A 57250-nucleotide genomic window follows, 5' to 3' on the forward strand; every position below is an offset into this window, starting at 1 on the left:
CCCCTGGCCAATACTCTCGACCAATCGATAACGGCCCGTCACCAGTGAACCCGGAACCCCGCCGTTCCTCGCGCCACCACCCGCACGATCCGCATGATCAGGATTCCCTGGACTTCCCATGTTTCCCACGTTTCCCGGCAATCCGCTGCACCCCCCACCACGCCGCATCGGACATCCGCCATTGAAACACAACGGTCACACTTCCAGCCGTATCAGCATAGTGCGGAGAAATCTTGTGGTAGCTCTTCAAGTACTGCGAATTCAGGCGCAGGCAAGGGGGACGAACATGAGTTCTCGTCGCACGACGGCCATCGCGGGATCGCTGGTCGCGACATCTTTCTCGGCAGTGCTGATCCTTTCCGCCACTGCCGGTGCGGACGACCAGGGCCCTGCCAGCAGCAAGGGGGGAAAGGTCATCGACGAGGCGCCGGCAGGGGTGAAACTGACGACTCTGCTGCCCGAGAAGATCTCGGTGGACAACGGTTCGCGGGAGACCGACATCACCGCCACGGTGAAGAACGAAGGGACCAAGGACAGCGGAGAGATCCAGCTTTTGGTCGTCGGTTTCGACGGCCTCACGGTCAAGAATGTCGAGGGCTGTTCAGCTATCGCAAAAGGAAACCTCCCGGAGGGCTCGAACAGCGGTTTCGCCTGTGCCGTCGACAATCTCCCGGCCGGTGAGTCGAAGTCGTACGCCGTCGAGGCCACGTACGACCTGGGCAAGACCGGCAGGATATGCCTCCCCGTGCAGAGCGGAGACGGCAAGAAGACGTACTGGCAGCAGGGGCCGGTGCCGTTCGGTACGGCGAATCCGTCGCCCGACGCCCCGGCCACCCCGCTGCTTCTCGGCACCGACAACAAGCCGGTCGCACCGGGCGCCGACGAACTGCCCAAGACCGGCCTCGGCCGTGACGTCCTGCCGCTGGGCGCGGCCGGCGCCACCCTGATCGCGGTCGGCGCGGCCGGGCTGTGGTGGTCCCAGCTGCGGCGGCCCAGGAGGCCCGCCGACTGAGCGGGGACTCCTCGGAAAGAGATCGGCCGGATAACTCGACGGCAGCTGTCAGGTTATCCGGCCACTCTTCGTGCCATGACCTCCCCGCGACACCTCACCGAACTGCCCCTTCTCCACCCCGGCCGCCCCGGCTACGACGACGAACTCGCCGGATTCCAGACCGGCTTCGCCCAGCGGCCCGACCACCTCCGTCGGCGCCGTGTCGTACACGCTGGGCGGTGGACTCGGCATCCTGGCCCGGGAGTTCGGGTGCGCCGCCGACCATGTCCGCTCGCTGGACGTCGTCACCGCGGACGGGCGGCAGCGCCCCACGTCACGCCGGAGTCCGAGGGCGACCTGTACTGGGCCCTCCTCGGTGCCGGGCACGCCTTCGGTGTCGTCACGGAGATGGAGATCGGCCTCGTCCCCGTCCGCACGCTCTACGGCGGATCCCTCGCCTTCGACGGGCGGGACGTCGACCCGGCGGTCGTACTGCGGGCGTACGAGGAGTGGACACGGACCGTGCCCGACGGGCTGACGTCGTCCTTCGCCGCCGTCCCGTATCCGGACATCCCGGCGCTGCCGCCGCACCTGCGTGGTGTACGTCGTCTCGGTGCGGGTCGCCCACACCGGTCCCGACGGTGACCGGATCGTCGCCCCGTTGCGGCGGATCGGGGCCGTGCTGTCCGACTCCCTGCGCGAGATGCCGTACTCCGAGAGCCACACCGTCCACTGCGACCCCGACTTCCCGCACGCCTACTACGGGGACAGCGCGGTGTTGGGCGCATGGGACCTCGACGCGCTGGCCGGCGCGCTCGGGCGGACCGGGCCGGAGGCCGCCGGGGCCATGTGTGTCGTACAGGTCAGTCATCTGGGCGGGGCGCTCGCCCGGCCCGCCGCGAACTCGGTGCCGTATCGCGAAGGCAGGTTCCTGGTGCGGATGTTGACCGTGGCGGATCGGGAACGGGCCCGGGAGATCCTGGACCCCGCCTTCGAGCTCCTCGCATCCGTCACGCTCGGGCGGACCGTCAACTTCGCCTTCGGAGCGGGGGATCGGGGCGCCGGGCCGTACGACACCGGAACGCGGAAGAGGCTCGCCGGGATCAAGCCGCGGTACGACCCGGCGAACCTCTTTCGCGCAAACTACGGCGTCAGCGGTTGAGCAGCTTCCAGGTGGTGGGCAGGGCACCCATCGCCAGGGCCGCCTTCAGGGCGTCGCCGATCAGGAACGGGGTGAGGCCGGCCGCGATGGCCGCGGTCGCCGACATGCCGGTGGCGAGGGCCAGGTAGGGGACGCCGACGGCGTAGATGATCGCCTCGCCGAGCAGCATCGCGCCCGCGGTGCGCAGCGCGGTCCGGTCCGCGCCGCGGCGGGCCAGGGCGCCGACGACGGTGGAGGCGAGGATCATGCCGAGGATGTAGCCGAAGGAGGGGGCGGCGGCGCCGGAGGTGCCGTCCGCGAACCACGGCACGCCCGCGATGCCGGCCAGGGCGTACAGGGCGAGGGAGAGGAAGCCGCGGCCGGCGCCGAGGGCCGTGCCGACCAGCAGGACCGCGAGGGTCTGGCCGGTCACCGGCACCGGGGAGCCCGGCACGGGCACGGAGATCTGGGCCGCGAGGCCGGTGAGCGCGGCGCCGCCGACGACGAGCGCGATGTCGCGGAGTCGGGAGGCCGGGATCAGGTCGGCGAGGACCTGTCCGGGGCGGGCGGGGGCGGCAGCGGCGGTGCTCATGGGGACTCCGCGAGGGTGAGGGCGGTACGGGACCTTGTGACGCTATCCCAGGGGGTTTTGGTCCCTCACCGTCAGTGGTCGACAAAGGGCGGTTCGTGGGGTTGGTGGGCTCCGGACAAAGAGTGGCGGTTACACCGGGTACGGGGTGATGCCGGTCACTGAGGCAGGGACGCTCACCTCACATGACCGGGGCGGGGGCCGACTGTAGGGATTCCCCAATCGGGGGTGGGACCGAGGAAGTCCCCCATCCCCGGTGGTGGGAGAACCAGCCGGTCGTCCTCGACAACCGCATCACCCAGCACTACGCCATCGACAACTACGACGGCCTGCCGCGCCGCCTGCGCCGGGTGACCGCCGCGGGCGCCGCGCCGGCCGCCGCCGCGTAGTCGTCGCGTCACCTACAGTGCGCCGAGTGTCCGCATAGTGGGCATCCTCTCCTTCTGAGCGGTGAGACTGCCCAGACTGTGGGCGTTTTTTGCCCTCTCACGCATTGGACGAGCCGCGCCCATGCCCCACTCCACCGCTCAGGCGCCCCCGCAGGCGGACGACGTCTCCCTGTCCCACGGCCTCAAGCAGCGTCACCTGTCGATGATCGCCCTCGGCGGCGTCATCGGCGCGGGTCTCTTCGTCGGCTCCGGCGCCGGAATCGCCGCCGCCGGCCCCTCGATCGTCATCGCCTATGTGATCTCCGGTCTCCTCGTGATGCTGGTGATGCGGATGCTCGGCGAGATGTCGGCCGCGTATCCCTCCTCCGGCTCCTTCTCCGCGCACGCCGAGCGGGCGATCGGCCCGTGGGCGGGCTTCACGGCCGGCTGGTCGTTCTGGGTGCTGCTCTGCACGGCCGTCGGCCTGGAGGGCATCGGCGCCGCGAAGATCGTCACGACCTGGCTGCCGCACACGCCCGAGTGGGCCTGGGTGGCCCTGTTCATGGTCGTCTTCTGCGGCGCGAACCTGGCGGCCGTGAAGAACTTCGGCGAGTTCGAGTTCTGGTTCGCGGCGCTGAAGGTCGGCGCGATCGGGCTGTTCCTGGTGCTGGGCGGGCTGGCCATCGCGGGCGTCCTGCCGGGCACGGACGCCCCGGGCACCGCGAACCTCACGGGCGCGGGCGGCTTCCTGCCGAACGGCACCGAGGGCCTGATCATCGGCCTGCTGGCCTCCGTCTTCGCCTACGGCGGCATGGAGACGGTCACCATCGCGGCCGCCGAGTCGGAGAACCCGGTCAGCGGCGTGGCGAGCGCGGTCCGCACGGCCATGTGGCGGATCGCCCTCTTCTACATCGGCTCGATGGCGGTCGTCGTCACCCTCGTCCCGTGGGACTCCAAGGAGGTCGTCGAGAAGGGCCCGTACGTCGCCACCCTCGACCACCTCGGCATCCCCGGCGCCGGCCAGCTGATGAACGTGGTGGTCCTGGTCGCCCTGCTGAGCGCCATGAACGCCAACATCTACGGCTCCTCGCGCATCGCCTACTCCCTCGTCCAGCGCGGCCAGGGCCCGAAGACGCTGGGCCGGGTGTCGGGCGGCGTCCCGCGCGTCGCGGTCCTCGCCTCGTCCGTCTTCGGCTTCGTGTGCGTCGTCCTGTCCTACTGGCGGCCGGACGACGTCTTCCCCTGGCTGCTGAACATGATCGGCGCGGTCATCCTCGTCGTGTGGATCTTCATCGCCGTCTCCCAGCTGCGGCTGCGCAGTCGTCTGGAGCGCGAGGCGCCACAGAAGCTGGCGGTGCGGATGTGGGCGTTCCCCGTGCTGACCTGGGTGGCGCTGGCCGGTATGGCCGCGATCTTCGTCCTCATGGCGCGCGAACCCGACACGCGGGTGCAGCTGTACTCGACGGGCGGGATGACGCTGTTCCTGGCGGTCGCCGGCTACGCGTGGCAGCGGGCGCGCGCCCGGAGCTGACGCCGCTTTCACGGCAGAAGGGCCCCCATGTGATCCACACGGGGGCCTTTTGCTGTTAGCTTGTTGTTGCAAGCTACTTGCAATAAAAGCTTCTGAGGGGACCCTTCATGCCCGTCTACACACTCCCGGAACTGCCGTACGACTACTCCGCGCTGGCGCCGGTGATCAGCCCCGAGATCATCGAACTGCACCACGACAAGCACCACGCGGCCTACGTCAAGGGCGCCAACGACACGCTGGAGCAGCTGGCGGAGGCGCGGGAGAAGGAGCAGTGGGGGTCGGTCAACGGCCTGGAGAAGAACCTGGCCTTCCACCTGTCCGGGCACATCCTGCACAGCATCTACTGGCAGAACATGACCGGTGACGGGGGCGGCGAGCCGCTCGCGGCCGACGGTGTGGGCGATCTGGCGGACGCCATCGCCGAGTCGTTCGGGTCGTTCGCGGGCTTCAAGGCGCAGCTGACCAAGGCCGCCGCGACCACGCAGGGCTCCGGCTGGGGTGTGCTGGCCTACGAGCCGCTGAGCGGGCGGCTGATCGTCGAGCAGGTCTACGACCACCAGGGCAACGTCGGGCAGGGTGCCACGCCGATCCTCGTGTTCGACGCCTGGGAGCACGCCTTCTACCTCCAGTACAAGAACCAGAAGGTCGACTTCATCGACGCCATGTGGGCCGTCGTCAACTGGCAGGACGTGGCCCGGCGTTACGAGGCCGCCAAGTCCCGTACGGACGTCCTGCTGCTCGCGCCGTAACGGCGCCCCCCGGCGTCCTGCCTCGTGATCGTCTTCTCACCCTTCACGAACGGCAGGCGGAATGAAGGAAGCCCCCGCGAGGACGTGACTCGCGGGGGCTTCTGCGTACGGGGACGGCGGGGCGGGCGTCAGGGCTTGCGGCCCAGGGCGCCGTGCTGGCCGATCGGTTGGGGCTCCTCGTCGCCCGGCTCGGGGTGCCACAGCGGAACGGAGACGAGACCGGGTTCCACCAGGTCCAGTCCGTCGAAGTAGGCGGCGATCTGGGCGACGGGCCGCAGGAAGTACGGGACCGCGCCGGTCTCGTTGTAGGCGTCCTGGGCCTGCTCGTAGGCCGGGTCGGTGCCCCGGGAGCCCTCGTTGAGGGAGAGGTAGCTGCCGGAGGGCAGACCGGCCAGGAGGCGGCGCACGATGTCGCGGGCCTGGTCGTAGTCGGCGACATGACCGAGGATGCCGCTGAGGATCAGGGCCGTGGGCCGGGAGAGGTCGAGGGTCCGGGAGGCCGCCTCCAGGATCTTCTCCGGCTCGAACAGGCTCAGGTCCTCGTACGCCGTCACACCCTCCGGCGTCGAGGTGAGCAGGGCGCGGGCATGGGCCAGGACCAGCGGGTCGTTGTCGACGTAGACGATCTTCGACTCGGGGGCGAGGCGCTGGGCGACCTCGTGGGTGTTGTCGACCGTGGGCAGGCCCGTGCCGACGTCGAGGAACTGGCGGACGCCCGCCTCCGTGACCAGGTACCGGATGCTGCGGCCGAGGAAGTCACGGCTGCTGCGGGCGATGGTGACGATGCCGGGGAAGACGGCGGTGTAGGCGTCGCCGGCCGCCTCGTCCACGGGGTAGTTGTCCTTGCCGCCCAGCCAGTAGTTCCAGATGCGGGCCGAGTGCGGTACCGAGGTGTCGATCTCCGTCATGTGCCCATGGTGCTACGCCGGGTCGGGCTCGCAGGGCACTTTGAGGGAGAGAAGTGACGTGGATCCGTCGAATTTCACGAGGAGTTCGCGCGCCGGCCGTCCCCGCACGACACCGGCGGCGGAGTTCCGGCGCGGCGGCGGAGCGGACGATTTCGGGGACGCGTTCGCGAAGGACGCGCTGTACTACGGGATGGGGTCGACGCGGTCGTGACCGACTTCCCCGATCTGGCGGTGATGGCGAGGAAGGGCTGACCCGTAGGAGGGCATCCATGGCGACCAGGCACTGCGAGAACTGCGGAGGCACGCTGCAGGAGTTCCGCGAGCTCTCCGAGGACGAGCAGGCGTACGTCAAAGCGCACAAGCCCAGGCACACCCGCCTGGGCTCGTACTACCGCTGCGCCCGCGAGGGCTGCCGGCGCTACCAGCGGCTGGGGAATCACCACGACGGCGCGTCGTTCCCCGAACCGGAGGGGTGACCCTTACAGGTTGCTGAAGTCCGGCCCCTTCGTCCGCGTCCGCTTGATCTCGTAGAAGCCCGGCACGGAGGCCACGGCGAGGGTGCCGTCCCAGAGCTTCGCGGCGTCCTCGCCCAGGGGGGTCGGGGTGACGACCGGGCCGAAGAAGGCGATCTGCTCGCCGTCGTCGCCGGGCACGGCGATGACCGGGGTGCCGACCTCCTGGCCGACCTTGTCGATGCCCTCCTTGTGGGAGGCGCGCAGCTCGGCGTCGAACTCGAAGTCCTTCTGGTCGAAGTACTCGATCAGATCGGCGGGCAGGCCGGTGTCCGCCAGAGCACCTTCGACGGCCTCGCGGGTCGGGCCCTGGCCCTCGTTGTGGATGCGGGTGCCGAGTGCGGTGTACAGCGGGCCGAGGATGTCGGAGCCGTGCTTCTGCCAGGCCGCGGTGACCACCCGGATCGGCTGCCAGGCCTTGGTCTCCAGCAACTCGCGGTACTCGGCGGGAAGCTCGTCGAGCTTCGGCTCGTTCAGCACGGCCAGGCTCATGATGTGCCAGCGCACCTCGATGTCCCGGACCTTCTCCACCTCCAGGACCCATCGAGAGGTCATCCAGGCCCAGGGGCACAGCGGGTCGAACCAGAAGTCGACGGGCGTCTTCGCAGAGCTGCTCTCGGACATGGGTCTCCTAGTGAAGGTGTTCGATTCCCCAGGACAACGTCGTCCCCGCCCCGCTCATTCCCTACTGCCGCCCGTCAGGGGCACATGGCAGGATCAGTGCTGTCCACATACCGAACATCCCCGAGGGAGTGCCGTCCGTGCCCGGTGAGAATCTGTCCCGCGACGAGGCCCGGGAGCGGGCCGCCCTGCTGTCCGTCGACGGGTACGAGGTGTCCCTCGACGTGCGTTCCGCCCTCGGTGACGGCCCCGAGGGGGCGCCGCGCACCTTCCGCTCGGTCACCACGATCCGCTTCCGCTGCGCCGAGCCCGGCGCCACGAGCTTCGCGGATCTGATCGCGCCCAGTGTGACGGCCGTCTCCCTCAACGGCCGGGATCTGGACCCGAGCGAGGTCTTCGACGGTTCGCGGATCGTCCTGGAGGACCTGGCCGCCGACAACGAGCTCGTCGTGGACGCACAGTGCGCCTACTCACGCACGGGCGAGGGCCTGCACCGCTTCGTCGACCCGGAGGACGGCGAGGTCTACCTGTACACGCAGTACGAGCCGGCCGACTCCCGCCGGGTCTTCGCGAACTTCGAGCAGCCGGACCTCAAGGCGCCGTTCCGCTTCGAGGTGCGGGCGCCCGAGGAGTGGACGGTGTGGAGCAACGGGGCGGGTCAACTCGCCGACGGGGTGTGGCGGTTCGCGGAGACGAAGCCGATCTCGACGTACATCACGTGCGTCGTGGCGGGCCCGTACCACTACGTCACCGACTCCTACTCCCGTACGTTCGCGGACGGCACGACCCTGGAGATCCCGCTCGGCGCGATGTGCCGCAAGGGCCTCGCGCCGTACTTCGACGCCGACGACGTCTTCCTGGTGACGAAGCAGGGCCTGGACTTCTTCCACGACCACTTCGACTACCCGTACCCCTTCGGGAAGTACGACCAGGCGTTCGTGCCGGAGTACAACCTCGGCGCGATGGAGAACCCGGGGATGGTGACCTTCCGGGAGGAGTTCATCTTCCGCGGCAAGGTGACGCGGTCGTCGTACGAGGGCCGGGCCAACGTCATCCTGCACGAGATGGCGCACATGTGGTTCGGTGACCTGGTCACCATGGTGTGGTGGGACGACCTGTGGCTGAAGGAGTCCTTCGCGGACTTCATGGGCACCTTCGCGAACGTCGGCGCGACCCGCTTCAAGGACGCCTGGATCACCTTCGCCAACCGGCGCAAGGCGTGGGCGTACCGGGCCGACCAGCTGCCCTCCACGCACCCGATCACGGCGGACATCCGTGACCTCCAGGACGCGAAGCTCAACTTCGACGGCATCACCTACGCCAAGGGCGCTTCGGTCCTGAAGCAGCTCGTGGCGTACGTCGGCCAGGACGCGTTCCTGGAGGGTGCGCGGCGCTACTTCAAGCGGCACGCGTACGGCAACACGCGCCTCGGCGATCTGCTGTCGGTGCTGGAGGAGACCAGTGGCCGGGACATGGGCGCGTGGTCGCGGTCCTGGCTGCAGACGGCGGGCGTGAACTCGCTGACCCCGCAGGTGCTGCTGGACGCCGAGGGCCGGATCGACGAGCTGGCGGTGGTGCAGGAGGCCGCCGAGTCGCACCCCGAGCTGCGTCCGCACCGGGTCGCGGTGGGCCTGTACCGCAGGACGGAGGCCGGCGCGTTGGAGCGGTTCGCGCAGGCCGAGGTGGACGTGGAGGGTCCGCGGACGGTCGTGGGGGAGCTGGCGGGCGCGGCGGCTCCGGAGCTCGTGCTGGTGAACGACGACGACCTGACGTACTGCAAGACGCGCTTCGACGAGACGTCGCTGGCGACGCTGCGTGCCGGTCTCGGTGACATGACCGATCCGCTGGCCCGGGCGCTGTGCTGGTCGGCGCTGTGGAACATGACACGGGACGCGCTGCTGCCGGCGCGGGACTTCGTGGAGCTGGTGCTGCGGTTCGCGGGGCGTGAGTCCGACATCGGTGTGCTGCAGATGCTGCACGCGTGGGCGAACTCGTCGCTGGTGCACTACGCGGCGCCGGCGTGGCGGCCGACCGGTGAGCGGCTGGTGGCCGAGGGCGCGCTGCGGGAGCTGAGGTCGGCCGAGGCGGGCAGCGAGCAGCAGCTGGCGTGGGCGCGGTTCTTCGCGTCGGTGGCGTCGGGGTCGGAGGACCTGGGGCTGCTGCGGGGGCTGCTGGAGGGCACGGAGAAGATCGAGGGTCTCGACGTCGACCAGGAGCTGCGCTGGACGTTCCTGGAGCCGCTGGCCGCGCACGGGGTCGCGGACGAGTCGGCGCTGGCGGCCGAACTGGCCCGGGACGACACGGCGTCCGGCAAGCGTCACCAGGTCCGCTGCCTCGCCGCCCGGCCCTCGGAGGCGGTGAAGGCGCAGGCGTGGGCGCAGGTCGTCGAGTCGGACGCGCTGTCCAACGCGCTGGTGGAGGCGACCATCTCCGGTTTCACGCAGCCGTCGCAGCGGGAGCTGCTCGCGCCGTACGCCGAGAGGTACTTCGCGGTGATCGAGCGGGTGTGGTCGGAGCGGTCGATCCAGATCGGGATGGACGTGGTCCGGGGTCTGTTCCCGGGACTTCAGCAGTCGCAGGCCACGCTGGACGCGACGGACGCGTGGCTCGCGGCCCACGAGGAGGCGGCGCCGGCGCTGCGGCGGCTGGTGCTGGAGGCGCGGGACGATCTGGCGCGGGGGCTGCGAGGGCAGGCGTGCGACGCGACGGCGTCAACCGCATAAGACCTTTGGCCAACGATCTGGGCACTCCGTGACCGTTACGGAATTCAGGCAATAGCAGCCGTAACCCCTGGTCCAACCCGAACGGACCAGGGGTTTTCCGTGCCTACTCGGCATCCGAACACCCGTCCTTTAGTGCCAGGTTATCCGTATTTGTCGACGGGCGTGTAACAGCGGTTAAAGGGCCGCCGAGACGCGGGAATCTCCGGGGCATGAACCACAACACCCCGCTCCCCCCGCTCTCCCCCCGCCCCCTCCGTCACCTCTCCGAGGTACACCGCCGCGTCATGACTGCCGCGCAGCTGAAGTCGCACGGCGTGGCGACCGCAGAGATGAACGAGCAGTGCCGCCCCGGCGGCCCCTGGCAGCAGATCCTCCCCGGCGTCCTGCTGCTCCACCCCGGCCCGCCGACCAGCGAGGAGCGCCTGCACGCGGTGCTGATGTACGCGGCGCGGGAACGGTCGCCCGGGGTGCCGTCCCAGCCGAACCCGGGCGAGGAACACGCCGCCCCCGCCTACCCCGACGCGGTGATCACGGGTCTCGCGGCCCTGACCCTGCACGGCTTCTCCGCCACGCCGCCGCTGACCGCACTGGACACGATCGACGTCCTGGTCCCCCGCATGCGACGCCTGCGCTCGACGGGCTGCGCCCGCGTCCTGCGCACTCCCGCCCTGCCCACCCCCCAGCAGGTGACGGGCCTCCCGGTGGCCCCGGTCCCCCGCGCCCTGGCCGACGCCGTGGCCGAGCTGACGGACGCCGGCGCCGTACGCCGCCTGCTGACCGAGGCCGTACGCGCCGGCCACTGCGAACCGGCCGCCGTGGTACGGGAGTTGAACCAGGCCAAGCTTCTGTCCCGTCCGCACGTGGTGGACGCGGTGGACTCCCTGCTCGCCGAGGGCCGCGCCATCGCGGAGGACCGCCTGTACGAGATGGTCCACATCCACGGCCTGCCCGACCCCGTCTGGAACGTCGACCTGCGCCTGCCCGGCGGACCCCACCTCGGCGGCCTGGACGCCTACTGGCCGGAGCAGGCGGTGGCCGTGGAGCTGGACACCCGGGCGCCCCGCCAAGGCCATCGGCAGGACGACGACGCCCTGTGGTCCGAGTACGCCCGCAAGCGCGAGCACTTGGAGCGTCTGGGCATCACGGTCGTGTACATCACCCCCAAGAAACTCCGGGACGCGTTGGAGCAGCAGGCCGCGGTGGTCCGTACGGCACTCATGGCCGCCGCGGACCGCGATCCGGCCGCGTATGTCGTGGTGCTGCCGCGGTAGTGACGGACCGAGGCGCGGCATCAGGAGGGGAGAGGAGGGGCCGCCGGGCCTGACCGGCGGCCCCTCCTCATGTCCGCGGCCCGTGCGAAGCGAGTCCGCAGCCGCCGCCACGCGGATCGCCCCTGCCGGTTGTCGTCCGGCACGACCGGCGCGTCCGGCAGAGCCGACAGGGCACCGGCCCTGGTCTGCCAGTCCTCGAACACGCCGCGGAACATCTGGTGTTGGTCCTGCATCGGCACCGAGCGCCTCACCGCAGCCACGACGGCCTCCGCCTACCACGCCACCGAGGGCCAGGCCGATCACGGCCTGGCCCTCGGGTACGGGAACCTTGCGGATGGGGCGGTGGAGGAAGCCGTACGGCGTCTTCGCGAGGCGATCGATGAGTGTGGGTAGCTCCATCGACCATCTGTGGCGCCGTGGGCACTGGCCGCGTCCACGCGGCATGGCTCAGTCGTCGAACTCCGGGATCAGTTCCCCCACCCGACGGATACTGCCCATCACGCTCTCGTGGGGCAGCGCCCCGACCTGCTGGAAGCACATCAGCCGGTCGATGCCCAGGTCGGCGTAGGCGCGCAGCTTCTTGCGGACGGTCTCGGGGCTGCCGACGATGAGCGAGTCCTGTTCGGCGAGGGCGTTGTAGACCTCGTCGTCGGGGACCTGCTCGCCCTGCAGGATGCGCCCGATCACCATCTGGGCCGGGCTCGGCCCGCCTGCCGCTGCCGCCTCCCGGCGCAGGAACTCCCCTGCGAGACCGCCGCCGTTCGGGTCGGCGATCAGCGCCCGCTCCCTCTCCATGGTCTCCATGAAGGCCTCGGCGGCCTCGAAGAAGGTGAGCGCGGTGGCCGTGTACCAGGCCGCGGCGGCCGCCGCACCGCCCCGCATCGCCTCCTCGTCGGTCTCGGCGCAGTGCACGAAGGTGAAGAAGGCGACCTGGTCGTTGACGACGGTACCGACCGGCTCCCGGCAGTCGGCGGCAGCGGCCCGGTAGAGCTCGACGAGCCGCGCCACCCGGTCCAGCGGCTCCCACAGGGTCGTCCCCAGCACCCCGACCCCGCGCCGCCCCGCCTCCTCGAACGACGCCGGGCTCGACGCCGCCTGCCACAGCGGCGGATGCGGTCGCTGGTACGGCGCCGGCACGACGGGCACGCCGCCGCTCACCGACGTGTCCCCGGTCCACATCTTCGGTACGGCCTCGAAGGCGTCCCGCGTCCGCTCCCGCACCGTCGCGGGGTCGGCCCCGAACAGCCGCCACTCGGGCGGGGTCGACCGGGTGAGCCCGATCTCGGCCCGTCCGCCGCTCAACTGGTCCAGCATCGCGGCACGTTCGGCGATCCGGATGGGGTGGTTGATCTCGCGCGGCGCGAGGACGGCGGCGTGGCCGAGGCGTATGCGCGAGGTCCGCTGGGAGAGCGCGGCGAGGAGCAGTTCGGGCGCGGAGGAGAGGCTGAACTCCTCCGCGCCATGGTGCTCGACCTGCCACCAGCAGCCGTAGCCCAGTTCGTCGGCGAGCACCGCCTGCTCGATCGCCTGCTGGATGCGGCGGTGTTGGTGGTCGTCGTCGCCGGGCCAGGGGCGGGGGTTCTGGATCTCGCTGAAGATGTCGAGTTTCATCGCTGGGGGGGCGGCCTTTCACATTCGGAGTGCTGTATTCCGAATGTACGGGTTCAGCCCGAGAAACGGGCACGAACCGTTTTGCCGACTTCCGCACGCAGGAACCAGTCCAGCTCGGCGGCGAGTTGAGCGACGACGAGGAGTCCGCGGCCGTGTTCCTGGCCATCGGTGCCCGTGCAGACCTTCGGGAACGCCCGCACGGGGTCCGGCACCTCGATGGTGAGGCCGCCGTCCTCCAACACGGCGAGCCGCAGCCAGAGTTCGTGACCGGGGAGCTTGCCGTGCCGCGCGGCGTTGGCGACGAGTTCCGAGGTGACGAGTACCGCGTCGTCGATGTCGCCGGTCCAGTTCCACATCGTCAGCCGACGGCGGGTGTGGAGGCGGGCGAGGCGGACACCGCGGAGGGTCATGGGGTAGCCGAGGGACCAGTCTTTGGTGAGGAGGGCAGGCATGTGGGGGTCCTTCCTGGTGGGGCTGCCCAACCACGGTGGCGACCGTCAGGCACGTCTCTCAGCCGACGCACTCCTGCTAGGACCTCTCCGCCCTCAACAGCGCCGACCCCAGCGGCGTCAACGCATGCCGCACGGCGTTGCTCTGCCGGACACTGGAGACCAGGCCCGCGCCGCGCAGGACGGCGGCGTGTTCGCTCGCCGAGGAGAGCGATACTCCGGCCCGGCGCGCCAGTTCGGTCGTGGTGGGGTCGCCGCCGAGCGCCTGGAGCACCGCGGCCCGGGTGTGGCCGAGCAGCGGAGCCAGGCCCTTGTGCATGCGCGGAGCGTCGTCGGTCGTCCGTGGCCCGGCCGGGTAGACGAGCGTCGGCGGCAGCGCGGTGTCCGCCAGGGCGACCGGGCTGCGGGCGAAGCAGGACGGCACCAGGAGCAGCCCTCGCCCGTCCAGGTGCAGGTCGCGGTCGACCGGATACACGACCTCGAGCACCGGCGCCCGCCACCGCATCGAAGGGCCGTAGGTCCGCAGCATCGCCTCCGCGCCGCCGTGCCACAGCGCGTGCAGGCGCAGGGCTCGGTCGGAGTGCGCGCGACTGCTGATGTGGGGCCAGTGCGGGCCGAGCGTCCCGTCGTAGTACGTCCGTACGGAGCCGGCCAGTCGGCGCAGCGCCGCCGGTTCGCCGTCCGCCAGGGCACCGGCCCAGGAGGGCAGCGGGCTGCGGCCGCCCAGGACGGTGAGCTCGGCACGCAGCCGGGTACGCGGTGTGGACATCAGCGCCTCCAAACCGAGCTCCACTCCGGCCGCTCCCTCCGGAGGTGTGAGGAAGTCCGGGAAGTACCCACGCCTCGGTACGAGTGCCAGGAGTGTCGCGAGCGGCTCCCGACTGACGCAACGGCAGGAACGGAGCCAGGCGGCCAGGGCCGGGTCGGGCGTCCTGTCCCGCAGGCGGTGCAGGCTCAGGACGGTCTCCCAGAGCGGATCGGCTCCGTCCGAGACACGGGTGCGGACGAGGTCGGCGGCGGTGAAATGGACACGTAGCACGGTGCTTTCCCCCGATGGTCTCAAGCAGCCACCGATCCCCCGAACGGTGGCGTGGACGACCATCTCGATGGGGACATGTCCCTGGCAAGCAGATTGCGTCCCGGTGGGACGGTGGGACGCCTGGATCAGCCCTGACTGCAATGTTCAGCGACCGTGGGACGAAGGAGGCGTGCCGATGGGGGCGAGTCACCAACTGGCTGATCTTCTTCAGGAGTTGAAGGAGCGCAGCGGACGCAGCTACACCGCGCTCGCGAGCCGTACAGGTCTCAGCCGGTCGTCGGTGCACCGCTACTGCCAAGGCCTGACCGTCCCCGCGAGCTTCGGCGCCGTTGAGCGGATCGCCCGGGTGTGCGGGGCTGATCAGGAGGATCTGGACCGCCTGTACTCCGCCTGGGCGCGGGCGGAAGCGGAGGCATCGGCGAAGGGGGAAGCCGAGGAGCAGACGGAGGCGGAGGAGCAGACGGAGGCGGAGGAGCGGACCGAGGCGGAGGAGCGGACCGAGGCGGAGAGCGCGGGAACGGATGCCGCCGGATCGGTTCCGGGCCCGGCACCCGAACACCCGCGGTCAGTCATCCGGTTCATCCGGCGGCGACGTCTGCGCACCCTTCTGGTGGCTCTCCTTCTCGCCGCCTGCGCAACCGCCAGTGCTGTCACCCTCGACGGGCTGCCCGGCCAGGACCCGGGCGGCGGGACGAACGGCCGGACGGGCGGCAAGGTGAGCGGCGGCTCGGAGCACCAGCAGGTGGAGGGCCCGTACTGGGCCCTGGCGCCCAAGCCGCTCGACCGCGAGTTCTTCGGTATCACGATGAACACCGACACCGGCCTCATGCCCGGCTTCGACGTCAGTGGTGTCCGCTTCTGGGAGAGCGAGACCCGCTGGTCCCAGGTCGAGCCCGAGCGGGGAGAGTTCGACTGGGAGGTCCTGGAGCGTTCGGTGCGGGGCGCCGAACGCCGGGGACTGCCCATCCTGTTCGTCTTCGGCGGCACTCCCGGCTGGGCCGCTCCCGGCGGCCCGAAGACGCCGTACCTGGACGACTCGCGCGCCGCGCCCCCCGACGACCTGGCCGACTGGGACCACTTCGTCGAAGAGGTCGCCACCCGCTACCGCTCCCGGATCGGGGCGTACGAACTCTGGGACAGCGTGGGGGCCACCTCCCACTACGACGGGAGCATGTCCACGCTGGCCGAGATGGTGCGCAGGGCCGCGCGCATCATCAGGCGGGCCGACCCGGAGGCGAAGGTGGCCTGTCCCTCCTTCGGGAAGCTGTGGGAGCCCGAAGGCAGGGCGCTGCTCGCCGAGTTCGTCCGTACCGGCGCCTACGAGTTCTGCGATGCGGCGGCGCTCAAACTGCATCCGCGGCGGGCCGACGGCCCACCCGAGGAAATGATCGAGCTCGCGGCGAAGGCCGAGAACGTCTTCCGCAGGAACAGCAAGAACCAGCGCGTGTGGAACACCGGTCCGGGCGCCGAGATCGACGACGGGGCCAAGCTGTCCGACCGGCGCGCCAACGACTACGCCGTGCGCTTCTATCTGGTCGGCCTCTACATCCACAAGTCGAACGTCGACCGGATGTACTTCTACTCCTGGGGCAGCAGGAACATTCCGCTGGTCGTCCAGCTCGTGGGCGGCCGGCCCACGGAGGCGGGCCGCCGCATCGGGCGCCTGCACGGCTGGCTCGCGGGCACACGGATCAGCTCCTGCGGCAAGGGGCGGGGCGTGGGCCTGCCGGACGGCGTCTACGAGTGCGTCTTCCAGCGCGGCCAGGTTCGTGAGCCCGACGCGGCGGGCCCCTGGCTGGCGATCCGGTGGACCCAACGCGGCCGTACCGGTGGCCGGTTGGGCGAGGGGGCCTCTTTGTTGCGTCGGATGGACGGCGGCACCGAGCGGGTGCAGCCGGGTGAGCGGGTGGAGTACGGGGAGACGCCGGTGCTCGTGGAGTACCGGGCGTGAACGACGGGTGCCCGGCCCTCCTCAGCGGAGTACCGGGCACCCGGAGCGGTGGGCCTGTGGGCTCGCCAGTCGTGCACCCCGCCGACTCCTCCAAGGTCGCGGGGGCGGACGGGGACGTGCCAGGTGCTCCGGGCCTACCCGAAACTCCTCACCGCGGCCATCGCGTCGTCCCGTGGCCCGCTCGGGTCACCGGCGCGCCCCGGCTCCTTCCCGCAGAACTCGGCTTCGATCACCGCCCCCGTGTCCCCCGACCAGTCCCCGTTGAGGTTGAAGGCCAGGGACTTGCGGCCGTCCTTGGTCGTGATCGCCTCGGATATCGAGCCGTGGATGCCGCCGCCATGACCCCAGACGGTGACGCCGCAGGTCAGCTCGGTCTTCATCAGGCCGAGGCCGTAGCTGTTGACCTCGTCGACGGGGACCGTGGTGGTCATCTCGGCCAGTTGTTCGCGCGGGAGGAGCCTGCCGCGCAGGAGGGCCGTGTAGAAGCGGTTGAGGTCGGTGGAGTTGGAGATCATCTCGCCGGACGCGTGGGCGATGGACGCATTGAGCTTCGTGACGTCGTACGTGGGTCCGGTGGTTGTCAGGGCCAGCTTGGAGTAGGCACGGCTGCTGGGCCCCGGGACCGTCACGCGGGTGCCCGGGACGGAGGTCGCGGTCAGGTGCAGGGGATCGATGATGCGGCGGCGGACCACCTCACCGTACGGGCGGCCCGTGACCTTCTCGATCACCATTCCGGCCAGCACGAAATTGGTGTTGGAGCAATTCCAGGACGTGCCCGGCTCGAAGTCCGGCTTGTGGGTCATGGCGAGCGCGACGAGTTCCTCGGGCTTCCTGGTGTCGTAGCGGTGTTCGAAGAAGCCGTCCTTCAGGAAGTACGTGCGGCCGAAGCCCTCGTCCGCCGTGTAGTTGAAGATGCCGCTGGTGTGGTTGAGAAGCCGGCGGAGGGTGATCCGGCTGCCGTCGTGGCCGTTGCCCCGGACCAGCCCCGGCAGCCACTTCTCCACCGAGTCGTCCAGCGACAGCCGGCCCTCCGCCGCCAACTGGAGCAGCACCGTGGCGACGAAGGTCTTGGTGATGCTGCCGACCCGGTAGCGGTCGTCCGCCGAACGCGGCTTCCCGGTCTTGAGGTTGCCGACGCCCGCCGTCGCGGACCAGGTGCCGTGCCCGTCCTTCCCCGTCGCGGTCACGCCGGGCACGCCGGCATCGACCGCGGCCTCCATGGCCCTGCGGGTCGCGTCGTGGCCGCCCGCCTGGGCGGGCGCCGCCGCCAGCGCGGGGGCCGCGATGCCCACCGACAGGGCCACTGCCGTCGCCGCCACCAGGGCCGTGCGTGTCGTCCGTACGGTCATGTCCTGATCCCCCTTGGTCCCGCTCACGCCCCCGTCGAGCGTGGTCGCGGAGGGAGACCCTGGGGTGGGGGACGGAGGTTGAGGCGGGGTGTGCCGGTTGAGCCGGATCAAGACAACCCGCGCGAGCAAGACGCCCCGCGCGGAAGCGGCAGCGGCTTCGGGAGCTCGGCGCGGCCCATGTGATCGCGACGGACTCCGAGGACCTGGTCGCCGAGGTCCGTCGGATCACCCGGGGCAAGGGTGCCGAGATCGTGTTCGACGCCATCGGCGGTCCCGGCTTCGCCGCACTCGGCGACGCCCTCGCCCCCGGCGGCACGGCGGTGCTGTACGGCTGGCTCGACCCGCGTCCGGCGCAGTTGGTCTGAACTGGCCCCAGACGGTGCACATGTACAACAACGGCGCTCTCGTGGAGCGTTCCCACCTCCGGCGGCGCGCCGCCGCATACATCGGCTCGGGACTGGCCGACGGGACACTGGCGCCCGTGATCGCCGAAACCTTCGAGGGGCTGGACCGCGTCGCCGACGCGCACCGTCTGATGGAGTCCAACGCGCACACAGGGAAGATCCTCGTGGCCCTGTGGGGCGGGGGTGGCGGCCGAACATGATCCGAACGAGACCGTTCCAGGCGACTGTCCCTCCCGGTTCGGGGCTCAGCGTCGTCGGCCCAGTAGGATTGCCTGCTCCTTCTTGAGCTGTGCGAAGCGCGTTGTCGCATACTTCCTCAGCTCTTGTCCTGGGAACGGGATGACGGATTTGTACTCGTGGAAGTCGTCGTGCGCCCAGCGTGCCGCGGTGATCTCGTAGCCGGAGACGTGAGCACATAGTTCGAGCAGCACAGGGGGCATCTCCTCCTCCATCAGCAGGTCCGCTTTGGTCACGACCACGTCACGCATCATCTGGATGTTGGGCAGGAAGACGGTCGTGGCCCATGTCCGCCACTCGGCGAGCTCGTCCTCGTTGGGAGGTATGTCGTGGTCGAAGGGATGGATTCCGTCGGGGCGTACGTACCTTTCACAGAAGGCGTCATAGGCACGGCTGTTGGCCTCCATGAGGGCGAACAGCGGGCCATAGAAGTCGCTCAGCTGCTGATTCACTCGGGCGAGGTGCGCCTGCCGTTGGGCGAGGCGCAGCCCGTTCAGATAGGTGGCCAGGTAGCCGACGAACGCCAGAGCGACGGTCAAGATCACTGTGCCCATGAAGCGGATGGTACGGCTGGTTGGCGAACGGCCTGCTGCCCACAGTCACCACGAAGGCCAGGGGCCCGCAGTTGCCGTCGGCGAGAGGTGACGGCGGCCTAACTCCCGGCGGCTCCGATCCGCCCCGCCGCCGGCCGCTCCCGCCACAGCGACAGCCCCTTGTCGACCATGGAGACGCGGGTCAGGGCCGTCACCTCGTCCAGGGGATGCCAGGCGGCCATGTCGGTCGAGCCGTTGGCCTCGTAGCGCAGGTCGCCGCCCGTGATCCGGGCCTCGTAGACGAGCCGTACGCCGTGGTGGTCGACGGGGCGGCCGAAGCGGCCGGTCGGGAACGTGCGGTGGGAGGAGTCGACGCCGAGGAGGCCGGTCGGTTCGACCAGGTAGCCGGTCTCCTCCTCCACCTCCCGCACGACCGTGTCGTAAGGATCCTCGCCGTGCTCCATGCCGCCGCCCGGCAGCACCCACTCGAAGCCGCCGCCGGGCGCCGGGGAGCGCGCGAGGAGGAGTTGTCCGTCACGTACGCAAATGGCGTAGGCCGCCACCCTCAACTTCTTTCGCACGTAGGGACGTTAGACGGCCGAAGGTGATCGGTGCAGGCGATTTTCCGGCTTGCGGGCGACTTGACCCTTTCGCTCCGCACGCCCCAATTGCATAGGGGGTTTCCCCCATCCCTCCATTTCGATTCGGTCAACTCTTCCCAAACATCCTTCCCTTGCGTAAGGCTGTGCGGTCGTCCGGGATCACATACCGGACGGCCCATGCTCCTTTACCAACAAGGGATGCCGATGACCCTCAACCCCCAGCGCGAACCGAAGCCGGGTCCGAGACGCGCGGCCCGCACAGCCGTGGCAGTCGGTCTCGTCGCGGCGCTCTCCGCGGCCGGGCCGATACCCATGGCCATAGCCGCGGACCCCGCCCCCGCGGCGACGGACCCGAGCGTCAAGTCCGCGCACGACAAGCTCGGTTCGGACGACGCCGATCTGCTCGCCGAGGCGAAGGCCGACGGCGAGAAGAACGTCACGATGATGATCGCGACGGCGCCCGGCCAGACCGAGAAGGTCGCCGAGCAGCTGGACGCGGTCGGCTCTGTGGGCCGCTCCTACGACAAGCTCGGCTACGTCCGGGCCACCGTCCCCACCGGCAAGGCCGACTCGGCCATCGCCGCCGCCACCAAGCTCTCCTCGGTGCACGGCATCGACCTGCGCGAGGAGATACCCCTGGACGACCCGGTCGTCGACACCAAGGGCTCGAAGAGCGCGGCGAAGGCGACGGGCACCGCGGGCGCGTATCCGGCCCCCGGCAAGAAGACCCCGGCCGAGAACCCGTACAACCCGTCCTTCGAGACGGGCGCCGTCGACTTCGTCGAGGACCACCCGAAGGCGGACGGCCGCGGCATCACCATCGGCATCCTCGACTCCGGCATCGACCTCGCGCACCCGGCGCTGCAGAAGACCACCACCGGCGAGCGCAAGATCGTCGACTGGGTCACCGCGACCGACCCGATAGTCGACAACGACCGCACCTGGCGCCCGATGGTGACCTCGGTCTCCGGGCCCACCTTCACCTACGGCGGCAAGACCTGGGCCGCGCCCGCCGGTTCCTACCAGGTGAGCACGTTCCTGGAGTCGTACACCACGGGAGGCGACGCGGCGGGCGACGCCAACCGCGACGGCGACAAGACCGACTCCTGGGGCGTCCTGTACGACGCCGCGAACGGCACCGTCCGGGTCGACCTGAACAACAACTTCGACTTCGGTGACGACACCCCGATGAAGCCGTACAAGGACGGCTACCAGATCGGGTACTTCGGCACCGACGACCCGGCCACCGACGTCGCCGAGCGGCAGCCGTTCGTCGTGGAGATCCGCAAGGACGTCCCGATGGACCCGTTCGGCGGGGACTGGGCCGGCCAGAAGCGCGACTTCGTCAACATCGGCGTCATCGAGTCCGAGCACGGCACGCACGTCGCCGGCATCACCGCCGCGAACGGCCTGTTCGGCGGGAAGATGAACGGCGCGGCGCCCGGCGCGAAGCTCGTCGCCTCCCGCGCCTGCACCTGGACCGGCGGCTGCACCAACGTCGCGCTGACCGAGGGCATGATCGACCTCGTCGTCAACCGTGGCGTCGACATCGTCAACATGTCGATCGGCGGTCTCCCGGCGCTGAACGACGGCAACAACGCGCGCGCCGAGCTGTACACGCGGCTCATCGACACCTACGGCGTGCAGCTGGTGATCTCGGCCGGCAACTCCGGCCCCGGTGCCAACACCATCGGCGACCCGAGCCTGGCCGACAAGGTGATCTCGGTCGGCGCGACCGTCTCCAAGGAGACCTGGGCCGCCAACTACGGCTCCGTCGTGAAGACGAAGTACGCGATGATGCCGTTCTCCTCGCGCGGTCCGCGTGAGGACGGTGGCTTCACCCCGACGCTCTCCGCGCCGGGTGCCGCGATCAACACCATCCAGACCTGGCTGCCGGGGGCCCCGGTCGCCGAGGCGGGCTACTCGCTCCCGGCCGGCTACGGCATGCTCCAGGGCACCTCGATGGCGTCCCCGCAGGCGGCGGGCGCCTCCGCGCTGCTGCTGAGCGCCGCAAAGCAGAAGGGCATCGACCTCACCCCGGCGAAGCTCCGCACGGCGCTGACCTCGACCGCCGACCACATCAAGGGCGTCCAGGCGTACGAGGAGGGTGTCGGCCTCATCAACATCCCGGACGCCTGGGAGTCGATCCGTGACGGCGCCACCGCGCACGAGTACACGGTGAAGGCGCCGGTCGACACCGCGATCGACCAGTTCCTGAAGACCCCCGGATACGGCACGGGTCTGTACGACCGTGAGGGCGGTCTGAAGGCGGGCCAGAAGAAGACGTACGAGGTCACCATCACCCGTACCTCCGGCCCGGACAGGACGATCCGCCACGAGCTGCACCTGGAGAACAACAAGGCGCGCACCTTCCGGATCGTCGGCTCCGACGAGGTCGGGCTCCCGCTGAACAAGCCGGTGACCGTGAAGATCGCGGCCAAGGCGAAGCACGCGGGCATCAAGAGCGCGATCCTGGAGGTCGACGACCCGCGGACCGAGGGCATCGACAAGCAGGTCCTGTCGACGGTCGTGGTCTCCTCGCCGGTCGACCACACCTTCTCCGCCTCGGGCAAGGTCCAGCGCAACAGCACCCGTTCGTACTTCGTGACCGTCCCCGAGGGCGCGAAGACGCTGGAGGTCGCGATGAGCGGGCTGGCGCAGGGAAGCCAGACCCGGTTCATCGCCATCCACCCCTACGGCGTCCCGGTCGACTCGACCTCGACGATCAACTGCTACCCGAACTACTCCAACCCCTCCAGCGCCCCCTGCCGCCCCGACCTGCGCTCGTACGCCGACCCGCAGCCCGGCGTCTGGGAGATCGAGGTCGAGTCGCGCCGTACGTCGCCGCTGCTCGACAACCCGTACAAGCTGAACGTCACCGTCCTCGGCGCGGCCTTCGACCCGGAGACCGTGACCATCCCCGAGGCCAAGGTCGGCACCCCGGCCGCAGCCTCCTGGAAGGTGACCAACAAGTACGCCGCCATCGACGGCAAGCTCGCGGGCGGCCCGCTCGGCTCCTCGAAGACGGCGCGTCCGACCATCGCCGAGGGCGACACGCAGACCACCACGGTCGAGGTGCCCGAGGGCGCCACGTCGCTCGACGTCACCATCGGCAGCGTCTCCGACGCGGCCGCCGACCTCGACCTGGTCGTCTACGACGCGGCCGGCACCGAGGTCGGCAGCTCCGCCGACGGTGACTCGGAGGAGTCGGTCTCGGTCGCGAACCCGGCGGCCGGAAAGTACAGCATCGAGGTCGTCGGCTACTCGGTACCGGCCGGCTCGACGGCGTACGACTACCTGGACGTGTTCTACTCCGCCACGCTCGGCAGCGTCACGGTCGACGAGTCGGCGCCGGTGAAGCTGGGCACGGGTGACTCGGCCACGGTCGCGGGCAGCGTCACCGCCGCGTCGGCCGCGCCGGAGGGCCGTGAGTTCTTCGGCCAGGTCCGGCTGCTGAACGCGCGCGGCACGGTCGCGGGCCTCGGCAACGTGAAGATCGAGAAGGTCACGCCGTAGCTCGTCGAGTACGGCAGTGGGGGCGGGCGTCCGTGCGGGCGCCCGCCCCTTTGTCGTTCACCCTCGTCGTTCAGCTCGGTCAGCAGGTGAGCTTGCCCGCCTCGGCCAGCGAGGCGGTGATCCAGGCCCGTTCGGGAGCGATGTTCTGCTCGCCGACGGCCCAGAAATCGGGCTGGCGGGCGCCCTGCCGGATGCCGAGGAGGACCGGGTCGCCCACGCGCAGGCCCGGGACGAGGCTCTCGTCGACCACGAAGGTCAGCTCCTGCTCGCCCTTGTCCGGCTTGTAGTAGCGGCTCATGTGCAGGGTGACGCGCAGGGACGTCGCGCCGGGCAACCGCTCCACCGAGGTGGCCTTCCCCTCGGCGACCAGACGGGAGCAGGCGAGGTAGTGAGGGCTGCCGAAGGCGGTGCCGCCGCCGGACTCGGAGGCCTGCTTGTCGGCGGCCGCGCCGGCCCCCGCGTCGGAGGCGTCGCCTCCGGCCTGGGTCAGCAGCCAGCCCATGCCCGCCAGCACCGACGCCGCGGCGGCCACGGCGAGCCCGCCGTAGGCCATGGCGAACATGCGGCGCCGGGCGCGGGAGGGCCGGCGTACACGAACGGGGGCGGGGACGGGGTCCGGCTCGGGGGCCGGTGGTGGCATCGGCTCGGCGAGCGCGTGCCCGATGATCTCCAGCTGCTCCCGCAGCAGCGCCACGTCGGCGACGGCCGAGCGGTGCTCCGCCATGAAGGCGGCGTCCGCGCGCGCCACGTCCGTGAGCGGTTCGTCGGTGATCGCGGCCATCAGCGCGTCAGCGCGGGTACGGCCTTCGTTCTCGGCGGTCACGTCACACCACCTCGTCCTCGTGCAGGCGGGCGCGCAGGGCCCGTACCGCCGTGTGCAGCCGGCTCTTGACCGTGCCCTCCGGGATGCCGAGCTCCTCGGCGATGCCGCGCACCGGCAGGTCGGCGAAGAAGCGCAGGACGAGGACCTGACGCTGGGCGTCGGGCAGTTCGTCCAGGCCCTGGGCGACGGCGAGGGAGAGCAGGCTGGTGTCCTCGCCGGAGGGGTGGACCGGCTCGTGCAGGGAGGCGAGGCGCTCCCCGAGCCGCTCCTGGCGCTTCTTGGCCCGGTGCCAGTCCATGGCGAGGTTGGAGGCGACGACCGCCGCCCACGCCGACACGTCCCGCGGCGCCTCACGGCCGCTCGCGGCCCGCTCCAGCAGCCGCAGGCGGACCTGCTGTACCCCGTCCGGCAGGTCCGCCTGCGGCACTCCGCCGAGCGCGAGCACCGCCCGCACCCGACGCTCCTGGGCCGCGTCCAGCGGATCGTCCAGGACATCCTGGACGGCACCGCCCCCCTGGTCGCGGCGGGCCCTTCTGCGCAGCACAGCCACCCCTCCCCTCGCCGTGTGGTGACTGTGACGCCGGGAGGGCCCAAAACGTTCGGCGTAGGCCGGCGGAATTTCCGGGAAGCCCCCGCCGCTGCAAAGGGGCATGCATGCGGACGGACACAGAGGCGTACGTCACACCGCCGCGTAGCCCGGTCGCGTGCGGGCAGGCGAGCTTGCGGTGCGGGGCCGCCGCAGGGCGAATATCTCCAGCTCAGCCCGGGTGTGAGCCGCAGAACCGCGGCTCGGACCGGGGTGGGTCGCGTTCCACCGTTCGGTCATCCCGGTCAAACGATTGGACAGGCGGACCAAGGCTGACCGCATGATGGAAACGCCTCGGCCATGCAGCAGACACAGACAAGCCACGCAGATCACGTAGAAGGAGTCGCCGTGAGGGTCGGAATCGTCGGAGCCACCGGTCAGGTCGGCACGGTCATGCGCAGGATCCTCAAGGAGCGGGACTTCCCCGTCACCGAGCTGCGTCTGTTCGCCTCGGCCCGCTCGGCGGGTACGGTCCTGGACGGCGTGACCGTGGAGGACGCGACGACGGCCGACTACACCGGCCTGGACATCGTCCTGTTCTCGGCGGGCGGCTCGACCTCCAAGGCCCTGGCCCCGAAGGTCGCCTCCCAGGGCGCCGTGGTGATCGACAACTCCTCCGCCTGGCGCCGCGACCCCGAGGTCCCGCTGGTCGTCTCCGAGGTGAACCCGCACGCCATCGCCGACCGCCCCAAGGGCATCATCGCCAACCCGAACTGCACGACGATGGCCGCGATGCCGGTGCTGCGGCCGCTGCACGCGGAGGCCGGCCTGGAGGCACTGGTCGTCGCCACGTACCAGGCCGTCTCCGGCTCCGGTCTGGCCGGCGTCGACGAGCTGTTCGAGCAGGTCAAGAAGGTCGGCGACGACGCGCCCAAGCTGACCCACGACGGCTCCGCTGCGGAGTTCCCCGAGCCGAACAAGTACGTCGCGCCGATCGCGTACAACGTCCTGCCGATGGCCGGCTCCATCGTCGACGACGGTCTGAACGAGACCGACGAGGAGCAGAAGCTCCGCCACGAGTCCCGCAAGATCCTGGAGATCCCCGAGCTGAAGGTCTCCGGCACCTGCGTGCGCGTCCCGGTCTTCTCCGGCCACTCCCTCCAGGTCAACGCCCGCTTCGCCCGCCCGATCAGCGTGGAGCGCGCCAAGGAGCTCCTGGCCGGCGCCCCCGGCGTGGCCCTCACCGATGTCCCGACCCCGCTCCAGGCGGCCGGCCAGGACCCGTCCTACGTCGGCCGCATCCGCCAGGACGAGACCGTCGAGCACGGCCTCGCCCTGTTCCTCTCCAACGACAACCTCCGCAAGGGCGCGGCGCTGAACGCCGTTCAGATCGCGGAGCTGGTGGCGGCTGAGCTGAAGGGCTGACGCCCGTACTCCACGGCGAAGGGGCGCCCACCGATGACGGTGGGCGCCCCTTGGCGTCGTACGGCCGGCTCAGCCGGCCGGCCGCCGCCGACTACGGCTGGTCGGCCGCCGCGTCCGCGGCCTGCGCCTTCAGTGCCCGTTCCACGCCTGCCCGGGACTCCGAGATCAGGCGCCGCAGGGCCGCGTTCGGCTCCGCGGAGGACAGCCAGGTGTCCGTCTTGTGCAGGGTCTCGTCGGAGACCTGGATCGACGGGTACAGGCCGACGGCGATCTGCTGGGCGATCTCATGGGAGCGGGCGTCCCAGATGTCCTTGACCACCTCGAAGTACTTGTCCGCGTACGGCGCGAGGAGCTCGCGCTGGTCGGTCTGGACGAAGCCGACGATCACCGCTTCCTGGAGGGCGTTCGGGAGCTTGTCGGAGTCGATGACCGACGACCAGGCCTCGGCCTTGGCCTCGGGGGTCGGGCGGGCGGCGCGGGCGGTGGCGGCGTGGCGCTCGCCGGCCGCTGTCCTGTCCCGCTCGTACTCGCCGCCGATCTCCGTCTCGTCGAACCGGCCCACGGCCGCCAGACGCTGTACGAACGCCCAGCGCAGCTCCGTGTCGACGGCCAGCCCCTCGACCGACTGGGAGCCGTCCAGCAGGGCCTCCAGGAGGTCCAGCTGCTCCGGCGTACGGGCCGTCGCCGCGAACGCCCGCGCCCACGCCAGCTGGTGGTCGCTGCCCGCCTCGGCGGACCGCAGATGGGCCAGCGTGGCGTCCGTCCAGCGGGTCAGCAGGGCCTCACGGGCGGCCGGGGCGGCGTACAACTCGATCGCCAGCTTCACCTGGCGCTGCAGCGACTGCACGACACCGATGTCGGACTCCTTGCCGATGCCCGACAGGACCAGCGAGAGGTAGTCGCGGGTGGCGAGCTCGGCGTCGCGCGTCATGTCCCAGGACGACGCCCAGCACAGGGCGCGGGGCAGGGACGCCTCGAAGTCGCCGAGGTGCTCGGTCACGAACGCCAGGGACTCCTCGTCGAGGCGGACCTTCGCGTACGACAGGTCGTCGTCGTTGAGGAGGACCACGTGCGGGCGGCGGGTGCCCGACAACTGCGGTACGGCGGTCAGTTCGCCGTCCACGTCGAGCTCGACGCGCTCGTCGCGCAGCAACTTGCCGGAGGCCTCGTCCAGGTTGTACAGGCCGACCGCGACGCGGTGCGGGCGCAGGGTCGGCTCACCCTTCGCGCCGGTCGGCAGCGCCGGGGCCTCCTGGCGGATCGCGAAGGAGGTGATGACGCCGGCGGCGTCCGTCTCGATCTCGGGCCGCAGGATGTTGATGCCGGCCGTCTCCAGCCACTGCTTCGACCAGCTCTTCAGGTCACGCCCCGAGGTCTCCTCCAGGGCGCCCAGCAGGTCGGACAGGCGCGTGTTGCCGAAGGCGTGGCGCTTGAAGTACGCCTGCACGCCCCGGAAGAACTCGTCCTCGCCGACGTAGGCGACGAGCTGCTTGAGGACGGAGGCGCCCTTGGCGTAGGTGATGCCGTCGAAGTTGACGAGCACGTCGTCCAGGTCGCGGATCTCCGCCATGATCGGGTGGGTGGACGGCAGCTGGTCCTGGCGGTACGCCCACGTCTTCATCTGGTTCGCGAACGTGGTCCACGAGTGCGGCCAGCGCGACTCGGGCGCGTACGCCTGGCAGGCGGCCTCCGCGTAGGTGGCGAACGACTCGTTCAGCCACAGGTCGTTCCACCACTCCATGGTGACGAGGTCGCCGAACCACATGTGGGCCAGCTCGTGCAGGATGGTGGCGGCGCGCTGCTCGTACGCGGCGTCGGTGACCTTCGACCGGAAGACGTACTGGTCGCGGATGGTGACCGCACCGGCGTTCTCCATCGCGCCCGCGTTGAACTCCGGCACGAACAGCTGGTCGTACTTCTTGAACGGGTACGCGTAGTCGAACTTCTCCTGGAACCAGTCGAAGCCCTGCCGGGTCACCTCGAAGATGGCGTCCGAGTCGAGGTACTCGGCGAGCGACGGCCGGCAGTAGATGCCGAGCGGGACGGACTGGCCGTCCTTCTCGTAGACGCTGTGCACGGAGTGGTACGGGCCGACGATCAGCGCGGTGATGTACGTCGAGATGCGCGGCGTCGGCTCGAAGGACCAGACGTTGTCCTTGGGCTCCGGGGTGGGCGAGTTGGAGATCACCGTCCAGCCCTCCGGGGCCTTCACGGTGAACTGGAACGTGGCCTTCAGGTCGGGCTGCTCGAAGGACGCGAAGACGCGTCGGGCGTCCGGGACCTCGAACTGGGTGTAGAGGTAGGCCTGCTGGTCGACCGGGTCGACGAAGCGGTGCAGGCCCTCGCCCGTGTTGGTGTACGCGCAGTCGGCGACGACCCGCAGGACGTTGCGGCCCTCCAGCAGGCCCGGCAGGGCGATCCTGGAGTCCTTGAAGACCTCGTCCGCGTCGAGCGGGTCTCCGTTGAGGGTCACCTCGTGGACGGTCGGTGCCACGAGGTCGATGAAGGAGTCGGCGCCGTTCTCGGTGACGTCGAAGCGCACCGTGGTCACGGACCTGTAGGTACCGCCCTCCTGCGCGCCGGAGAGGTCGAGATCGATCTCGTACGAGTCAACGGTGAGCAGCTTCGCCCGCTGCTGCGCCTCTTCGCGAGTCAGGTTTGTGCCAGGCACGCGGTCATCTCCTCGATATGTGTGGGTTGCGCCATCCTTCCACGGGACCTGCACGGAGCGCGATGTCCGTTTACCGCCGGTGGGCGGGGCGTACGCGCGTGAGGCTGGGGTCATGACGACCTACCACGTACGTCCCATCGAACCGACGGCCCTGAAGGAGCTGCGCTCTGCTGACGACGGGGGACGCCGGATGGTTCCCGTGACCGACGACGAGGGCGGCGCACCCCTGCGCTGCTGTCTGCGCCGCAGTGCCCCCGGCGAGCGGATCGCCCTGGTCTCGTACGCGCCGCTGCGGCGCTGGGCGGCCGCGAACGGGGCCGATCCGGGGGCCTACGACGAGCGGGGTCCCGTCTTCGTCCACGCGGAGGAGTGCGCGGGGCCGGACGGCGACGGGCTCCCGTTCACGAATACGCATCGCGTGGTCCGGCGGTACTCGGCCGAGGGCCACATCCTGGGCGGTCGGCTGGTCGAGGACGCGGGCGAGTTCACCGCGGCGTTCCGGGAGGCGTTCGAGGATCCGTCCGTGGCGCTCGTCCACGTCCGGGCCGTCGAGTACGGATGCTTCCTCTACGAGGTGCGCGGGACCTGAGTGCCGGCGTACGCCGCCGTCCCCGACGGGCCCGCGGCCACCCCCCGCAGCGCCCCCAACACCCTCCCCACCACCGGCCCGTCCACCCCACCCCTGCGCACAGCCGCCACCACATGCCGAACGGGCCGCTCCTCCCCCAGCTCCCGCATCACGACCCCGCCCCTCGGCACGGCGGCCATACGAGGGACCAGCGCCACTCCCATCCCGGCCTCCACCATCGCCAGGATCGCCGTCCACCCGGCCGCCGAGTGGCCCTGCCGGGGGCTGAAGCCGGCCGCCTCGCACGCGCCCCGGGTGATGTCTGACCACGGCCCGCTTCCGCCGAAGATCCAGTCCTCGGCGGCGAGGTCGGCCAGCCGCAGCGGTTCGGTGGTCGCGAGCTCGTGGCCCTTGGGGAGGGCGACGTCCAGCGGGTCCGTCAGCAGCGGCACCCGGGTGAAGCGCGGGTCTCCCACGACCGGTGCCTGTGCCGCGAGGGAGAGCGCGAGGTCGACCTCTCCGGCGGCCAGCAGTTCGTACGCCTCCGCGGCCTCGGCCTCCCGCACCCTGACGACCACGCCGGGATGCGCGGCCCGCAGCGCCCGTACGGCCGGTACGACCAGCGCCGGGACCGCCGTGGAGAAGGCGCCCACGCGCACCTCCCCGACCTCGCCCCGGGTGTACGCGGCCAACTCGGCGTCCGCCCGCTCCAGTTGCTCGAACACGGCCTCGGCGTGCCGCAGCACCAGCCGGGCCGCGTCCGTCAGCCGCACCCGCCGCCCCTGCGCCTCCAGCAGCGGCACCCCGACCTGCTTGGCGAGGTTCGTCAGCTGCTGCGACACCGCCGACGGTGTCATCCGCAGCGCCTCGGCCGTCGCCGTCACGGTCCCGCGTTCCCGCAGCGTCCGCAGGATCTGAAGCTTCCGGATGTCCCACTCGACCATGGCGGCAACCTACGTCACCGCCGCGCCGTCGCGCCGAGGACGACCCCGCCGAGGATCAGCGCCATGCACAGCGACTGCGCCCAGCCGGTCGTCTCGCCGAGGAGCGCCCAGGACAGCAGGGACACGCACACCGGCTGGAGGTAGTACACGACCCCGGCGCGGCTCGGACCGACCAGCGCGATCGCCCGGTTCCAGGCGAAGAAGGCGAGGGCGGAGGAGGCGATTCCGACGTAGAGGATCGGCAGGATCGTCCCGGGCGTCGGCTCGAAGCCTCCCTGCACCGCCACGCTCACTCCCTGCGCGGGCAGCAGCAGGACCGTACCGACCAGGAACGTGGTGAACAGGAAGGCCGCACCGCCCAGTTCGGCCGGCCTGCGCCGCAGCAGTCCGCTGTAGGACCCGAAGCAGCAGGCCGCCGCCACCATCCACAGGTCCCCGGCCGCGAAGCCGGCCCCGCCCGCGCCACTCCCGATCAGCAGCACGACGCCCGCGCAGGCCACCAGCAGTCCCACGACCCGGCGCCCGCCCAGCCGTTCCCCCGAAGCCCGCTCGAACGCGGCCATCAGCACCGGCGAAGCAGCCATGATCATGCCCATGTTGGCGGCCGGTGTGGTCAACCCTGCCTGGTTGACGAGGGTGTTGTAGGCGGTGACGCCGAGGAGGGAGGCGAGGAGTACGAAGCCGAGGTGACCGCGGATCGTCTCGCGCTGCCGCCAGGCCCGCCGGGCCCCGAAGGGCGCCACCGCGACCAGCGCCACCAGCCATCTCCAGAACGCCTGCTGCACCGGCGGCACGCTGTCGTGCAGCGCCCGGGAGGTGACGAAGCTGCCGGACCAGACGACGGTGGCGAGCGCGGCGAGCGCGATGCCGAGTACGGCTGTTCTGGGGAGGAGGGTCGGGCTTGTTGTCCTGGGGAGGACGACGGTCACGGAGATCCTTTCGCTGGTCCGAAGTCGTTCTACCGTCGCCCCGCCTGAACTGTTATGTCCATCGAATCTTTTCGACGATTCACTTCAGCGAAACTGAACGATCTCCCAGCGGCCACCCGCCCGGCCCCGATCTGCCCCACCACCGTCGCCCCGAACGCGAGCACCATCCCCGCCACCTGAACCGGCGTCAGCGCCTGCCCGAGCGCCGCCCAGCCGACCACCGCGGCGGTCAGCGGGGACAGCGGCCCGAGGAACGTGACCTGCGTGGCGGTGAGGCGGCCGATGCCGCGGAACCAGAGCCAGTACGCGAGGGCCGTGTTGGCCAGCGCGAGGTAGAGGTAGCCGCCGATCGCCGGGGCGTCGAGCGCGGGCGGCGCCCCCTCGACCAGCACCGCGAGCGGCGCGATGAGCAGACCGCCGGCCGTCAGCTGCCACCCGGTCAGGGCGAGGGGACCGACGCCGTCCGGGCGTCCCCAGCGCTTGGTCAGCACCGTGCCCGTGGACATCGAGGCGGTGGAGGCGAGGGCCGCGAGGACGCCCAGCGCGTCCAGGGCACCGGCCGCCTTCAGCACGACCAGGCTGACGCCGAACGCGGCCACGACCGCGGTGAGCAGCGTCCGTACGGTCGGCCGCTCCCCCAGCAGCAGCGCCGCCAGCCCCGCCACGAACAGCGGCCCGACCGAGCCCACGACCGCCGCCATGCCGCCCGGCAGCCGGTACGCGGACAGGAACAGCAGCGGAAAGAACGCGCCGATGTTCAGCGCGCCGAGCACCGTCGACTTCCACCACCATTCGCCCCGCGGGCGGACCCGGGCGAGGGCGAGCAGCAGCAGGCCCGCGGGGAGGGCGCGCAGCAGGCCGGTGAACAGAGGGCGGTCGGGCGGCAGGAACTCGGTGGTGACCGCGTAGGTCGTGCCCCAGGAGACGGGGGCGAGCGCGGTGAGGAGTATCAGTGCACCCATGGCTCGGCACACACCCTTCAAAGTAGGTCGATGGAAAGTAGCTTAGCTGTAAGCTACTTTCCGTCAAGCCACTTTCTTGCGACCGAGCGTCCTACGACCGATACTCGACACATGAGTGAACGCCCGCAGCGCGACGACCCCGTCGACGCGATCATCGACCAGTGGGCGGCCGTGCGGCCCGACCTCGACACCAAGGCGATGGAGGTCTTCGGGCGGATCTTCCGCCTCTCGCGCACGATGGGCGACCGCATGGAGAAGGCCTACGCGCCCTACGGCATCTCGCGCGGCGAGTTCGACGTCCTGGCGACCCTGCGCCGCGCCGGTGAGCCGCACACGCTCTCGCCCCGCCAGTTGTCGGCGACGCTGATGCTCACCACCGGAGGCATGACCGGCCGCCTCGACAAGCTGGAGCGGGCCGGCCTGCTGCGCCGCTCCCCCGACCCGCACGACCGCCGCGGTCTGCAGGTCACCCTCACCGAGAAGGGGTTGCGGCTCATCGACGAGGCGGTCGGCGCCGGGCTCGCCGCCCAGACGCAGGCCCTGTCCGCCCTCGACGCCGAACAGGCCGACCGACTGGCCGACCTGTTGCGGGAGTTGCTCGCGGGGACGCCCGAGTCCCGGTAGCCCGGCAGCCGGGCAGCCGGGCAGCCCGGCACGTGGGCCGAGCGCGGGGTTGGCCCTCAGCCCACCTGCTCGGCGAGCGCGGCCTCGACAGCCCGCACGTCCGCCGCGTCCGCCCCGTCCGCCGCCCACGCCACGTACCCGTCAGGCCGCACCAGCACCGTCGTCCGGCGGTCGCTCGCCCAGCGTTCCACCGTCAGCCGGTCCTTGCGGGAGCCCAGGTCCCCGGGCGCTCCCGCGTCCTTCGGAGTGATCAGCACGAACCGCCCGCCGCGCAGAGCCTCGTACAGCCGGCCGCCCTCCAGCGCGACATCCGGGACGCGGGTGCCGACCAGGCGGTGGGATCCGCGTGGGGCGGGGTACCGGTAGCCGATGCCCGAGACCTGGGCCAGGGCCTTCGCCCTGGCAGGGCGGGCCGCGTTGACGAAGGCGGAGACGAGGGCGCGTACGGCACGCAGAGCCGGGTTCTGCGCCCGCGCCAGCCGGACCAGGCCGCCGCTGCTGCGCAGCACCGCCTTGCCGACCGGGTGACGCTCGGAGTGGTAGCTGTCCAGGAGGCTCTCGGGCGCCGAGCCCTTGACGACGGCGGCGAGCTTCCAGCCGAGGTTGGCCGCGTCCTGGAGTCCGGTGTTCATGCCCTGCCCGCCGGCCGGCGAGTGGACGTGCGCGGCGTCGCCGGCGAGGAAGACCCGCCCGACCCGGTACTCGGGCGCCTGGCGCTCGTCGCTGTGGAACCGGGAGAGCCAGCGGGCGTCGTGCATGCCGTAGTCGGTGCCCAGGGCGCGCCGGGTGACCTCCTTGATCTCGTCGAGGTCGAGCGGGGCGTCGTCGGGGACCTCGTGGCGGCGGTTCCAGCCCATGACGCGGTACCAGCCGTCACCGAAGGACGCGATCATCGCGAAGGCGTCACCGGCGCCATTGACGGTGAGCACGCCGTCCGGCCGCTCGGCGAGCCGTACGTCCGCCAGGAACAGGGACTTGATGACGGAGACGCCGGGGAAGGGCAGGCCCACGGCACGGCGTACGGCGCTGCGGTGGCCGTCCGCGCCGACGACGTAGGCCGCGCGGTGCGTGACGACCGTCCCGTCCGGGCCGCGCACGTCGAGGTCGACCCCGCTGTCGTCCTGCCGCAGCCCGACGACCTCGCTCTCGAAGCGGAACTCGACGCCGAGCTCCCGCGCCCGCCGCTCCAGCAGCCGCTCCACCTCGTACTGCGGGGTGATGAGCAGGAAGGGGAAGCGGGACGGGAGCGTGCCCAGGTCGAGGGCGAGTCGCCGGAAGAGGCGCAGCTCGGTGATGGTGCTGCCGGTTGCGAGCAGCTGGTCGGCGAGGCCCCGGGCGTCGAGCTGCTCCAGGGTGCGGGCGTGCACGCCGAAGGCGCGGGAGAGGTTGCTGATCTCGTGGGGGCGCTTCTCGACGAGGGTGACGGGTACTCCGGCGGCGGCGAGGTCACCGGCCAGGAGGAGGCCGGTGGGGCCGGAGCCGACGACCAGGACGGGGGTGGGGTGGTTGGTGCCGGTGCCAGTACCAGTACCAGTGCCGTTCATGGTGGCCTCCTGGGTGCCAACGCATGTCTGCCAACGCTTGCTTGCCAACGCTTGCTTGCCAACGTTTATTGGTCAACGCTTGTTTGCCAACGCTTGTTGGCTAAACGTAGGGCCCACACCTCACACCTGTCAACGCTTGTTGGCCCACACATGTTGGCCTACGGTTGTTGACATGACCTCAAGCTCGTCCTCCACCCCCCGCCGTTCCGAAGCCACCCGCACGGCGATCCTCGACGCGGCCCGCGAGCGCTTCGCGGCCGACGGCTATGAGCGCGCCACCATCCGGGCCATCGCCAAGCACGCGAACATCGATCCGTCGATGGTGATGCGCTACTACGGCAACAAGGAGGGCCTGTTCGCGGCGGCCGTCTCGATCGACCTCAAGCTGCCGGACCCGGCGTCCCTGTCCCGGGACGACGCCGGACGGACGCTGGTGACCCACTTCGTGGACATGTGGGAGAAGAACGAGGTGCTCACGGCCCTGCTCAGGGTCGGCGCGACCAACCAGGCCGGGGCCGAGCGCATGCGAGGCATCTTCGCGGACCAGTTGCTGCCGGTCGCCCGCCGGGTCTGCCCCGACCCCGAGCAGGCTCCGGCGCGGGCCGCGCTGGCCTCGTCGCAGCTGCTCGGACTGGCGCTCACACGCTACGTCCTGCGCTTCCCGCCCGCCGTGGCACTGGCCCCCGAGGAGATCGTGGCGTGGCTGGCGCCCACCGTGCAGCGGTATCTGACCGCGCCCTACCCGGCGTAGGCCGCACCCGGCGCATACCTCGCCCGGCGGAGAACGCACCGAGGGCGCCGACCTCGTCGACGTACGGCGGATGCGTGTACGTACGACAGGGTCGGCGCCCTCGGGGAAGACCGGGGTACGGCCGAGATACAGCCGGGTCGGGCGGAAGCCCTGGTCAGGCCTTCGCCTTGGCCTTTGCCTTCGGCTGGCGGTCCGTGGAGCGGTCCAGGACCATCACGAGGCCCGCGATGACCGCGAACAGCACGAGCGGGGCCAAGACGAACTGGCCCAGCGTCTCCATGACGCTCAGGCCCGGGCCGGGGTCGTCGCCGTCGTCACGCGCGAGCGCGAGCGCGGGGGACGACATGAGCAGCATCATCAGCGTCGTACCGGCAGCCAGGGCGCCGGCGCGCAGGGCGTTCTTCTTGTCCACGGGGCCAAAAGTACCGAACCCCACGACGGGCCGCGCGCCCGGGGTGCCGTATGCGAGGCGTATGCGAGGTCAGGCGGGCCCGGCGCACCCGGCCCGCAGCACCTCCACCAGTGCCCGCACCCGCGCCGACCCGGCCAGCTCCTCCAGGGTCACCGCCTTGCCCTCCGCGTCCGCGATGGGCAGCCGCCAGTTCGGGTACTGGTCCCAGGTCCCCGGCAGATTCTGCGGGCGGCGGTCGCCCACGCCGTCCGGGAGCCAGACGCCGACCATGCGGGCCGGGGTGCTCAGCAGGAAGCGGTGGACGGCCTGGATCTCGGCCTCCTCCTCCGAGACGCAGTGTCCGCCGTGGGTGCCCCGCAGCAGCCCGAGCCGGGACAGCAGCTCCAGCCACTCGCCGGTGTCCGCCGTCGCTTCGGCGCGCTCCTGCTCCAGGGGGCGGGTCAACAGGCCAAGTCCGTCGCGGAGTTCGACGTGGTCGCCGGTGAGGCGGGCGGCGGTGGGCGGCAGGTCGTGGGTGGTGGCGGTGGCGAGGCAGTCGGACCGCCAGGCGTCGGGTGGCAGGGGGCGGCCGTCGCCGTCCCAGTCCCGTTCGAACCAGAGCACCGAGGTGCCGAGCACGCCCCGCGAGCGCAGCGTCTCCCGTACGCCCGGCTCCACCGTGCCGAGGTCCTCCCCGATCACCACCGCGCCGGCCCGGGAGGCCTCCAGCACCAGGATCGCGAGCATGGCCTCGGCGTCGTAACGGACGTACGTGCCCTCCGTGGGCGGATGCCCCTGCGGCACCCACCAGAGCCGGAACAGCCCCATCACGTGGTCGATGCGCAGCGCGCCCGCGTACCGGAAGAGCGCCCTGAGCAGGCGGCGATACGGCTCGTAGCCGGACTCGGCCAGCCGGTCCGGGCGCCAGGGCGGCAGGCCCCAGTCCTGGCCGCGCGCGTTGAAGGCGTCCGGGGGTGCCCCGACCGACATCCCGGCCGCGAAGTACTCCTGTTGTGCCCAGGCGTCCGCGCCCCCGGGGTGCACGCCGACCGCCAGGTCGTGGACGATCCCGACCTGCATCCCCGCCTCCCGCGCGACGCGCTGGGCGGCGGTCAGCTGGGTGTCGGTGAGCCAGGCCAGACGGCAGTGGAAGTCGACGCGGTCCATCAACTCGCCCCGCGCGCGGGCGGTTTCCGGCGACCGTGGATCCCGTAGCCCCGCGGGCCATCGCTGCCAGTCCGAGCCGTGCACCTCGGCCAGCGCGCACCAGGTGGCGTGGTCCTCCAGCGCGCGGCCCTCCCGCGCGAGGAAGTCGACGTAAGCGGCCCGTCGCCCCGGTCCGAGCGGCACCTCGCGCACCAGTTCCAGCGCCTCCCGCTTGGCCTCCCAGACGGCGTCCCGGTCGATCAACTCCCCCTTCTCCAGCACCGCCTCCCGCAGCCGCCCGGCCCGCTCCAGCAGGGCGTGTTCGCGCTCGCGGTCCTCGACGTGGGCGAACTCGGGCACGTCCTCGATCCGCAGATGCACCGGGTCGGGGAAGCGCCGGGAGGAGGGACGGTAGGGGGAGGGGTCGGTGGGCGCTCCGGGCACGGCCGCGTGCAGGGGGTTGACCTGTACGAATCCGGCGCCGAGCGCGCGGCCGGCCCAGGCGGCCAGTTCGGTGAGGTCGCCGAGGTCGCCCATGCCCCAGGAGCGGCGGGACAGGAGGGAGTAGAGCTGGACGAGCAGGCCGTACGAGCGTGTGGCGGGGGTGGGCAGTCGGGGCGGGGCGACGACCAGGTGGCTGGTGGCCGTACGGCCGTCGGGGGTGGTGGCGGTCAAGCGGTGGACGCCGGGCGGGAGTTGGCCGGCGTCCGCGCGGGTCTCGCCCTGCTCGGTCTCGATGTGCAGTCGGGTGCCGGAGGGCAGGGCGGCCAGCGCCTCGGGTTCGGCGCCGCTCCAGCACACCAGCGTCGGCGGCAGCAGGCGCTCGCCCAGCTCGCGCTCACGGGCGGCGAGCGCGGCGCCGACGGCGTCGGGGGTGCTCGTGTCGATGCCGAGGGCGGTCAGGACGAGGGTGAGCGCGGCGGCGGAGGCCGTGACCGTGCGGTCGGCGGACGGCTGGTAGGAGGTGGCGACGCCGTGCAGCTCGGCGAGGAGCGACAGGGCGTCGGAGGGGGGACTCTCAGGACCCGCGGGGTCCTCGGCAGGGGCTTCGGCCGACCGCTGTCCTGTCATCTACGGCCTCGTGGAGTACATGTCCAAGTCCATACCGGTGTCCATACCCAGGTCCGTGCCCATGTCCCAGTTCGCGGCCTCGCTCGTCAGCGGCGCGGCGTCGGAGAGCGGCGGCTCGCTGGTGAGGGGCTCGGCGTCGGGGAGGGGCGGTTCGCTGGTGAGGGGGGTTTCGAAGCAGGCGCCCTCGGCGCTGAAGACGCAGGCGTGCATCTCGGGCTCGATGGGCGCCTCAGGTTTGGACAGGGCCGATGCTGTGGCCACGGGGGCCTCCTTGTCGAGTACGACGTGGGGTTACCGCCAGCCCTACCCAGCTAACGCGGCGGCAGACGTACAGAGACGAACAACGTGCCTCTCCTCACATTCTGTTCCGCACATCCTGTTGCCAGTAGCGCTCCTGTCGGATCATTTTACTGATCACTATTCACTCAGTACATGTACTCGGTTAATAATGATCGGCATGAGCACCCGCCACATCCTGTTGGGACTGCTCGCCACGGGGCCGAGCCATGGCTACGACCTCAAGCGACGGCACGACGAACGCTTCCCGCAGGCCCGACCGCTGGCCTACGGGCAGGTCTACACGACCTTGCAGCGGCTGGTCCGCGACGGGCTCGCCGAGGTCGACGGCACCGACTCGGACGGCGGCCCGGAGCGGACCATGTACCGCTCGACGGAGAACGGAGCGCGCGAACTGGCCGACTGGGCCGGGCAGATCGCGCCGCCCGCGCCGTTCGTGGCGAACGAGATCTTCGCCAAGGTCGTCGTGTCGATCCTGTCCGGCGGCGACGCCGAGGCCTATCTGCGCGCCCAGCGCGCCGCCCACATGGCGCGGATGCGGGAGCTCACGGCGGTCAAGACCGCGCAGGGCACCGACCTCGCGACCGTGCTCTCGGCGGACTACGCCCTCAACCACCTCGACGCCGACCTCCGTTGGATGACGACCACGGCGGCCCGGCTCACCACCCTGACCGCGGAGGTCGACGCAGGATGAGCAACACAGGGGGAAGCGCGGTGCCGCTGCTGGCGGCCCGTGACCTCGTCAAGGCGCACGGCAGCACCGAGGCCCTGCGCGGCGCCTCGGTCGAGCTGCGGCAGGGCGAGATCCTCGCGGTCACCGGCGCCAGCGGCAGCGGGAAGTCCACGCTGCTGCACTGCCTCGCCGGCATCGTCCGCCCGGACACCGGCTCGGTGACGTACGCCGGGGAGCGGCTGGACCGGCTGCCGGAGAAGCGGCTGAGCGAGCTGCGGCGTACCGAGTTCGGCGTGGTCTTCCAGTTCGGGCAGCTCATACCCGAGCTGACGGCCCTGGACAATGTCGCCCTGCCGCTGCTGCTCGCCGGTGTCCGTCGGCAGGCGGCGCGCGAGCGGGCCGGTGAGTGGCTGGAGCGGTTCGGGGTGCGCGGGCAGGAGGAGCTGCGGCCCGGCGAGATGAGCGGCGGCCAGGCCCAGCGGGCGGCCCTGGCCCGGGCGCTGGTCACCGGCGCGAAGGTGGTCTTCGCGGACGAGCCGACCGGGGCGTTGGACTCGCTGGCGAGCGAGCAGGTGATGACGGCCCTGACGCACACGGCCCGCGAGTCGGGTACCGCGGTGCTGCTGATCACGCATGACGCCCAGGTGGCGGCGTACGCGGACCGCGAGGTGCGGCTGGCCGACGGGACCGTGGCGCCGCTGGAGGTGGCCGCGTGAGGGCCGATCTCCGGCTGGCCTGGGAGCTGACCCGGGGCTCGGACCGGCGCGAGTGGTGGCGGGTCGGGCTCACCGCGGTCGGGGCGGCGCTGGCGACCGGGTTCGCGCTGGCGGGTGTCGCGCTGGCCTCGCTCGACGGCTATGTCCCCATGCCGTTCGCGGACGGCTTGCTGGACGACCCCCGCCAGCGCGCCGGGGTGGTCTTCAGCCTGGCACTTCTGCTCATTCCGGTACTCGGCTTCCTCGGCCAGACCGCGCGTATCGGCGCCGTCCACCGCGACCGGCGGCTCGCGGCGCTGCGGCTGTCCGGTGCCACTCCCTGGCAGGTGCGTCGGATCGCCGGGCTGGAGGCGGGGCTGGCCTGTCTGCTGGGCTCGGCGCTCGCCACCGCGGCCGCGGTGCCGGTGCTGCTGTCCCTGTGGAGCAGTCCGACCGCGTTCGCCTGGGCGGGGATGACCGTGGTCGCGCTGGCGGTACCGGCGCTGGGTGCGGCTACGGCCGCGCTGGCGTTGCGCCGGGTGGTGGCGTCACCGCTCGGCTGGGTGCGCCGGGTGCGGACCGCCCGGCGTCCGGGGTGGATGTCCCTGGTGGCGGCCCTGCTGCTCGCGGCGTCGGCGGGGCTGGCCCTGCTGACCCCTCTGTTCGACAGGCCCCACGTGTTGTCCCCCGTTCCGCTGGTCGTCCTGGCCCTGACCCTGGTGGTCGGCGCCGCGGCGGTGCTGCTGACGGGCTGGTCCTCGGGCCTGCTGGGCCGCACCCTCGCCGCCCGGGCCCAGCGCCCGGCGGTGCTGATCGCGGCGGAACGGCTGCGCGAGGACCCGTGGGCGGCGGCCCGCACCCACGCGGCCGTCCTGCTGGTGACGGTCATCGGCACCGGTTTCGTGGGAGTACGGCAGGTGCTGCTCGCCGAACTGCACGCCATGAGCCGGGTGGACCAGCTCGGCATGGACATGGAGTTCTATACGACGGGCCTCGATCTGACGGCGGCCGCGGTCCTCGTCGCTCTCGGGCTGGTCCTGTCCGCTCTCGCCGTCGGCACCGCCGAGTCCCTGGCCACCCGGCGCCGGGGCCTGGCGGCGCAGAACGCGGCCGGGGTGCCGCGCGGGGTGCTGGCCCGGGCGCTGTTCCTGGAGACCGCGCTTCCGCTGGCCCCTGCGGTCGCGGTGGCGGGCGCCGGCGGCATGGCGATCGGCGTCTGGTACGCGTCGCTCACCACGGAGTACGTGGTGCACGCGGTGCCGTACGTCTCCCTGCTGGTGCCCCTCGCGGTGTACGCCTGCTGCCTGCTGGCCGCGGCCACCTCACTGCCGCTGCTGCACCGCTCGGTCCGCCCGGCGGAGCTGCGGTACGTGTGAGAGCCGTGCCGCGGCTCGTGTGAGAACGGCCGTGCGGCCGCGCGACGTCCGGCCCCGGGGGCACGGGGGACCCTCGGAGCCGGATGCCGCGGGCCCCACGGCAGGCATGCGAAGGCCCGGACGTCAGGCGGAAATGCCGTCGATCCGGGCCATGGCGTCCTCCGCGCCGTACGGCACCAAGTACGGCAACCAGCGCGGGTCCCTGTGCCCGGTCCCGATGATGCGCCAGGCGAGACCGGTGGGTGGCGCGGGTTTGTGGCGCAGCCGCCAGCCGATCTCGAAGAGATGTCGATCGGCCTTCACGTGGTTGCAGCGGCGGCAGGACGCCACCACGTTGTCCCAGACGTGCTTGCCCCCGCGGCTGCGCGGAATGACATGGTCGACGCTGGTTGCGACGCCACCGCAGTACATGCACCGGCCCCCGTCGCGCGCGAAGAGCGCCCTACGGGTAAGAGGAACGGGTCCCCGATAGGGAACCCGGACGAATCGCTTGAGCCGGACCACGCTGGGTGCGGGGACTGTGACGGTTGCGCTGTGCATGAAGGCGCCGGACTCCTCGAGGCATACGGCCTTGTTCTCGAGGACGAGGACGAGCGCGCGGCGGAGCGGTACGACGCCGAGTGGCTCGTACGACGCGTTGAGGACCAGGACATGCGGCACGGATGCCTCCTTGGGCGTCGGCGGCGCGTGGCTCGCGCCGGGACGATCTGTAGTCAGTCTCCCCTCTTGCCTGGTGAAAGCGCCACCATGTCCCGGTAACGGGCTGGGAGTGTTTTCGACCACATCTGATTCATCCCCAGGACGACGAACTGTCCATCCCACCAGTTCATCCCCAGGTGGGCACCATTCCTCCCTCGAACATGGCGCCGATCCACACACGATGCCCCGATAGTGTGGTGGGCCTGCCCTACCGGTGACCTTTTCGTGACCTTGACCGCCTGCCGGTGGGGCGGACCGCTGCACCTGGAGGTACCTGCCGTGTCCTTGCCCGCCGACCTACTGGCCGCCGGTCCGACCCCGTCACCGACCCCGTCGGAGACGACGACCCCGGCGGTGCCCTCGCTCCAGGACGCCCACGAGAGCGCGACACAGGCCGCGAGCTGGGTCGAGCAGAACTGGTCGACCTGGCTCGCGATCGGTCTCAAGGTCCTGCTGATCCTGGTGATCGCGGCGGTGCTGAGAGTGGCGATCCGACGGGCGATCACCAAGCTCATAGACCGGATGAACCGCACCGCGCAGGCGGTGGACGGCACGGCGATCGGCGGCCTCCTGGTCAACGTCGAGCGCCGCCGTCAGCGCTCCCAGGCGATCGGCTCGGTGCTGCGCTCGGTGGCCAGCTTCGTGATCATGGGCACGGCCGCGCTGATGGTCCTGTCCGCCTTCGACATCAACCTGGCCCCGCTGCTCGCCTCCGCCGGTGTCGCGGGCGTGGCCATCGGTTTCGGCGCCCGCAACCTGGTCACCGACTTCCTCTCCGGCGTCTTCATGATCCTTGAGGACCAGTACGGCGTCGGCGACTCGATCGACGCGGGCGTCGCCTCCGGCGAGGTCATCGAGGTCGGCCTGCGCGTGACCAAGCTGCGCGGCGACAACGGCGAGATCTGGTACGTCCGCAACGGCGAGGTCAAGCGCATCGGCAACCTCTCCCAGGGCTGGTCCACGGCCGGCGTCGACGTCACCGTCCGCTCCTCCGAGGACCTGGACAAGGTCAAGGCCAGCATCGGCGAGGTCGCCGAGAAGATGAGCAAGGAGGAGCCCTGGAACGAGCTCCTCTGGGGCCCGATCGAGGTCCTCGGCCTGGACAGCGTGCTGCTCGACTCCATGGTCGTACGGGTCTCGGCGAAGACGATGCCCGGCAAGTCCCTGACCGTCGAACGCGAACTGCGCTGGCGCGTCAAGCGGGCCTTCGACGCCGCCGACATCCCGATCGTCGGCCGCGCTCCCCTCGCGGTGGACGGCGAGGCCACGGCGGACCCGACGGCGGGCATGGCAGCCCCCTCGGCCTACGCCAACACCTCCTCGCCGCAGGCACTGGCGGCGACACCGCTGACGCCGCCGAGCGTGACGAAGTAGGCGCGGGCCGCGGGGGCGGGCCTCGGTCGAACCGCCGACCCCCGCCACCGCGGCCACAGCCGCGGCGAACACCACCAGCACAACCAACGGTTGTAGAGCTATGCCCCTCGGTTGTTTGATCAGGGCGTACCCCGCTGGCTTGGATGGCCCTGACCGACGAGCGGTTGTGCGGGGCGGTGGGCAGGTGGCGGGCGGCGGGCGGTCGTTGGGGCGGCGGTTCGGGTGGCTGTGGGCGGCGTACGCGGTCAGTACGTTCGGGACGCGGCTGGCCTTCGACGCGTTCCCGCTGATCGCGGTTCTCGTGCTGCACGCCGGGGCGACCGAGGTGGCGCTGCTGGCGGCCTCGGGGCTCGCGGTGGGGGCGGTGGTGGCGGTGCCGCTCGGGGCGTGGGTGGAGTTCCGCGAGAAACGGCCGGTGATGATCGCGGCGGATCTGATCCGGTGTGCGGCCCTGCTGAGCATCCCCGTCACGTTCGCCCTGGACGGGCTCGGCCTCGGTCAACTGCTGGTGGTGTCGGTGGTGGTGGCCGCTGCGGACATCACGTTCGGCGCGGCGAGCGGGGCGTATCTGAAGTCCCTCGTGCCGCCGGAGGACCTGCTCGTGGCGAACGGCCGCTTCGAGGCGACGACATGGACGGCCACCGCGCTCGGCCCGCCGCTCGGCGGAGTCGCGGTCGGCGTGTTCGGCCCGATGACGACGGTGCTGGCGGACGCGGTCAGCTATCTGCTGTCGGCGCTGGGGATCCGCGCGATCAACAGTAAGGAAGGGCAACAGACCAAAAGGACTCAGCCCTCCCCCACCGCCCCGTCAGGCCTGCGGATGAGCGACCTCCCGGCAGGCTGGCGGCACATCCTCACCCACCCCACCCTGCGCCCCCTGTTCCTCAACACCCTCGCGGTCAACGCCCTGATCATGGCGCCGGCCCCGCTGCTCTCCGTCCTCATGCTCGGCCAACTCGGCTTCACACCCTGGCAGTACGGTCTCGCCTTCGCTCTGCCGTGTCTGGGCGGCCTGCTGGGCTCACGTCTGTCCCGGCCCCTGATCGCCCGCTACGGCAGGCGCCGCGTCCTCCTCGCCACGGGCACCCTGCGTGCCTGCTGGCCTGTCGGCCTGGCCTTCGTGGGGCCGGGCACGTCCGGCCTGCTCCTCGTCATGGCCGTCGAGTTCGGCCTGATCACCTGCATGGGCATCTTCACCCCGGTACTGGCCACCACCCGTCTTGAGGGGACCCCGCCGGACCGGACCACGCGCACCCTGTCGGCCTGGTCGATCACCAGCAGGACGACGACAGCGGCCGTGACGGCACTGTGGGGCCTGCTGGCGGCACTGACCGGCCCGCGCACCGCCATCGCCCTGGCCGGCGTCCTGCTGCTGGCGACCCCGCTGCTGCTCCCCCGCGGCGAGCGGGCGTCGCGGCACAGCGCCGCCACGTAACGACTGGGTTGCTGGTGTAGACCACTCTTGACGCCCCCTTGCGTTCGGGTCTACGTTCCTCGGCATCAAGATAGGAAACTTTCCTAACAGTGATCCTGGATGGACTTCCGTCGTAGATCGCTGAGAAGCTGGTCAGCCGAGAGGCAGGTGTCGATCCCATGGCAGGAACCGCCGGTACGCCGGGCACCCCGCGCGTCCTGCGCGCCATGAACGACCGTGCCGCCCTGGACCTCCTCCTGGAGCACGGGCCGCTGTCCCGCACGCGGATCGGCAAGCTCACCGGCCTGTCCAAGCCGACCGCCTCCCAGCTGCTGGCCCGCCTGGAGGCCGCCGGCCTCGTCCTGGCGACCGGCACCACGGAGGGCCGCCCCGGCCCGGGCGCCCAGCTGTACGAGGTCAATCCGACCGCCGCGTACGCGGCAGGGCTCGATGTCACCCCCGAACGCATCCTCGCCGCCGTAGCCGATGTCACGGGCCGCACGGTCGGGTCGTACGAACTGCCCACCCCCGGCAGACGCCCCGCCCAGCCCGTGGTCCGGCAGGTCACCGACGCCCTCGACGGCGCGGTGAAGGAGGCGGGCCTCGCCCGCGACGACGTCCACCGGCTCGTCATCGGCACCCCCGGCGCCTTCGACCCCAACACGGGCCGGCTGCGCTACGCCTCCCACCTCCCCGGCTGGCACACCCCCGCACTGCTCGACGAACTCGCCGCGGCCCTGCCGATGCCGGTCGAGTACGAGAACGACGTCAACCTCGTGGCGGTGGCCGAGCAGCGGCTCGGCGCGGCCCGGGGTCACGAGGACTTCGTACTGCTGTGGAACGAGGGCGGCCTCGGCGCCGCCCTGGTCCTCGGCGGCCGGCTGCACCGCGGCTGGACCGGCGGCGCGGGGGAGGTAGGTTTCCTGCCGGTTCCCGGCACCCCGCTGGTCCGGCAGGTCACCAAAGCCAACAGTGGCGGCTACCAGGAGCTGGCCGGCTCCCAGGCGATTCCCCGGCTCGCACGCGAACTGGGCATGTCGAGCATCCCGTCGACGCCGTACGCCGAGGCCGCCGCCACCCTCGTCGAACGAGCCGCCACCGAGGACACCGTCCTGCACCGGCTGCTCCTGCAGACCTACGCGACCCGACTGGCCACCGGTCTCGCCTCCCTGGTCTCCGTACTCGACCCCGAACTGGTCGTCCTCAGCGGTGCCTCCCTCACGTCCGGCGGCGAGGTGCTGCGCGCCCTCGTCCAGGACGAGCTGGAGGAGCTGGCGGCGGCCCGCCCCCGGCTCGTCGTGGGCGACGTCCGTGAACACCCCGTACTGCGGGGCGCGTTGGAGAGCGCGCTCGCGACGACACGCGACGAGGTCTTCGACACCGGCCGCTGACCGGCCGCCGTCCCCAGCCGCAACGCTCAGCGAACCCCTCACTTCTCCGTAGCTCCCTTCCTCACCCACCCCGTCCCGCCCTTGGGAGACCTCGCCATGCCCGGAAAGTCCTGGAACGTCATACCCTCACGGTCCCGCAAGACGGCCGCCGCCCTTGCCGCCTCCGCCTCCCTGGCGCTCCTCGCCACGGCCTGTACCGGCCAGTCCGAGTCCGCTGCCACCGACGATCCCAACGCGAAGACGACGATCACCTTCTGGCACGGCTGGAGCGCGCCCGCCGAGGTCAAGGCGATCCAGGAGAACGTCGACGCGTTCGAGAAGGCCCACCCGAACATCACGGTGAAGGTCGTCGGCAACATCAACGACGACAAGCTCAACCAGGCGCTGCGCGCGGGCGGTTCGAACGGGCCCGACGTGGTGTCGTCGTTCACGACCTCCAACATCGGCAAGTTCTGCTCCTCCGGCGCCTTCCTCGACCTGAAGCCGTTCATCGAGAAGTCCAAATTGGACCTCGACGAGATCATCCCGAAGCCGATGCTGGACTACACCCAGTTCGAGGGCACCCGCTGCGCCCTGCCGCTGCTGGGCGACGCCTACGGCCTCTACTACAACAAGGACGCCTTCGAGAAGGCGGGCATCAAGTCCCCGCCCAAGACCTGGTCGGAGTTCGCGAAGGACGCCAAGAAGCTCACGGTCGCCAAGGGCGACAGCTACGAGCAGCTCGGCTTCATGCCCACGTACCACGGCTACGAGACGGTCGTGGACCACTACATGTCCCAGTGGGACCACGCCTACTTCGACCAGGACGGCAAGTCCAACATCGCCAAGGACCCGGCCTTCGCGGAGATGTTCACGTACCAGAAGAAGCTGATCGGCGACCTCGGCGGCTTCACGAAGCTGGAGAAGTACCGCAACACCTTCGGCGACGAGTGGGGCGCCAAGCACCCCTTCCACACCGGCCAGGTGGCCATGCAGCTCGACGGTGAGTGGCGCCTGGGCATGGCCCGGCAAGCCGGCGTCGACTTCGAGATCGGCACCGCTCCGATGCCCGTCGCGGACGACGAGGTGGACGAGTACGGCAAGGGCTTCCTCTCCGGCACGATCATCGGCATCGCCCCGCAGAGCGAGAAGCAGAACGCCGCCTGGGAACTGGTGAAGTACCTGACGACCGACACCGAGGCCGTCGTCTCCTTCGCCAACGCCATCCACAACGTTCCTTCCACCTTCGCGGCCCTGAAGTCGCCGAACCTGAAGGTGGACGAGGGCTTCCGGACATTCCTGGACATCGCCCAGAACCCGCACTCGAACACGCCGCCGGCCTCCGTCAACGGCTCGACGTACCAGACGACGCTCCAGGACTTCGGCTACCAGTACGAGTCCGGCAAGGTGAAGAACCTGAAGGCGGGCCTGGAGAAGACCGCCGAGCAGATCGACACCGACATCGAGCAGGCGAAGTAGCGCCCGGATGTCCACGCACACTCTCCGCGCGAAGCGCCGCAGGTCGGCGCTTCGAACGGTGGCCTTCCTGGCACCGTGGCTCATCGGTTTCGGCGTCTTCTTCGCCTACCCCCTGGTGTCCACCGTGTACTTCTCCCTGATGAAGTACGACGGCTTCGGCACCCCGGTCTTCCGTGGCCTGGGCAACTGGTCCTACGTCTTCAGCGACTACCCGCTGTTCTGGCCGGCCCTGCGCAACACGCTCTGGCTCGTCCTGGTGATGGTGACCTGCCGGGTCGTCTTCGGCCTCGGCACAGGCCTGCTGATCACCAAGATCAAGACCGGCGCGGGCGGCTTCCGCACCCTCTTCTACCTCCCGTACCTGGCCCCACCGGTGGCCGCCACCCTGGCCTTCGTCTTCCTCCTCAACCCCGGCACCGGCCCGGTCAACTCGGTCCTCGACGGCCTCGGCCTGCCGACCCCGGGCTGGTTCACGGACCCCACCTGGTCCAAGCCGGCCCTCACGGCACTCGCGCTGTGGGGCGTGGGCGACCTCATGGTCATCTTCATGGCCGCGCTGCTCGACGTGCCGAAGGAGCAGTACGAGGCGGCCGAACTGGACGGAGCGTCGGCCTGGCAGCGATTCCGCTTCGTGACGCTCCCGAACATCTCCCCCATCGTGATGTTCGCCGTCGTCACGGGGGTGATCCAGACGATGCAGTACTACACGCAGCCCCTGGTGGCCGGGAAGGTCGCCTCCGGCATCATCGGCGGCTCTGGCCAGCAGTTCGAGCCCGGCTACCCCGACAAGTCGACCCTCACCCTCCCCCAACTCGTCTACAACCTCGGCTTCCAGCGCTTCGACTACGGCTCGGCCTGTGTGGTCGCGCTCGTACTCTTCGCCCTCGCCATGGCGTTCACCGCGCTGCTGATGCGGCGCCGGGGCGGACTCATCCAGGCAGGTGACTGACCATGACCCAAGTGCTGGACAAACCAGTTCAGTTGGCAAACCCAACAGTCGCCGAACGCACGGCCCGCCGCAGGGCTCTCCTGGAATGGATAGCGATCCACTCCCTCGGCATCGCAGCCGCCCTCTTCTTCACCCTGCCGTTCGTGTTCGTCGTCCTGACCTCGCTGATGAGCGACCAGCAGGCACTCACCCGCGACCTGGTCCCGGACACCTGGCAGTGGAGCAACTACACCAAGGTCTTCGACACCCCCGGCTTCCTGACCTGGTGGAAGAACACCCTGATCTACGCGGGCCTGGGCACGCTCCTCACCGTGGTGTCCTCCGTCCCCGTCGCCTACGCGCTCGCCAAGTTCCGCTTCCGCGGCCGGAACCTGTCCCTGATGCTGGTCATCTCGATGATGATGCTGCCACCCCAGGTCGTCATCATCCCGATGTACCTGTTCTGGGCGAAGCAACTGGACCTCTCCGGCACACTCTGGCCCCTGATCATCCCGATGGCGTTCGGAGACGCCTTCTCGATCTTCCTCCTGCGCCAGTTCCTGATGACGATCCCGAACGAGTACCTGGACGCGGCGAGGGTGGACGGCTGCGGCGAGTTCCGCACCCTCGTCCGAGTCGTCCTCCCCATGGCGAAACCGGGCATAGCCGCGGTGGCCCTCTTCCAGTTCTTCTACGCGTGGAACGACTACTTCGGCCCCCAGATCTACGCGTCCGAGAACCCGGGCGCCTGGACGCTCTCCTACGGCCTGGAGTCGTTCAAGGGCGCACACCACACCGACTGGAACCTCACCATGGCGGCCACGGTCCTCGTGATGGCCCCCGTGGTCCTCGTGTTCTTCTTCGCCCAGAAGGCGTTCGTAGAGGGCGTCACGCTCACCGGAGTAAAGGGTTGATGGCATGCTGCGAATCCCCGGGGGACGCTGTCCCCGATTGCCGCTGCGCGGCGGGCCGGACCCCCGGCCGATGACCACTGTCCTCGGCGCCCGAAGGCGAGGCACTTCCCAGTGAAACTCACCGTGGTCGGCGGAGGCTCGACCTACACCCCCGAACTCATCGACGGCTTCGCCCGCCTGCGCGACACCCTGCCGATAGAGGAACTGGTCCTGATGGACCCGGCGACGGACCGTCTGGAACTGATCGGCGCCCTGGCCCGCCGCATTTTCGCCCGCCAGGCCCACAACGGCACGATCACCACCACCACAGACCTGGACGCGGCGGTCGAGGGAGCCGACGCGGTCCTCCTCCAACTCCGCGTGGGCGGCCAGGCGGCCCGCGAACAGGACGAGACCTGGCCCCTGGACTGCGGCTGCGTCGGCCAGGAGACCACGGGCGCAGGCGGCCTCGCGAAGGCCCTGCGCACCGTCCCCGTCGTCCTCGACATCGCGGACCGCGTCCGCCGGACCAACCCCACCGCCTGGATCATCGACTTCACCAACCCGGTCGGCATCGTGACCCGCGCCCTGCTTCAGGAGGGCCACAAGGCGGTGGGCCTGTGCAACGTGGCGATCGGCTTCCAAAGGAAGTTCGCGGCGCTGCTCGACCTGCCGCCCTCCCGGATCCACCTGGACCACGTGGGCCTCAACCACCTCACCTGGGAGACCGGGGTTCGCCTGGGCGGCCCCGAGGGCGAGAACGTCCTGCCCGGACTCCTGGCCCGCCACGGCGACAGGATCGCCGCGGACCTGCACCTGCCCACCACGCTCCTGGACCGCCTGTCGGTGGTCCCGTCGTACTACCTGCGCTACTACTACGCACACGACGAAGTGGTACGGGAACTCCGCACGAAGCCCTCCAGGGCCGCGGAAGTGGCGGAAATGGAACGCCAGTTGCTGGCCCTCTACGCCGACCCGGCCCTGGCCGAGAAGCCGGACCTGCTGGCCGAACGGGGCGGCGCCTACTACTCGGAGGCGGCCGTGGACCTGGCGGCCGCCCTGCTGAACGGCGCGGGCAGCCCGTACCAGGTGGTGAACACCCGCAACGACGGCACGCTCCCCTTCCTCCCCGACGACGCGGTGATCGAAGTACAGGCGGCAGTGGGCGAGAAAGGCCCGAAGCCCCTCCCCGTCGCCCCCGTGGACCCCCTCTACGCGGGCCTCATGGGCCAGGTGACGGCGTACGAGGACCTGGCCCTGCGAGCGGCCCTGCACGGCGGCCGCGACCGGGTCTTCAAGGCCCTCCTCTCCCACCCCCTGATCGGCCAGTACGAGTACGCCGAGGCCCTCACCGACCAACTGATCGCACACAACCGGGAGCACCTCGCGTGGGCATGACCGCACGTGTCCTCGCCGTCGACGCGGGCAACAGCAAGACCGACGTGGCGGTGGTGGCGGCCGACGGCACCGTCCTGGCCACGGCCCGCGGCGGCGGGTTCCGGCCACCGACGGTAGGGGTGGAACGGGCGGTCGACGGCCTCGCCGAGACGGTACGGCAGGCGTTCGCCGCAGCCGGCGTGACCTCGGCCGACCACGTATCCGCGTGCCTGGCCAACGCCGACTTCCCCGTGGAGGAGGAACAACTGGCGGCGGCCCTGCACGCGCGCGCGTGGGGCACCACCGTCGAGGTCCGCAACGACACCTTCGCGATCCTCCGGGCAGGCGTCACCGAACCCCGCGGTGTCGCCGTCGTCTGCGGTGCCGGCATCAACTGCGTCGGCATGCGCCCCGACGGCCGTACGGCCCGCTTCCCCGCGCTGGGCCGCATCTCCGGCGACTGGGGTGGTGGCTGGGGCCTGGCGGAGGAGGCCCTGTGGCACGCGGCCCGCGCGGAGGACGGCCGCGGAGTCCCCACGGCCCTCGCGCAGACCCTTCCCGCCCACTTCGGCCTCCCCACCATGTACGCCCTGATCGAGGCCCTGCACCTCGAACACATCGCCCCCGCCCGTCGCCACGAACTGGCCCCCGTCCTCTTCACCACGGCGGCTTCCGGCGACGCCGTGGCCCGGGGCCTCGTCGACCGCCTGGCCGACGAAGTGGTCACCATGGCCACGGTGGCCCTGACCCGGCTGGACCTCCTCACGGAGGAGGCACCCGTACTGCTGGGCGGGAGCGTGCTGGCGGCCCGGCACCCCCAACTGATCGACGGCATCCGTGAACTGCTCACCGCCCGCGCCCCCAAGGCGGTACCGGACGTGGTCACAGCGAGTCCCGTGCTGGGGGCTGCGCTCCTGGGCCTGGACGCGGTACAGGCACCACCGCAGGCGCACACCGCACTCCGCCGACACTTCACCCCCTGACGACACTCCCTCGCCCCCGCCGCCCCACCCGTCCCATCCCCAGGGGCCCCGCCCCTTCGACCCCACCCACCGAACCGCGCTACCCGCACCCCCGCCCACCGCAACGGGCCGCCGCAGGCATCCCGCCCTCGAACTTGGAACCGAACAGATTCTCCCGGCGTATTCATGGGCAGGGGGCTCCTGCACACCATGTCGCGGTATCCGGAATTTCGGGATCCGCGCTGCGATCGGATCAAGATCCAGCGAAGCCCGGTACGGATGTCAGTCCCGGCAGCGATACTTGCGGCGACGGATGACCATGGGGGAGGTCAGCAGTGACACAGACGCCGAAGACCCGCGTACCCACCATGCCGTCCGTACCACCCCAACCCGCACCACCCACCACGGAAAACACCCGCCCCTCGCCTCCCTCCACAGCACCCCGCCGCACCGCCTTCGCCGAGGGCTTCGACCAGCTCCGCGCAGCCGCCACCACCGAACCCGGCCGCCTCCGCATCATCGGCGCCCTGCTCGCCGCCCTGGTCGTCGCGTTCGGCGCCGTGACCGCCTGGCAGATGACCGAGAGGTCCTCCGCCGCGAACGACGTCGTCAACCGCAGCCAGCCCCTGAGTTCCGACGCGGCGGACATCTACCGCTCCCTCGCCGACGCCAACACCGCGGCAGCCAGCGGCTACTTGGCGGGCCTCCAGGAGAAGCCCGCCATGCGCGAGGGCTACGAGAAGGACATCCGCACCGCCGCCGAGAAGCTCGTCAAGGCCGCCGCCAACTCCGAACCGGGCTCCACCTCGGCGAACACGATCGCCGATCTGAGCAGACTGCTCCCGGAGTACAAGGGCCTGGTCGAGACGGCCAGGGCCAACAACCGCCAGGGCTACCCCGTCGGCGGCGCCTACCTCCGCGCGGCCAACGAGATGATGCAGCAGAACATGCTGCCCAAGGCCGAGAAGCTCTACCAGACGGAGAACCAGCGCCTGCGCGACGACTACGCGGACGCGAAGTCCTTCCCGTGGGCGGCCGCAGGCCTCGGCATCATCGCCCTGGCCGCCCTCGCCTGGGCCCAGCGCCGCAACTACCGGCGTACGAACAGGGTCCTGAACCACGGGCTGGTCACCGCCACGGCGACCTCCGTCGTGATCCTCCTCTGGCTCACCGTCTCCCACACCGTCGCGCGCGCGGGCCTGAACGACTCCTACGACCACGGCGTCCGCTCCCTGGACGTACTGCACCAGGCCCGCATCGCCTCGCTCACCGCCCGCAGCGACGAGAACCTGACCCTGGTCCGCCGCGGCGCGGACACGAAGTCACTCGCCGACGGCAAGGTCGTGGACGCGTACGAGTGGGGCTACGACCAGCAGATCGACCAGCTGGGCAAGGCCCTGAACCGAGCCGCGGACCTCGCGGACGACTCGGCGGGCAAGAAGCCCGTACAGGACGCGAACGGCTTCATGAAGATCTGGAAGGACCGCCACGGCATCGCCCGCGAGGACAACGACTCCGGCAACTACCAGGCGGCCCGGGACCGAGTGATCGGCGCCGCGAAGGAGCCGACGAGCGTGTGCTTCGACAACGTCGACAAGGCGCTGGCGACCGCGCTGACGCACGAGCGCAACGAGTTCGAGCAGGCGGCGAACGACGGCCGTGGCTCGCTGACCGGCCTCCCGACCGGCGCCGCGGTCCTCGCGGTCCTGGGCGCGGCCGGCGCGGTCCTGGGCATCGGCCGCAGGCTGTCGGAGTACCGGTGAGAGGGGGCGAGACGATGAACGCACGCAAGGCCACGAACCCGCACGGGCCACTCGACGCAAGCCCGCACTCGGCCCACCGCCACACCCACACTCACAGGCACCCCCACACCCGCACCCACCCGCACACCCGCACCGCATCCACCCCGTGGCACCGCCTGCGCACAGTCCTCCGCGGCTGGGGCGGCGTCGGCGCGATGGCGACCGTTTGCGTCCTGGCGCTCGCCCTCGCCCTGCTCCTCCCCCTCACCCAGCCACCAAGCCACGACACCGGCACCGCCACCGCGGGCCAGGGCGTCACCCGGGTCACCCATGCGAAGGCGGAGGACTGCGAGAACCCCGAGGACCAGAGCCTCGCCCCGTCCGGCGGCGGTGACGGCACTCCGACTGTCGACGCCATAAAGGCCCGCAAGGACCGCCGCCTGATCGTCGGCGTCGACACCAACAGCTACCGCTGGGGCTACCTCGACCCGAACAACCCCTCCGGTGAGCTGGAGGGTTTCGACATCGACCTGGTCCACCGCATCGCCGAGGACATGCTCGGCGACCGCGACGCGGTGCAGTTCAAGGCGATCCCGACCAGCCGCCGTGTCGAGGCGATCCAGAAGGGCGAGGTCGACATGGTGGTCCGCACCATGACGATCAACTGCAGCCGGATCAAGGATGTCGCCTTCTCCGCCCCGTACTTCGTCACCGGCCAGCAGGTCCTGGCGCCCAAGATGTCGGCGATCACCGGCTACGACAAGTCGCTGGCGGGCAAGAAGGTCTGCTCGGCGGAGGGCTCCACGGCGTACGACAACCTGGAAGAGGGCAGGAAGAACGGCGACCTGCCGGACTCCACCGACATCAGGACCACCGTCCCCAATCAGCTCGACTGCCTGGTGAAGTTGCAGCTCGGCGAGGTCGACGCGGTCGTCACGGACGGCGCCCTGGCCGCCAGCCAGGCAGCGCAGGACCCGGCGGTGGAACTGAAGGGCGGTCTGTTCACCGACGAGTACTACGGCGTGGCGATGAAGCGGGGCTCCGACGATCTGGTACGCCAGGTCAACCGGACCCTGGAGAACTACATCGAGGACGGCGGTTGGAAGGCGTCGTACGAGAAGTGGCTGCACCCGACGATGGACCAGGGCGACAAGGAGTCGGCGTCGGCCACCCCTCCCGAGGCCCGTTACAAGTGACCTACCGTCAACTGGCAGAACACGACTGAGCGAGAGGTGATCGATGGGCGTCACGGACCCCGCCGGGCCGGTGATGGACCGGGACGAGGTGGACCGTGCGCTGGCGCGGCTCGGCCAGGAGCACGAGGCGATCGAGACCTCGCTCCTCGCCCTCCAGGACCACGCGGGCCGCAGACTCCTCGAGGGCGCCGAGCTCACCGGCATCACCAAGGAGCGCTGGACGACGGCGGAGGCGTCGATCACGCTGCTGTGGGCGTACTTCGACGCGTACACGGACGCGTTGCGCTCGGCCCGCGAGATCCGCTCGCGCCGCCGCTGGTCCAGCCGCGACGACCTGGTGGAGCTGACGGAGCTGCTGCGCGGCGAGTCGGTGACCGTCGCCGGTTCGGCGACGGCCACCGCCAACGCCCCTACGCTGCACGGCGGTTCGGGCAAGCTCAGCGAACAGTTCTCGCTGGTCACCCTGGTCGACCGGATGAACGAGCTGTACGCGACGTCGCTGGACATGGTCGTCGCCGCCGACGCGGTCTGGTCCGCGCTGCCCGCCCGCATCGATTTACTCGCCGCCGAACTCCAGCGCACCCGCCGCCTCGCGCACTCCGTCGGGGTGCGCCCCGGCGAGCACCCGGCGGGCGACGACCTGGAGCGCATCACCCGCACGCTCACCAACCTGCGCGCCGAGGTGGTGTCCGACCCGCTCGCGTACTGGGTTCCCACACAGGGGAGTTCGGCGCCGGGCGGCGGCCGGCCGGACACCACGGTGTACGACCGTGAGGCGCGCGCGCTGGAGGACGTGCGCCGGGAGATCGACGCGGTGTTGACGGTCCGTCAGGACGCCGAGCAGCGGCTGGTCAGGCTGCGGGACGTGCTGTCCCGCGCGGACCGTACGCTCGCCGAGGCCCGCACCGCGCGCGGCGAGGTGCTGGCGAAGATCGCCGCCACGGAGGTGCCGGTCGTCAGCGGACCGCCGACCGTGCTGCAGGAGCAGCTGGCGACGGCCGCCGAGTACCGCAGACACGCCCAGTGGCACCGCCTGTCCCCGCTCCTGGAGTCCCTGGAGCAGAGGGCGGAGGACGAACTGCTGCGCGCCCGCGAGTCGTTGACCGCGGTCACCGCGCCCCTGGCGGTCCGCGCCGAGCTGCGCGGCCGCCTCGACGCGTACAAGGCGAAGGTGGCCCGGCACGGCCTCGCCGAGGACCCGTTCCTCATCGAGCGTTACGACGCGGCCCGGCGGATGCTGTGGAGCGCGCCCTGTGACCTGCGGGTCGCCGAACAGGCGGTGCTGCGCTACCAGCACGCGGCCGCCGAACTGCTGGGCGGCCCGCGCGTACCGGGGCCGCGCGAGCCCGAGGACCGCGGGGGGCCGGGGACATGAGGGTCAGGGGGGATTCGTCGTCATGAGTCAGGCACAGCAGAGCTGTCAGCGGCCGGACTGCGGCGGGTCGTACGAGGACGTGGGCGGCGGCGAGCTGTACTGCGACACCTGCGGCCTGGCCCCGGTCGTCTCGGCGACCGGCATGGTCGGCTCGCCGCCCACCGGCGTGACGAGCGGCGGCAAGGGCTCACGCGGTTCGGCGGGCAGCGGCAGCTCCCGCTCGACCAGCCGCGGCAGTTCGCGCACGTCGTCCCAGTCGTCGAAGTCCCGGCGCTCGGTGTCGGGACGGCTCTCGCGCGCGCTGTCGGGCCGTTCCACGGGCCGCTCGGTGTCAGTGCGCAGCTCGGGCTCGACGGCGGGTTCCAGCGGCCGTGGCCGGCTCGGCGTCGGCCTGGTCCAGGTCCCGGACGTGCCGCGTCCCGAGCCGCGCGGGATGGTGCTGGAGAACCCGGAGGTGCCCGAGCGCAAGCGGTTCTGCTCGCGTTCGGACTGCGGCGCGCCCGTCGGCCGGGCGCGCGGCGAGCGTCCGGGCCGTACGGAGGGCTTCTGCACCAAGTGCGGCCACCCGTACTCGTTCGTCCCGAAGCTGAAGGCCGGCGACATCGTGCACGGCCAGTACGAGGTCGTGGGCTGTCTGGCGCACGGCGGGCTCGGCTGGATCTATCTCGCCGTGGACCGCGCGGTCTCCGACCGCTGGGTGGTGCTCAAGGGCCTGCTCGACACCGGTGACCAGGACGCGATGGCGGCGGCGATCTCCGAGCGGCGCTTCCTCGCGGAGATCGAGCACGCCAACATCGTGCGGATCTACAACTTCGTCGAGCACCTCGACCAGCGCACGGGCTCGCTCGACGGCTACATCGTCATGGAGTACGTGGGCGGCAAGTCGCTGAAGGAGATCGCCAACGGCCGCCGTACGCCGACCGGGAAGCGCGACCCGTTGCCGGTGGAGCAGGCGTGCGCGTACGGCATCGAGGCGTTGGAGGCCCTCGGCCATCTGCACAGCCGCAACCTGCTGTACTGCGACTTCAAGGTCGACAACGCGATCCAGACCGAGGACCAGCTCAAGCTGATCGACATGGGCGCGGTGCGCAGGATGGACGACGAGGAGTCGGCCATCTACGGCACGGTGGGCTACCAGGCGCCGGAGGTCGCCGACGTCGGCCCGTCGGTGGCGTCCGACCTCTACACGGTCGCCCGCACGCTCGCCGTCCTGACCTTCGACTTCCAGGGCTACACGAACGTCTACGTCGATTCCCTCCCCGACCCGGACAACATCGAGGTCTTCCGCCAGTACGAGTCCTTCTACCGCCTCCTGGTCCGCGCCACCGACCCGGACCCGGCCCGCCGATTCGCCTCCGCCCAGGAGATGACGGAGCAGCTGACCGGCGTACTGCGCGAGGTCGTGTCCCTGCAGACGGGGCGTGCGAGGCCGTCGCTGTCGACGCTGTTCGGGCCCGAGGTGCGAGTCACGGACACGGAGTTGTTCCCGAAGCTGGACGGGGAGGTGTCGCGGCTGGGCTCGCGGGTCGTCCGCGCCCCGAGGAAGCCCGCCGCCCTCGCCCCGGCCACCGCTCCCGCCGCACCGCCCGCCATCGCCGCAGGTCCCCCTCCCGCTGCCGCCCTGGCCACCCCCGCGGGCCTCGTGAAGACCGCCGACGCCCCCGCCGCGGCCCTCGCTCTCCCGGTTCCGCGTGTCGACCCCTCCGACCCCAACGCGGGTTTCCTCGCGGGTCTGATGACGACCGCGCCCGCCGAGCTGCTCGGTGCCCTCGCCGCGGCGCCCGCGCCGTCGACCGAGACACGGCTGCGGCAGGTGCGGGCCTGGCTGGAGAACGGTGACACGGGCACCGCGCACGAGGCGCTGCTGAAGCTGGAGGACGAACGGTCCGACGACTGGCGGGTCGTCTGGTACCGCGGTGTGGCCGCGCTC

At 70.9% G+C, this 57250-nt stretch carries 51 protein-coding genes and 2 pseudogenes (1 of these 53 cut by a window edge); 32 read left to right on the top strand and 21 right to left on the bottom strand.

Annotated elements, in window-relative coordinates:
• Positions 1-286 precede the first annotated feature (286 nt).
• Both ACZ4UU_RS13675 and ACZ4UU_RS13680 read left to right on the top strand, forming a co-directional pair.
• Positions 287-1012, top strand: a complete 726-nt coding sequence (locus tag ACZ4UU_RS13675; protein ID WP_468039530.1) for a hypothetical protein — start codon at positions 287-289, stop codon at positions 1010-1012.
• A 172-nt stretch (positions 1013-1184) separates the two neighbouring features.
• Positions 1185-2153: pseudogene (locus ACZ4UU_RS13680) on the top strand (FAD-binding oxidoreductase); the annotation flags it as partial.
• Here the strand turns inward: ACZ4UU_RS13680 and ACZ4UU_RS13685 are convergent.
• Positions 2143-2724 (bottom strand): biotin transporter BioY, encoded by a 582-nt coding sequence (locus tag ACZ4UU_RS13685; protein ID WP_383451230.1) that lies wholly within the window; start codon positions 2722-2724, stop codon positions 2143-2145. The pseudogene ACZ4UU_RS13680 and the gene ACZ4UU_RS13685 overlap by 11 nt on opposite strands.
• A gap of 233 nt (positions 2725-2957) precedes the next feature.
• Between ACZ4UU_RS13685 and ACZ4UU_RS13690 the strand changes: the two are divergent.
• The 3 genes and pseudogenes from ACZ4UU_RS13690 to ACZ4UU_RS13700 all read left to right on the top strand — a co-directional run.
• Positions 2958-3095, top strand: a pseudogene (locus ACZ4UU_RS13690) (TauD/TfdA family dioxygenase); the annotation flags it as partial.
• A 136-nt stretch (positions 3096-3231) separates the two neighbouring features.
• On the top strand, positions 3232-4620 hold the full coding sequence (locus tag ACZ4UU_RS13695; protein ID WP_468039532.1) for an amino acid permease: 1389 nt from the start codon (positions 3232-3234) through the stop codon (positions 4618-4620).
• 107 nt (positions 4621-4727) lie between these two features.
• The gene (locus ACZ4UU_RS13700; protein WP_468039533.1) at positions 4728-5369 is read left to right on the top strand and encodes a superoxide dismutase; all 642 of its coding nucleotides are present in this window, start codon (positions 4728-4730) and stop codon (positions 5367-5369) included.
• A gap of 128 nt (positions 5370-5497) precedes the next feature.
• On the opposite strand, the gene ACZ4UU_RS13705 is transcribed toward ACZ4UU_RS13700, so the two are convergent.
• Positions 5498-6277, bottom strand: a complete 780-nt coding sequence (locus ACZ4UU_RS13705) for an SAM-dependent methyltransferase (RefSeq protein WP_468039535.1) — start codon at positions 6275-6277, stop codon at positions 5498-5500.
• A 58-nt stretch (positions 6278-6335) separates the two neighbouring features.
• On the opposite strand from ACZ4UU_RS13705, the gene ACZ4UU_RS13710 reads away from it, so the two are divergent.
• Positions 6336-6488, top strand: a complete 153-nt coding sequence (locus ACZ4UU_RS13710) for a hypothetical protein (protein ID WP_468039537.1) — start codon at positions 6336-6338, stop codon at positions 6486-6488.
• A 58-nt stretch (positions 6489-6546) separates the two neighbouring features.
• Entirely contained in the window at positions 6547-6753 is a 207-nt protein-coding gene (locus ACZ4UU_RS13715; protein WP_468039539.1) for a hypothetical protein, read from the top strand.
• Between the two features lie 3 nt (positions 6754-6756).
• On the opposite strand, the gene ACZ4UU_RS13720 is transcribed toward ACZ4UU_RS13715, so the two are convergent.
• Positions 6757-7413, bottom strand: a complete 657-nt coding sequence (locus tag ACZ4UU_RS13720) for a mycothiol-dependent nitroreductase Rv2466c family protein (RefSeq protein ID WP_468039540.1) — start codon at positions 7411-7413, stop codon at positions 6757-6759.
• 137 nt (positions 7414-7550) lie between these two features.
• Between ACZ4UU_RS13720 and pepN (ACZ4UU_RS13725) the strand changes: the two genes are divergently transcribed.
• Together pepN (ACZ4UU_RS13725) and ACZ4UU_RS13730 are read left to right on the top strand one after the other, a co-directional pair.
• A complete protein-coding gene (pepN, locus tag ACZ4UU_RS13725) occupies positions 7551-10133 on the top strand; it encodes an aminopeptidase N (protein WP_468039542.1) in 2583 nt (860 codons plus the stop codon).
• Positions 10134-10342: 209 nt separating this feature from the next.
• A complete protein-coding gene (locus tag ACZ4UU_RS13730) occupies positions 10343-11404 on the top strand; it encodes a hypothetical protein (protein ID WP_468039544.1) in 1062 nt (353 codons plus the stop codon).
• Between the two features lie 447 nt (positions 11405-11851).
• Here the strand turns inward: ACZ4UU_RS13730 and ACZ4UU_RS13735 are convergent, their stop codons facing one another.
• From ACZ4UU_RS13735 to ACZ4UU_RS13745, 3 genes are all read right to left on the bottom strand, one after another.
• Complete coding sequence (locus ACZ4UU_RS13735; protein WP_468039546.1) at positions 11852-13015, bottom strand: LLM class flavin-dependent oxidoreductase; 1164 nt, start codon at positions 13013-13015, stop codon at positions 11852-11854.
• Between the two features lie 53 nt (positions 13016-13068).
• Positions 13069-13467 carry an ATP-binding protein gene (locus ACZ4UU_RS13740; RefSeq protein WP_468039548.1) on the bottom strand — a complete coding sequence of 133 codons (399 nt, stop codon included), beginning with the start codon at positions 13465-13467 and terminating at the stop codon, positions 13069-13071.
• 76 nt (positions 13468-13543) lie between these two features.
• Complete coding sequence (locus tag ACZ4UU_RS13745; protein WP_468039549.1) at positions 13544-14503, bottom strand: ArsR/SmtB family transcription factor; 960 nt, start codon at positions 14501-14503, stop codon at positions 13544-13546.
• Between the two features lie 175 nt (positions 14504-14678).
• On the opposite strand from ACZ4UU_RS13745, the gene ACZ4UU_RS13750 reads away from it, so the two are divergent.
• Complete coding sequence (locus ACZ4UU_RS13750; RefSeq protein WP_468039551.1) at positions 14679-16454, top strand: helix-turn-helix domain-containing protein; 1776 nt, start codon at positions 14679-14681, stop codon at positions 16452-16454.
• Between the two features lie 134 nt (positions 16455-16588).
• On the opposite strand, the gene ACZ4UU_RS13755 is transcribed toward ACZ4UU_RS13750, so the two are convergent.
• Entirely contained in the window at positions 16589-17803 is a 1215-nt protein-coding gene (locus tag ACZ4UU_RS13755) for a serine hydrolase domain-containing protein (RefSeq protein ID WP_468039553.1), read from the bottom strand.
• Positions 17804-17982: 179 nt separating this feature from the next.
• Between ACZ4UU_RS13755 and ACZ4UU_RS13760 the strand changes: the two genes are divergently transcribed.
• Entirely contained in the window at positions 17983-18168 is a 186-nt protein-coding gene (locus tag ACZ4UU_RS13760) for a zinc-binding dehydrogenase (RefSeq protein ID WP_468039554.1), read from the top strand.
• A 20-nt stretch (positions 18169-18188) separates the two neighbouring features.
• Positions 18189-18407 carry a zinc-binding dehydrogenase gene (locus ACZ4UU_RS13765; RefSeq protein ID WP_468039556.1) on the top strand — a complete coding sequence of 73 codons (219 nt, stop codon included), beginning with the start codon at positions 18189-18191 and terminating at the stop codon, positions 18405-18407.
• A gap of 45 nt (positions 18408-18452) precedes the next feature.
• Here ACZ4UU_RS13765 and ACZ4UU_RS13770 read toward each other — a convergent pair whose 3' ends face one another.
• Positions 18453-18998 (bottom strand): hypothetical protein, encoded by a 546-nt coding sequence (locus tag ACZ4UU_RS13770; RefSeq protein WP_468039558.1) that lies wholly within the window; start codon positions 18996-18998, stop codon positions 18453-18455.
• A gap of 98 nt (positions 18999-19096) precedes the next feature.
• Positions 19097-19558, bottom strand: coding sequence for an NUDIX hydrolase (locus ACZ4UU_RS13775; protein ID WP_468039560.1), 462 nt, complete (start codon positions 19556-19558; stop codon positions 19097-19099).
• A gap of 225 nt (positions 19559-19783) precedes the next feature.
• Between ACZ4UU_RS13775 and ACZ4UU_RS13780 the strand changes: the two genes are divergently transcribed.
• Positions 19784-23095 (top strand): S8 family serine peptidase, encoded by a 3312-nt coding sequence (locus ACZ4UU_RS13780; protein ID WP_468039562.1) that lies wholly within the window; start codon positions 19784-19786, stop codon positions 23093-23095.
• A gap of 79 nt (positions 23096-23174) precedes the next feature.
• Here ACZ4UU_RS13780 and ACZ4UU_RS13785 read toward each other — a convergent pair whose 3' ends face one another.
• Positions 23175-23918, bottom strand: a complete 744-nt coding sequence (locus ACZ4UU_RS13785) for a hypothetical protein (protein ID WP_468039564.1) — start codon at positions 23916-23918, stop codon at positions 23175-23177.
• Position 23919: 1 nt separating this feature from the next.
• The gene (locus ACZ4UU_RS13790) at positions 23920-24462 is read right to left on the bottom strand and encodes an RNA polymerase sigma factor (protein WP_468039565.1); all 543 of its coding nucleotides are present in this window, start codon (positions 24460-24462) and stop codon (positions 23920-23922) included.
• Positions 24463-24852: 390 nt separating this feature from the next.
• Between ACZ4UU_RS13790 and ACZ4UU_RS13795 the strand changes: the two genes are divergently transcribed.
• Complete coding sequence (locus ACZ4UU_RS13795; protein ID WP_468039567.1) at positions 24853-25869, top strand: aspartate-semialdehyde dehydrogenase; 1017 nt, start codon at positions 24853-24855, stop codon at positions 25867-25869.
• A gap of 91 nt (positions 25870-25960) precedes the next feature.
• On the opposite strand, the gene pepN (ACZ4UU_RS13800) is transcribed toward ACZ4UU_RS13795, so the two are convergent.
• On the bottom strand, positions 25961-28540 hold the full coding sequence (pepN, locus tag ACZ4UU_RS13800; RefSeq protein ID WP_468039569.1) for an aminopeptidase N: 2580 nt from the start codon (positions 28538-28540) through the stop codon (positions 25961-25963).
• A gap of 112 nt (positions 28541-28652) precedes the next feature.
• Here pepN (ACZ4UU_RS13800) and ACZ4UU_RS13805 point away from each other — a divergent pair, with 112 nt between their 5' ends.
• On the top strand, positions 28653-29129 hold the full coding sequence (locus ACZ4UU_RS13805; RefSeq protein ID WP_468039570.1) for a DUF1203 domain-containing protein: 477 nt from the start codon (positions 28653-28655) through the stop codon (positions 29127-29129).
• On the opposite strand, the gene ACZ4UU_RS13810 is transcribed toward ACZ4UU_RS13805, so the two are convergent.
• The 3 genes from ACZ4UU_RS13810 to ACZ4UU_RS13820 are packed head-to-tail and all read right to left on the bottom strand — an operon-like array spanning position 29108 to position 31943.
• On the bottom strand, positions 29108-30052 hold the full coding sequence (locus ACZ4UU_RS13810; protein ID WP_468039572.1) for a LysR family transcriptional regulator: 945 nt from the start codon (positions 30050-30052) through the stop codon (positions 29108-29110). The two genes, ACZ4UU_RS13805 and ACZ4UU_RS13810, sit on opposite strands and share 22 nt — an antisense overlap.
• Before the next feature lie 14 nt (positions 30053-30066).
• Positions 30067-30981 carry a DMT family transporter gene (locus ACZ4UU_RS13815; protein WP_468039573.1) on the bottom strand — a complete coding sequence of 305 codons (915 nt, stop codon included), beginning with the start codon at positions 30979-30981 and terminating at the stop codon, positions 30067-30069.
• 29 nt (positions 30982-31010) lie between these two features.
• Positions 31011-31943 (bottom strand): EamA family transporter, encoded by a 933-nt coding sequence (locus ACZ4UU_RS13820; RefSeq protein ID WP_468039575.1) that lies wholly within the window; start codon positions 31941-31943, stop codon positions 31011-31013.
• 111 nt (positions 31944-32054) lie between these two features.
• Between ACZ4UU_RS13820 and ACZ4UU_RS13825 the strand changes: the two genes are divergently transcribed.
• On the top strand, positions 32055-32567 hold the full coding sequence (locus tag ACZ4UU_RS13825) for a MarR family winged helix-turn-helix transcriptional regulator (protein ID WP_468039577.1): 513 nt from the start codon (positions 32055-32057) through the stop codon (positions 32565-32567).
• A gap of 56 nt (positions 32568-32623) precedes the next feature.
• Here the strand turns inward: ACZ4UU_RS13825 and ACZ4UU_RS13830 are convergent, their stop codons facing one another.
• Positions 32624-34111: an FAD-dependent monooxygenase gene (locus ACZ4UU_RS13830; RefSeq protein ID WP_468039579.1), complete on the bottom strand. Its 1488-nt coding sequence runs from the start codon at positions 34109-34111 to the stop codon at positions 32624-32626.
• 172 nt (positions 34112-34283) lie between these two features.
• Between ACZ4UU_RS13830 and ACZ4UU_RS13835 the strand changes: the two genes are divergently transcribed.
• Positions 34284-34862, top strand: coding sequence for a TetR/AcrR family transcriptional regulator (locus ACZ4UU_RS13835; RefSeq protein WP_468039581.1), 579 nt, complete (start codon positions 34284-34286; stop codon positions 34860-34862).
• A 154-nt stretch (positions 34863-35016) separates the two neighbouring features.
• Here ACZ4UU_RS13835 and ACZ4UU_RS13840 read toward each other — a convergent pair whose 3' ends face one another.
• The 3 genes from ACZ4UU_RS13840 to ACZ4UU_RS13850 all read right to left on the bottom strand — a co-directional run bounded on the left by ACZ4UU_RS13840 (position 35017) and on the right by ACZ4UU_RS13850 (position 37680).
• Complete coding sequence (locus ACZ4UU_RS13840) at positions 35017-35274, bottom strand: hypothetical protein (protein ID WP_468039582.1); 258 nt, start codon at positions 35272-35274, stop codon at positions 35017-35019.
• A gap of 69 nt (positions 35275-35343) precedes the next feature.
• Entirely contained in the window at positions 35344-37470 is a 2127-nt protein-coding gene (gene malQ / locus ACZ4UU_RS13845; RefSeq protein WP_468039584.1) for a 4-alpha-glucanotransferase, read from the bottom strand.
• Positions 37471-37680 (bottom strand): hypothetical protein, encoded by a 210-nt coding sequence (locus tag ACZ4UU_RS13850; protein WP_468040191.1) that lies wholly within the window; start codon positions 37678-37680, stop codon positions 37471-37473.
• Between the two features lie 247 nt (positions 37681-37927).
• On the opposite strand from ACZ4UU_RS13850, the gene ACZ4UU_RS13855 reads away from it, so the two are divergent.
• From ACZ4UU_RS13855 to ACZ4UU_RS13865, 3 genes are read left to right on the top strand one after another with little or no spacing between them, the layout of a single operon-like run.
• Positions 37928-38461: a PadR family transcriptional regulator gene (locus tag ACZ4UU_RS13855; protein WP_468039586.1), complete on the top strand. Its 534-nt coding sequence runs from the start codon at positions 37928-37930 to the stop codon at positions 38459-38461.
• Positions 38458-39156, top strand: coding sequence for an ABC transporter ATP-binding protein (locus tag ACZ4UU_RS13860; protein WP_468039588.1), 699 nt, complete (start codon positions 38458-38460; stop codon positions 39154-39156). Before ACZ4UU_RS13855 ends, ACZ4UU_RS13860 begins: the two co-directional genes overlap by 4 nt.
• On the top strand, positions 39153-40511 hold the full coding sequence (locus tag ACZ4UU_RS13865; protein ID WP_468039590.1) for an FtsX-like permease family protein: 1359 nt from the start codon (positions 39153-39155) through the stop codon (positions 40509-40511). The genes ACZ4UU_RS13860 and ACZ4UU_RS13865 overlap by 4 nt, the downstream gene beginning before the upstream one ends.
• Positions 40512-40634: 123 nt before the next feature.
• On the opposite strand, the gene ACZ4UU_RS13870 is transcribed toward ACZ4UU_RS13865, so the two are convergent.
• On the bottom strand, positions 40635-41171 hold the full coding sequence (locus tag ACZ4UU_RS13870; protein ID WP_217207240.1) for an HNH endonuclease: 537 nt from the start codon (positions 41169-41171) through the stop codon (positions 40635-40637).
• A 318-nt stretch (positions 41172-41489) separates the two neighbouring features.
• Here ACZ4UU_RS13870 and ACZ4UU_RS13875 point away from each other — a divergent pair, with 318 nt between their 5' ends.
• The 11 genes from ACZ4UU_RS13875 to ACZ4UU_RS13925 all read left to right on the top strand — a co-directional run bounded on the left by ACZ4UU_RS13875 (position 41490) and on the right by ACZ4UU_RS13925 (position 55320).
• On the top strand, positions 41490-42584 hold the full coding sequence (locus ACZ4UU_RS13875) for a mechanosensitive ion channel family protein (protein ID WP_468039592.1): 1095 nt from the start codon (positions 41490-41492) through the stop codon (positions 42582-42584).
• 139 nt (positions 42585-42723) lie between these two features.
• A complete protein-coding gene (locus ACZ4UU_RS13880) occupies positions 42724-44019 on the top strand; it encodes an MFS transporter (RefSeq protein WP_468039594.1) in 1296 nt (431 codons plus the stop codon).
• 158 nt (positions 44020-44177) lie between these two features.
• Positions 44178-45389, top strand: coding sequence for an ROK family transcriptional regulator (locus ACZ4UU_RS13885; protein WP_468039596.1), 1212 nt, complete (start codon positions 44178-44180; stop codon positions 45387-45389).
• A 96-nt stretch (positions 45390-45485) separates the two neighbouring features.
• Positions 45486-46847 (top strand): ABC transporter substrate-binding protein, encoded by a 1362-nt coding sequence (locus tag ACZ4UU_RS13890; RefSeq protein WP_468039598.1) that lies wholly within the window; start codon positions 45486-45488, stop codon positions 46845-46847.
• A 7-nt stretch (positions 46848-46854) separates the two neighbouring features.
• Positions 46855-47796: a carbohydrate ABC transporter permease gene (locus ACZ4UU_RS13895; RefSeq protein ID WP_468039600.1), complete on the top strand. Its 942-nt coding sequence runs from the start codon at positions 46855-46857 to the stop codon at positions 47794-47796.
• Positions 47797-47798: 2 nt separating this feature from the next.
• Positions 47799-48689 carry a carbohydrate ABC transporter permease gene (locus ACZ4UU_RS13900; protein WP_468039602.1) on the top strand — a complete coding sequence of 297 codons (891 nt, stop codon included), beginning with the start codon at positions 47799-47801 and terminating at the stop codon, positions 48687-48689.
• Positions 48690-48800: 111 nt separating this feature from the next.
• Positions 48801-50066 (top strand): 6-phospho-beta-glucosidase, encoded by a 1266-nt coding sequence (locus ACZ4UU_RS13905; protein ID WP_468039603.1) that lies wholly within the window; start codon positions 48801-48803, stop codon positions 50064-50066.
• Positions 50057-51028: an N-acetylglucosamine kinase gene (locus ACZ4UU_RS13910; RefSeq protein WP_468039605.1), complete on the top strand. Its 972-nt coding sequence runs from the start codon at positions 50057-50059 to the stop codon at positions 51026-51028. The genes ACZ4UU_RS13905 and ACZ4UU_RS13910 overlap by 10 nt, the downstream gene beginning before the upstream one ends.
• Positions 51029-51375: 347 nt before the next feature.
• Positions 51376-52770, top strand: coding sequence for a hypothetical protein (locus ACZ4UU_RS13915; RefSeq protein WP_468040193.1), 1395 nt, complete (start codon positions 51376-51378; stop codon positions 52768-52770).
• A 194-nt stretch (positions 52771-52964) separates the two neighbouring features.
• Positions 52965-53945: a glutamate ABC transporter substrate-binding protein gene (locus tag ACZ4UU_RS13920; RefSeq protein WP_468040194.1), complete on the top strand. Its 981-nt coding sequence runs from the start codon at positions 52965-52967 to the stop codon at positions 53943-53945.
• A 43-nt stretch (positions 53946-53988) separates the two neighbouring features.
• Positions 53989-55320: a coiled-coil domain-containing protein gene (locus ACZ4UU_RS13925; protein WP_468039607.1), complete on the top strand. Its 1332-nt coding sequence runs from the start codon at positions 53989-53991 to the stop codon at positions 55318-55320.
• A gap of 45 nt (positions 55321-55365) precedes the next feature.
• Here the strand turns inward: ACZ4UU_RS13925 and ACZ4UU_RS13930 are convergent, their stop codons facing one another.
• The gene (locus ACZ4UU_RS13930) at positions 55366-55638 is read right to left on the bottom strand and encodes a hypothetical protein (protein WP_468039609.1); all 273 of its coding nucleotides are present in this window, start codon (positions 55636-55638) and stop codon (positions 55366-55368) included.
• 10 nt (positions 55639-55648) lie between these two features.
• On the opposite strand from ACZ4UU_RS13930, the gene ACZ4UU_RS13935 reads away from it, so the two are divergent.
• Positions 55649-57250, top strand: partial view of a serine/threonine-protein kinase gene (locus ACZ4UU_RS13935; protein ID WP_468039611.1) — the 5' portion only. 657 nt of this gene lie beyond the right edge of the window; the window shows 1602 of its 2259 coding nt (coding positions 1-1602); its start codon is at positions 55649-55651; the stop codon falls past the right edge of the window.

The sequence above is a fragment of the Streptomyces sp. NPDC028907 genome (genome assembly GCF_055564995.1).

Bases quoted from the DNA above. Each gene is read 5' to 3' on its own strand.
- ACZ4UU_RS13675 (WP_468039530.1), top strand. From the start codon at position 287: ATGAGTTCTCGTCGCACGACGGCCATCGCGGGATCGCTGGTCGCGACA.
- ACZ4UU_RS13685 (WP_383451230.1), bottom strand. From the start codon at position 2,724: ATGAGCACCGCCGCTGCCGCCCCCGCCCGCCCCGGACAGGTCCTCGCC.
- ACZ4UU_RS13695 (WP_468039532.1), top strand. From the start codon at position 3,232: ATGCCCCACTCCACCGCTCAGGCGCCCCCGCAGGCGGACGACGTCTCC.
- ACZ4UU_RS13700 (WP_468039533.1), top strand. From the start codon at position 4,728: ATGCCCGTCTACACACTCCCGGAACTGCCGTACGACTACTCCGCGCTG.
- ACZ4UU_RS13705 (WP_468039535.1), bottom strand. From the start codon at position 6,277: ATGACGGAGATCGACACCTCGGTACCGCACTCGGCCCGCATCTGGAAC.
- ACZ4UU_RS13715 (WP_468039539.1), top strand. From the start codon at position 6,547: ATGGCGACCAGGCACTGCGAGAACTGCGGAGGCACGCTGCAGGAGTTC.
- ACZ4UU_RS13720 (WP_468039540.1), bottom strand. From the start codon at position 7,413: ATGTCCGAGAGCAGCTCTGCGAAGACGCCCGTCGACTTCTGGTTCGAC.
- ACZ4UU_RS13730 (WP_468039544.1), top strand. From the start codon at position 10,343: ATGAACCACAACACCCCGCTCCCCCCGCTCTCCCCCCGCCCCCTCCGT.
- ACZ4UU_RS13735 (WP_468039546.1), bottom strand. From the start codon at position 13,015: ATGAAACTCGACATCTTCAGCGAGATCCAGAACCCCCGCCCCTGGCCC.
- ACZ4UU_RS13740 (WP_468039548.1), bottom strand. From the start codon at position 13,467: ATGCCTGCCCTCCTCACCAAAGACTGGTCCCTCGGCTACCCCATGACC.
- ACZ4UU_RS13750 (WP_468039551.1), top strand. From the start codon at position 14,679: ATGGGGGCGAGTCACCAACTGGCTGATCTTCTTCAGGAGTTGAAGGAG.
- ACZ4UU_RS13755 (WP_468039553.1), bottom strand. From the start codon at position 17,803: ATGACCGTACGGACGACACGCACGGCCCTGGTGGCGGCGACGGCAGTG.
- ACZ4UU_RS13765 (WP_468039556.1), top strand. From the start codon at position 18,189: ATGTACAACAACGGCGCTCTCGTGGAGCGTTCCCACCTCCGGCGGCGC.
- ACZ4UU_RS13770 (WP_468039558.1), bottom strand. From the start codon at position 18,998: ATGGGCACAGTGATCTTGACCGTCGCTCTGGCGTTCGTCGGCTACCTG.
- ACZ4UU_RS13780 (WP_468039562.1), top strand. From the start codon at position 19,784: ATGACCCTCAACCCCCAGCGCGAACCGAAGCCGGGTCCGAGACGCGCG.
- ACZ4UU_RS13805 (WP_468039570.1), top strand. From the start codon at position 28,653: ATGACGACCTACCACGTACGTCCCATCGAACCGACGGCCCTGAAGGAG.
- ACZ4UU_RS13810 (WP_468039572.1), bottom strand. From the start codon at position 30,052: ATGGTCGAGTGGGACATCCGGAAGCTTCAGATCCTGCGGACGCTGCGG.
- ACZ4UU_RS13820 (WP_468039575.1), bottom strand. From the start codon at position 31,943: ATGGGTGCACTGATACTCCTCACCGCGCTCGCCCCCGTCTCCTGGGGC.
- ACZ4UU_RS13825 (WP_468039577.1), top strand. From the start codon at position 32,055: ATGAGTGAACGCCCGCAGCGCGACGACCCCGTCGACGCGATCATCGAC.
- ACZ4UU_RS13830 (WP_468039579.1), bottom strand. From the start codon at position 34,111: ATGAACGGCACTGGTACTGGTACTGGCACCGGCACCAACCACCCCACC.
- ACZ4UU_RS13835 (WP_468039581.1), top strand. From the start codon at position 34,284: ATGACCTCAAGCTCGTCCTCCACCCCCCGCCGTTCCGAAGCCACCCGC.
- malQ (WP_468039584.1), bottom strand. From the start codon at position 37,470: ATGACAGGACAGCGGTCGGCCGAAGCCCCTGCCGAGGACCCCGCGGGT.
- ACZ4UU_RS13850 (WP_468040191.1), bottom strand. From the start codon at position 37,680: ATGCACGCCTGCGTCTTCAGCGCCGAGGGCGCCTGCTTCGAAACCCCC.
- ACZ4UU_RS13855 (WP_468039586.1), top strand. From the start codon at position 37,928: ATGAGCACCCGCCACATCCTGTTGGGACTGCTCGCCACGGGGCCGAGC.
- ACZ4UU_RS13860 (WP_468039588.1), top strand. From the start codon at position 38,458: ATGAGCAACACAGGGGGAAGCGCGGTGCCGCTGCTGGCGGCCCGTGAC.
- ACZ4UU_RS13885 (WP_468039596.1), top strand. From the start codon at position 44,178: ATGGCAGGAACCGCCGGTACGCCGGGCACCCCGCGCGTCCTGCGCGCC.
- ACZ4UU_RS13890 (WP_468039598.1), top strand. From the start codon at position 45,486: ATGCCCGGAAAGTCCTGGAACGTCATACCCTCACGGTCCCGCAAGACG.
- ACZ4UU_RS13895 (WP_468039600.1), top strand. From the start codon at position 46,855: ATGTCCACGCACACTCTCCGCGCGAAGCGCCGCAGGTCGGCGCTTCGA.
- ACZ4UU_RS13900 (WP_468039602.1), top strand. From the start codon at position 47,799: ATGACCCAAGTGCTGGACAAACCAGTTCAGTTGGCAAACCCAACAGTC.
- ACZ4UU_RS13915 (WP_468040193.1), top strand. From the start codon at position 51,376: ATGCCGTCCGTACCACCCCAACCCGCACCACCCACCACGGAAAACACC.
- ACZ4UU_RS13920 (WP_468040194.1), top strand. From the start codon at position 52,965: ATGGCGACCGTTTGCGTCCTGGCGCTCGCCCTCGCCCTGCTCCTCCCC.
- ACZ4UU_RS13925 (WP_468039607.1), top strand. From the start codon at position 53,989: ATGGGCGTCACGGACCCCGCCGGGCCGGTGATGGACCGGGACGAGGTG.